Source organism: Streptomyces sp. NBC_00988 (genome assembly GCF_045162645.1).
Taxonomy (GTDB): domain Bacteria; phylum Actinomycetota; class Actinomycetes; order Streptomycetales; family Streptomycetaceae; genus Streptomyces.
In genome coordinates, this window is record NZ_CP108730.1 from 230687 (window position 1) to 288357 (window position 57671).

Annotated in this window: 48 protein-coding genes and 5 pseudogenes (2 of these 53 running past the window's edge); 35 read left to right on the top strand and 18 right to left on the bottom strand. The window is 67.7% G+C overall.

Features of this window, described 5'->3' with window-relative positions; all coding sequences use genetic code 11:
- Positions 1-538, top strand: partial view of an ISAs1 family transposase gene (locus tag OG496_RS01035; protein ID WP_405969133.1) — the end only. It extends 614 nt beyond the left edge of the window; 538 of the gene's 1152 nt are visible here — the last part of the coding sequence; the start codon falls outside the window, past its left edge; it ends in the stop codon at positions 536-538.
- 17 nt (positions 539-555) lie between these two features.
- Here OG496_RS01035 and OG496_RS01040 read toward each other — a convergent pair whose 3' ends face one another.
- On the bottom strand, positions 556-1071 hold the full coding sequence (locus tag OG496_RS01040; protein WP_405969134.1) for a hypothetical protein: 516 nt from the start codon (positions 1069-1071) through the stop codon (positions 556-558).
- A gap of 172 nt (positions 1072-1243) precedes the next feature.
- Between OG496_RS01040 and OG496_RS01045 the strand changes: the two genes are divergently transcribed.
- The 4 genes and pseudogenes from OG496_RS01045 (at position 1244) to OG496_RS01060 (ending at position 2818) form a co-directional block, all read left to right on the top strand.
- A complete protein-coding gene (locus OG496_RS01045; protein WP_405969135.1) occupies positions 1244-1735 on the top strand; it encodes an ISAs1 family transposase in 492 nt (163 codons plus the stop codon).
- 2 nt (positions 1736-1737) lie between these two features.
- Positions 1738-1974 (top strand): annotated as a pseudogene (locus OG496_RS01050) (ISAs1 family transposase); the annotation flags it as partial.
- A gap of 24 nt (positions 1975-1998) precedes the next feature.
- Positions 1999-2127, top strand: a complete 129-nt coding sequence (locus tag OG496_RS01055; RefSeq protein ID WP_405969136.1) for a hypothetical protein — start codon at positions 1999-2001, stop codon at positions 2125-2127.
- 187 nt (positions 2128-2314) lie between these two features.
- Positions 2315-2818, top strand: a complete 504-nt coding sequence (locus OG496_RS01060; protein ID WP_405969137.1) for a hypothetical protein — start codon at positions 2315-2317, stop codon at positions 2816-2818.
- 140 nt (positions 2819-2958) lie between these two features.
- Here OG496_RS01060 and OG496_RS01065 read toward each other — a convergent pair whose 3' ends face one another.
- The 3 genes and pseudogenes from OG496_RS01065 to OG496_RS01075 form a co-directional block, all read right to left on the bottom strand.
- On the bottom strand, positions 2959-3213 hold the full coding sequence (locus OG496_RS01065) for a hypothetical protein (protein WP_405976891.1): 255 nt from the start codon (positions 3211-3213) through the stop codon (positions 2959-2961).
- A gap of 44 nt (positions 3214-3257) precedes the next feature.
- Positions 3258-3401: pseudogene (locus OG496_RS01070) on the bottom strand (transposase); the annotation flags it as partial.
- A 494-nt stretch (positions 3402-3895) separates the two neighbouring features.
- Positions 3896-4909 (bottom strand): LacI family DNA-binding transcriptional regulator, encoded by a 1014-nt coding sequence (locus OG496_RS01075; RefSeq protein ID WP_405969138.1) that lies wholly within the window; start codon positions 4907-4909, stop codon positions 3896-3898.
- Between the two features lie 149 nt (positions 4910-5058).
- On the opposite strand from OG496_RS01075, the gene OG496_RS01080 reads away from it, so the two are divergent.
- The 9 genes from OG496_RS01080 to OG496_RS01120 all read left to right on the top strand — a co-directional run bounded on the left by OG496_RS01080 (position 5059) and on the right by OG496_RS01120 (position 13929).
- Complete coding sequence (locus OG496_RS01080; protein ID WP_405969139.1) at positions 5059-6303, top strand: amino acid ABC transporter substrate-binding protein; 1245 nt, start codon at positions 5059-5061, stop codon at positions 6301-6303.
- A gap of 3 nt (positions 6304-6306) precedes the next feature.
- Positions 6307-7185 (top strand): branched-chain amino acid ABC transporter permease, encoded by an 879-nt coding sequence (locus OG496_RS01085; protein WP_405969140.1) that lies wholly within the window; start codon positions 6307-6309, stop codon positions 7183-7185.
- A 53-nt stretch (positions 7186-7238) separates the two neighbouring features.
- Entirely contained in the window at positions 7239-8165 is a 927-nt protein-coding gene (locus OG496_RS01090) for a branched-chain amino acid ABC transporter permease (protein WP_405969141.1), read from the top strand.
- The gene (locus OG496_RS01095; protein WP_043663297.1) at positions 8162-8899 is read left to right on the top strand and encodes an ABC transporter ATP-binding protein; all 738 of its coding nucleotides are present in this window, start codon (positions 8162-8164) and stop codon (positions 8897-8899) included. Before OG496_RS01090 ends, OG496_RS01095 begins: the two co-directional genes overlap by 4 nt.
- Before the next feature lie 5 nt (positions 8900-8904).
- The gene (locus tag OG496_RS01100; RefSeq protein WP_405969142.1) at positions 8905-9642 is read left to right on the top strand and encodes an ABC transporter ATP-binding protein; all 738 of its coding nucleotides are present in this window, start codon (positions 8905-8907) and stop codon (positions 9640-9642) included.
- Between the two features lie 139 nt (positions 9643-9781).
- Positions 9782-10732 (top strand): NAD(P)-dependent oxidoreductase, encoded by a 951-nt coding sequence (locus OG496_RS01105; protein WP_405969143.1) that lies wholly within the window; start codon positions 9782-9784, stop codon positions 10730-10732.
- Entirely contained in the window at positions 10729-11976 is a 1248-nt protein-coding gene (locus tag OG496_RS01110; protein WP_405969144.1) for a M24 family metallopeptidase, read from the top strand. Before OG496_RS01105 ends, OG496_RS01110 begins: the two co-directional genes overlap by 4 nt.
- Before the next feature lie 10 nt (positions 11977-11986).
- Positions 11987-12967, top strand: a complete 981-nt coding sequence (locus tag OG496_RS01115) for a thiamine pyrophosphate-dependent dehydrogenase E1 component subunit alpha (protein ID WP_405969145.1) — start codon at positions 11987-11989, stop codon at positions 12965-12967.
- On the top strand, positions 12955-13929 hold the full coding sequence (locus OG496_RS01120; protein ID WP_405969146.1) for an alpha-ketoacid dehydrogenase subunit beta: 975 nt from the start codon (positions 12955-12957) through the stop codon (positions 13927-13929). Before OG496_RS01115 ends, OG496_RS01120 begins: the two co-directional genes overlap by 13 nt.
- Before the next feature lie 271 nt (positions 13930-14200).
- Here OG496_RS01120 and OG496_RS01125 read toward each other — a convergent pair.
- Positions 14201-15322: pseudogene (locus OG496_RS01125) on the bottom strand (RNA-guided endonuclease InsQ/TnpB family protein); the annotation flags it as partial.
- Positions 15323-16052: 730 nt separating this feature from the next.
- Here OG496_RS01125 and OG496_RS01130 point away from each other — a divergent pair.
- The 3 genes from OG496_RS01130 (at position 16053) to OG496_RS01140 (ending at position 19169) form a co-directional block, all read left to right on the top strand.
- Entirely contained in the window at positions 16053-17198 is a 1146-nt protein-coding gene (locus tag OG496_RS01130; protein WP_405969147.1) for an ABC transporter substrate-binding protein, read from the top strand.
- A gap of 112 nt (positions 17199-17310) precedes the next feature.
- Positions 17311-18507 carry a sensor histidine kinase gene (locus OG496_RS01135; RefSeq protein WP_405969148.1) on the top strand — a complete coding sequence of 399 codons (1197 nt, stop codon included), beginning with the start codon at positions 17311-17313 and terminating at the stop codon, positions 18505-18507.
- Positions 18504-19169 (top strand): response regulator, encoded by a 666-nt coding sequence (locus OG496_RS01140; RefSeq protein WP_405969149.1) that lies wholly within the window; start codon positions 18504-18506, stop codon positions 19167-19169. The genes OG496_RS01135 and OG496_RS01140 overlap by 4 nt, the downstream gene beginning before the upstream one ends.
- A 70-nt stretch (positions 19170-19239) precedes the next feature.
- Here OG496_RS01140 and OG496_RS01145 read toward each other — a convergent pair whose 3' ends face one another.
- On the bottom strand, positions 19240-20301 hold the full coding sequence (locus OG496_RS01145) for a LacI family DNA-binding transcriptional regulator (RefSeq protein WP_405969150.1): 1062 nt from the start codon (positions 20299-20301) through the stop codon (positions 19240-19242).
- A gap of 303 nt (positions 20302-20604) precedes the next feature.
- On the opposite strand from OG496_RS01145, the gene OG496_RS01150 reads away from it, so the two are divergent.
- The 7 genes from OG496_RS01150 (at position 20605) to OG496_RS01180 (ending at position 30600) form a co-directional block, all read left to right on the top strand.
- Positions 20605-21876 (top strand): extracellular solute-binding protein, encoded by a 1272-nt coding sequence (locus OG496_RS01150; RefSeq protein ID WP_329348957.1) that lies wholly within the window; start codon positions 20605-20607, stop codon positions 21874-21876.
- A gap of 79 nt (positions 21877-21955) precedes the next feature.
- Positions 21956-22885, top strand: coding sequence for a sugar ABC transporter permease (locus OG496_RS01155; protein WP_329348958.1), 930 nt, complete (start codon positions 21956-21958; stop codon positions 22883-22885).
- A 43-nt stretch (positions 22886-22928) separates the two neighbouring features.
- A complete protein-coding gene (locus OG496_RS01160; RefSeq protein WP_405969151.1) occupies positions 22929-23708 on the top strand; it encodes a carbohydrate ABC transporter permease in 780 nt (259 codons plus the stop codon).
- Positions 23709-23780: 72 nt separating this feature from the next.
- Entirely contained in the window at positions 23781-26036 is a 2256-nt protein-coding gene (locus tag OG496_RS01165) for a family 78 glycoside hydrolase catalytic domain (RefSeq protein WP_405976532.1), read from the top strand.
- 417 nt (positions 26037-26453) lie between these two features.
- Entirely contained in the window at positions 26454-28646 is a 2193-nt protein-coding gene (locus tag OG496_RS01170; protein ID WP_405969152.1) for an MMPL family transporter, read from the top strand.
- Between the two features lie 71 nt (positions 28647-28717).
- Complete coding sequence (locus OG496_RS01175) at positions 28718-29893, top strand: sensor histidine kinase (RefSeq protein WP_405969153.1); 1176 nt, start codon at positions 28718-28720, stop codon at positions 29891-29893.
- Positions 29893-30600, top strand: coding sequence for a response regulator (locus OG496_RS01180; RefSeq protein WP_405969154.1), 708 nt, complete (start codon positions 29893-29895; stop codon positions 30598-30600). Before OG496_RS01175 ends, OG496_RS01180 begins: the two co-directional genes overlap by 1 nt.
- Here OG496_RS01180 and OG496_RS01185 read toward each other — a convergent pair.
- The 3 genes from OG496_RS01185 to OG496_RS01195 form a co-directional block, all read right to left on the bottom strand.
- Positions 30597-30797, bottom strand: a complete 201-nt coding sequence (locus OG496_RS01185; protein ID WP_405969155.1) for a response regulator transcription factor — start codon at positions 30795-30797, stop codon at positions 30597-30599. The two genes, OG496_RS01180 and OG496_RS01185, sit on opposite strands and share 4 nt — an antisense overlap.
- Before the next feature lie 144 nt (positions 30798-30941).
- Positions 30942-32063 (bottom strand): histidinol-phosphate transaminase, encoded by a 1122-nt coding sequence (gene hisC / locus OG496_RS01190; RefSeq protein WP_405969156.1) that lies wholly within the window; start codon positions 32061-32063, stop codon positions 30942-30944.
- A gap of 887 nt (positions 32064-32950) precedes the next feature.
- Positions 32951-33724: a FadR/GntR family transcriptional regulator gene (locus OG496_RS01195; protein ID WP_405969157.1), complete on the bottom strand. Its 774-nt coding sequence runs from the start codon at positions 33722-33724 to the stop codon at positions 32951-32953.
- 143 nt (positions 33725-33867) lie between these two features.
- Here OG496_RS01195 and OG496_RS01200 point away from each other — a divergent pair, with 143 nt between their 5' ends.
- From OG496_RS01200 to OG496_RS01220, 5 genes are all read left to right on the top strand, one after another.
- A complete protein-coding gene (locus OG496_RS01200) occupies positions 33868-35532 on the top strand; it encodes a thiamine pyrophosphate-dependent enzyme (RefSeq protein ID WP_405969158.1) in 1665 nt (554 codons plus the stop codon).
- A 136-nt stretch (positions 35533-35668) separates the two neighbouring features.
- A complete protein-coding gene (locus OG496_RS01205; RefSeq protein WP_405969159.1) occupies positions 35669-37471 on the top strand; it encodes a M1 family metallopeptidase in 1803 nt (600 codons plus the stop codon).
- A 150-nt stretch (positions 37472-37621) separates the two neighbouring features.
- A complete protein-coding gene (locus OG496_RS01210) occupies positions 37622-38200 on the top strand; it encodes a hypothetical protein (RefSeq protein WP_405976533.1) in 579 nt (192 codons plus the stop codon).
- 308 nt (positions 38201-38508) lie between these two features.
- Positions 38509-38949: a hypothetical protein gene (locus OG496_RS01215; protein WP_405969160.1), complete on the top strand. Its 441-nt coding sequence runs from the start codon at positions 38509-38511 to the stop codon at positions 38947-38949.
- Between the two features lie 258 nt (positions 38950-39207).
- Positions 39208-41196 carry a tetratricopeptide repeat protein gene (locus tag OG496_RS01220; RefSeq protein WP_405969161.1) on the top strand — a complete coding sequence of 663 codons (1989 nt, stop codon included), beginning with the start codon at positions 39208-39210 and terminating at the stop codon, positions 41194-41196.
- Positions 41197-41635: 439 nt separating this feature from the next.
- On the opposite strand, the gene OG496_RS01225 is transcribed toward OG496_RS01220, so the two are convergent.
- On the bottom strand, positions 41636-42892 hold the full coding sequence (locus OG496_RS01225; RefSeq protein ID WP_405969162.1) for a hypothetical protein: 1257 nt from the start codon (positions 42890-42892) through the stop codon (positions 41636-41638).
- 286 nt (positions 42893-43178) lie between these two features.
- Here OG496_RS01225 and OG496_RS01230 point away from each other — a divergent pair, with 286 nt between their 5' ends.
- On the top strand, positions 43179-46346 hold the full coding sequence (locus tag OG496_RS01230) for an AfsR/SARP family transcriptional regulator (RefSeq protein WP_405976534.1): 3168 nt from the start codon (positions 43179-43181) through the stop codon (positions 46344-46346).
- Between the two features lie 960 nt (positions 46347-47306).
- Here OG496_RS01230 and OG496_RS01235 read toward each other — a convergent pair.
- Positions 47307-47552 (bottom strand): DUF3761 domain-containing protein, encoded by a 246-nt coding sequence (locus OG496_RS01235; protein ID WP_405969163.1) that lies wholly within the window; start codon positions 47550-47552, stop codon positions 47307-47309.
- A gap of 524 nt (positions 47553-48076) precedes the next feature.
- Here OG496_RS01235 and OG496_RS01240 point away from each other — a divergent pair.
- Complete coding sequence (locus OG496_RS01240) at positions 48077-48772, top strand: hypothetical protein (RefSeq protein WP_405976892.1); 696 nt, start codon at positions 48077-48079, stop codon at positions 48770-48772.
- 431 nt (positions 48773-49203) lie between these two features.
- Positions 49204-49884: an HNH endonuclease family protein gene (locus tag OG496_RS01245; RefSeq protein WP_405976535.1), complete on the top strand. Its 681-nt coding sequence runs from the start codon at positions 49204-49206 to the stop codon at positions 49882-49884.
- A gap of 211 nt (positions 49885-50095) precedes the next feature.
- Here OG496_RS01245 and OG496_RS01250 read toward each other — a convergent pair.
- Positions 50096-50500 (bottom strand): annotated as a pseudogene (locus OG496_RS01250) (transposase family protein); the annotation flags it as partial.
- A 100-nt stretch (positions 50501-50600) separates the two neighbouring features.
- Here OG496_RS01250 and OG496_RS01255 point away from each other — a divergent pair.
- Complete coding sequence (locus OG496_RS01255; protein ID WP_405969164.1) at positions 50601-52103, top strand: IS4 family transposase; 1503 nt, start codon at positions 50601-50603, stop codon at positions 52101-52103.
- Between the two features lie 7 nt (positions 52104-52110).
- Here OG496_RS01255 and OG496_RS01260 read toward each other — a convergent pair.
- The 5 genes and pseudogenes from OG496_RS01260 to OG496_RS01280 all read right to left on the bottom strand — a co-directional run.
- Positions 52111-52485: pseudogene (locus OG496_RS01260) on the bottom strand (transposase family protein); the annotation flags it as partial.
- Between the two features lie 283 nt (positions 52486-52768).
- Positions 52769-53083, bottom strand: a complete 315-nt coding sequence (locus tag OG496_RS01265; protein WP_362981616.1) for a hypothetical protein — start codon at positions 53081-53083, stop codon at positions 52769-52771.
- Positions 53084-53091: 8 nt separating this feature from the next.
- Positions 53092-53601, bottom strand: coding sequence for a SigE family RNA polymerase sigma factor (locus OG496_RS01270; RefSeq protein WP_405969165.1), 510 nt, complete (start codon positions 53599-53601; stop codon positions 53092-53094).
- Positions 53602-53817: 216 nt separating this feature from the next.
- Positions 53818-55356 carry an ISKra4 family transposase gene (locus OG496_RS01275; RefSeq protein ID WP_405969166.1) on the bottom strand — a complete coding sequence of 513 codons (1539 nt, stop codon included), beginning with the start codon at positions 55354-55356 and terminating at the stop codon, positions 53818-53820.
- A 73-nt stretch (positions 55357-55429) separates the two neighbouring features.
- Positions 55430-55957, bottom strand: coding sequence for a hypothetical protein (locus OG496_RS01280; RefSeq protein ID WP_405969167.1), 528 nt, complete (start codon positions 55955-55957; stop codon positions 55430-55432).
- Positions 55958-56118: 161 nt separating this feature from the next.
- Between OG496_RS01280 and OG496_RS01285 the strand changes: the two genes are divergently transcribed.
- A complete protein-coding gene (locus OG496_RS01285; RefSeq protein ID WP_405969168.1) occupies positions 56119-56400 on the top strand; it encodes a hypothetical protein in 282 nt (93 codons plus the stop codon).
- Between the two features lie 251 nt (positions 56401-56651).
- Here the strand turns inward: OG496_RS01285 and OG496_RS01290 are convergent, their stop codons facing one another.
- On the bottom strand, positions 56652-57185 hold the full coding sequence (locus OG496_RS01290) for a VOC family protein (RefSeq protein WP_405969169.1): 534 nt from the start codon (positions 57183-57185) through the stop codon (positions 56652-56654).
- Positions 57186-57593: 408 nt separating this feature from the next.
- Here OG496_RS01290 and OG496_RS01295 point away from each other — a divergent pair, with 408 nt between their 5' ends.
- Positions 57594-57671, top strand: partial view of an IS110 family transposase gene (locus tag OG496_RS01295; protein WP_405969170.1) — the start only. 1113 nt of this gene lie beyond the right edge of the window; only the first 78 of its 1191 coding nucleotides appear in the window; the start codon lies at positions 57594-57596; the stop codon falls past the right edge of the window.

Consider the following 57671-nt stretch of genomic DNA (forward strand, 5'->3'; position numbering starts at 1 on the left):
GGCCCACTACCTGCTCGTGGTCAAGGCCAACCAACCTGAGTTGCACCGCCGACTGCGGTCACTGCCGTGGAAGGACGTCACCGCCCGCCGCTACGACCGCGAGATCGGCCACGGCCGGCGGGAGACCCGCGTGACCAGGGCTCTCACCGTCACCGGTCTCGGCCTGGACTTCCCCCACGCCGTCCTAGCCGTACGCATCCTGCGACACCGCACCGACCTCAAATCCGGCGCAGTCAGCCGCCAGACCGTCTACGCGATCACCGACTTGAGTTCGCAAGAAGCCTCACCCCAGCGACTGGGCCAGCTCGCCAGGTCACAGTGGATCATCGAGAACCGGCTGCACTTCGTCCGCGACAGCACCTTCGGCGAGGACGCCTCGAGGATCCACATCGGCCACGGACCCGAGAACATGGCGACCCTCCGCAACTTGGCGATCAACACGCTGCGGCAGCACGGATACCGCAACATCGCTGCCGGCCTCCGCCACGCCTCCTACGAACCCTTCACCCGCCCGCTCGACCTCTTGGGTATCGCCTGACCAGCCAGTCTGCCTGATCACCGGGACTTTATAGCAGCCCTGCCATCCTGCCCGATCGCATCGCGCACGGCCCTCCAGCCTGCAAGGCAAGCATCGAAGCCCACTGCGACTTCCCGGACCTCCTTGGTCGCGTAGTCGCACCACAGCAGGCGGGCGCCGGCTGCGCCCGAGCGCACGAGATAGGCCTCCTCAGCATCGAAGAGCTCGGTAGCCTCGGGCAACGCGAAGTAGCTGCGCGGATTGGCGTCGGCTGCGGCGAACGCCGGCCGCAGGCCTTCGCTGTGCCATGCGTGCAAGTCGGCGAACAGCGTTGCGACGCCCATGCCGGCCGCGGCGTGCATCACCGGCTGCAACGCCAGCTTCTTCAGCATGTCGTCGATCGCGCCCTGAACCAGCCCGACGACCGCCCAGGCGTCCGGATCGCCGATCTCGCCGGGCGGCGCGGTTACACGAATCCCGCAGAAGCGATGCGCGCCGTCGCTCGACGTCTCGGCGGTCCAGCGCCACGCGAGGGAAACGACTTGCTCGGTCATGAACCACAGGGTATCTGCACGACCTGATCGGTCACCGGCGCTGAACCGGGGCTTCCTTGTGTACGGACCGGGCACATCATGCCTCGTCATACCGCCGTGACCAGCACCTTCACCAGCTCACCCGGACTTTGAAATCACCCTGTTCGGGGCCCGCGCCGCGACGGTCTTCGATGTGCGGATCGCACCGAGTGCGGCGACCATCCGCCGGGTGCTGAGCTCCGTCTGTCCCGGCGGGCTTGCCGACCTGCTCGGATCCGATCCGGCCGGGACTGAGACCCTCGCGGTGGACGGCAAGAGCGCCCGCGGCTCGCGCCACGGCGGCATCCCGGCCGCCCACCTGCTGGCCGCGATCACCGGCGCCGGCCTCACCGTCACCCAGTTGCGCGTGCCGGACAAGACAAATGAAATCACCTGCTTCGACGCCCTGTTGGCGCCCTACGACCTGACCGGCGTCACGGTCACCGCGGACGCCCTGCACTGCCAGCGCGATCACGCCCGGATCCTCGTCGAGGAGAAGAAGGCGCACTACGCCTTCACCGTGAAGCGCAACCAGAAGAACCTGCACCGCCAACTCGCCGCCCTGCCCTGGCAGAAGGCGAGCGCGAAGTCTACGACCGCACCGCCGCACACGGCCGCCTGGAGACCCGCGTCGTCCGCGCCCTGACCATCACCGACCTCGGCGTCGACTTCCCCCACGCGGTCCAGGTCGCGAAGATCGTCCGGCACCGCACCCAGCGCGCCGCCGGCAAACGCAGCCGCGAGACCGTCTACGTCATCACCGATCTGACCAGCCGCCAAGCCTCCCCCGAGGGCATCGCGAAGATCGCCCGCTCGCAATGGACCATCGAGAACCGTCTCCACTTCGTCCGCGACACCACCTTCGCCGAGGACGCCTCCACAGTCCGCACCGGACACGGCCCGGACAACATGGCCACCCTCCGCAGCTTCGCGATCAACACCCTGCGAGCCGCCGGCCACGCGAACATCGCGGCCGGACTCCGCGAGATGTCCTACGACGGCTTCCGCCGACCACTGGACCTCCTCGGCCTTGCCTGACCAGCACTCACGCAAGATCAAAAGAATTTGCAACAGCCTTTCCTGCACAGCAGAGCCGTCGAAAAAGCGTCGACGGATTCCATTTTCGACTCAGTATTTGCGAAATCCGGGCTACCAGGGCCCTGGTTGCGATGGAATCGGGGCAGTAGTGTCCGCATCCCAAGGAGGAGACCACAGAGGGGGATTCATGTCTTTCCCGACCGACGAAACACAGGACCCTCGTGAACGAGAATTGGCCGACGGACATTCCGTCATGGCGAAGGAAGCGCTCCGCTCTCTGACCGCCAGGACCCTGGAGATCGCCCAGAAATCCGACCTGGAGAACGTGCCCGATGAGGTCAGGGAGTCTCTCGCGGCGAAGGAGCAGTTCGAGTATCCCGTCTGGATAGCGCTGGGCGGGGCCATCGTTATCACTCTTGACGCCTATTTCACGGACCTGCCCTATACCTTCCACGGAGTCTCCGGAGGTCTCGCCCTGGGGGGCGGCATCACCTGGGGAACCGCATGGTTCAACTACCCGATCGACCGCATCATCGGGTGGGACGCGCGATTCCATGCGAGTTTCTGGACCGGGGTGACCGCGATCAACTACTGGGGCATGAGCGGTGAAGTCATCGGCTCGATGATCGCCGGCGGACTCAACATCGGCGTCGGGGGCGCGGGCGGCCAGGGCACATTCCGCCGGCGATAGGCGACAGCGATCCGCCACACGACCCGGGCGCCCGCGGCGTACGGCACCCCCGTCACCGCGGCCGCCCTCGCGACTGCTGCACAGCATCCGTAGGCCCGCGCCGGCCTCCTCAGCATCAACTGACCTGCACCGAACCATGATCAAGAGACTTTGCAATCACCCTGGGCCTCCTCGGGATCGGCCGAGGGCGTGATCGTCTGGTTCGTCCGGCCGGTGGGTCCCCCTTTTCGGCCGGTGGCGGCAGCGTGCTGGTGGACGCGGACGATGGTGGAGTCGATCTGGACGAGCCAGTCGATGTCGCCGGCCGCGTCCGCGTGGGCCTGGATCTGCTGGAGGGCCCGGGTGAACACGCCGTCCAGCGCATAGCGGCGGAAGCGGGTGAGACCGTCTGCCATGAGCCGTAGCGATCCGGCAGGTCACGCCAGGAGATCCCGGTCCGGATCTTGTAGACCATCCCGTTGACGACCCGCCGATCCTGCACACGCGGCCGGCCCGTCGCGGCCCGCGGTATGAGGGGAGCGAGTAACTCCCACTCCTGATCGGTGAGTTCATGGCGACGTATCACCCCACCATGATCCACCACCCGGTGATCTTTGAAGACGGACCCTAGTTCGGCTAGGACGCGGCTGTAGCCGCTGAGCGGAGTTCACGAACTGCCCCTTCGACGCCAGAGGATTTCCGTACGATCTCGGCAGGGATGGACTCAATCTCGCACTACCAACAAGAGGGACCTCTTGGACTATCGTTATCTTTTCGCCGACGACGAGGTCAGGGGGAAATCGAACACCGGGACGACTCTTGAGCCGGATCCACCGGCTTGATTCCGAGGGGGAGCGTAAATCTGACGGCGGATCCGACGATCATGGGAGAGCTGAGCGGCCAGGCGCGCCGGCGCGCTACCTTCGCCGCCAACCGTCCCGCCCCTCACGAAGTCCTGAAACTGCGCGAGCGTGGCCCTGCCCCGCCAGGCACAGCCGCCGATCCCGACGCACTCGGCATCCAACAGACAGTGGACTCCGGAAACGTCCGCCCGGTCTCAGAGATCAAGCTCCAGGTATTTTGGGCCCGACGCGCGCATCACGTGGGACCGGGCCGGCGGCGGGCGGTCGAACCTCGGACGACCAGCCGGGCGGGCAGCAGGATGCTCCAGGGTGGCGCGGCGGCGCGCAGGTGGTCCAGGAGGAGCTGGGCGGCCTGCACGCCCATAAGGTGGTGCGGGACGTGGACCGTGGTCAGCGGCGGCCGGAAGCGGTCCGCGAACGGCATGTCGTTGAAGCCGACGACGGACACGTCCGCCGGGCAGCAGCGGCCCAGGCCCTCGATCGCGCGCAGGGTACCGAGGGCGATGAGGTCGTTGCCCGCGAGGACCGCGGTGGTGTGCGGGTGCCGTTCGAAGAGCAGCCGGGCGGCGTCGTACCCGGCGGCCTCCGTGTAACTCGCGCACTCCACGACGGCGGCACCAGGGGCGGCGGCGCGGAAAGCCCGCATCCGGACATGGCCGGTGGACAGGGTCTGGGGCCCGGCCAGGTGGGCGAGCCGGGTGTGGCCGAGGCCGCGCAGGTGGGCCACCGCCTGCGCGATGCCGTCCGCGTCGTCGCCCAGTACGGCGGGCACGTCGGGCAGTTCGGTGAAGCGGTTGACGGTGACGAAGGTGATCCGCTCCCGTACGGCCAGTTCGAGCAGGGGGTGGTGGCGGCGGGCGGTCGCGACGATGAATCCCTCGACCCGGCGGCTGCGCAGGGCGTCGAACTCGGCGCGCTCGCGGGCCTCGTCGGCGTCGGTGTTGACCAACAGGGCCGTGTAGCCGTGCTGTTCAAGGCGGTCCTGGATGCCGCGCACGATCGGCGGGAACAGCGGGTTGGTCAGGTCGGGGATGAGCACGCCGACGGCGGCGGTCCGGCTGGTACGCAGGCCCCGGGCCAGGGTGTTGGGCACATAGCCGAGCCGGGTGGCCTCCAGCGAGACGCGGTGCGCGGTCCGGGCGCTGACCTGGTGCCGGGTGGACGGGTTGAGCGCCCGGGACGCGGTCGCCTTGTGCACGCCGGCCGCACGGGCCACGTCGTCGAGCGTGGGCGGTCGGCCGCTGGTCATGCGGCGAGGCTAGGGCGTGCCGGGCGGAGCCGCAATCCATTGCGGTCGCTTTGCTCCTGCGGCCGTTGACACCTCGGCCCGGCGGCAGCAGACTCCCCCGCAATCGATCGCATGGGTGAGAAAGTCCCTTCCACGAAGGGTGTCCGATCATGCGTCATCCGTACCGTCACGCCTCTTCGTCCCGCGCGCTGTTCGCGGCCGTCGCCGCCACCGCCGTGCTGGTCGCCTGCAGTTCCTCGGCGAAGCCCAGCTCCTCGGCGTCGTCGCACGGGCCGCTGAAGATCGGTATATCCCTGTCGCTGACCGGCGACTTCTCCGACCCGGGCAAGAGCGCCGAGCGGGGATACCGGCTGTGGGCCGACACGGTGAACGCCAAGGGCGGGATCCTCGGCCGCAAGGTGCAGCTCAGCATCGTCGACGACACCTCCAGCCCCACCCAGGTGGTCGGCAACTACCAGAACCTGATCACCAAGGACCATGTCGACCTGACCTTCGGCCCGTTCTCCAGCCTGCTCACGATCCCCGCCTCCCAGGTGGCCAAGCGCTACGGCTACGCGTTCCTCGAGCCGGCGGGCGGTGGACCGAAGGTCTTCGCCCAGCATCTGCACAACCTCTTCTTCGTGCAGCCGGCGCCCGTCGTCAAACAGGGTGACGTGTTCGCCGACTACATCCTCTCCCTCCCGGCGGCCCAGCGTCCGAAGACCGCCGCGTATCCGGCGCTCGACGACCCCTTCGCCTCGCCGATCGCCGACGAGGTGCGCACCCGGCTCGAAGCCGCCGGGATCAAGACGGTCTACCAGCAGATCTACCCCGCCGAGATCACCGACCTGACCCCCGTCGTGTCCGCGATGGCCGCGAAGAAGCCCGACCTGGTCGTCGGCGGCACCCAGGCGGACGACGCCTACCGCATGGTCAAGGCCATGGTGCAGCTCAAGTGGGCGCCGAAGCTGCTCTATCTGTCCAACGGGGCGAACGACCCGCACAACTTCCCGGGCAACGTCGGCGCTTCGAACGTCGACGGGATCTTCTCCTCCGGCGACTGGTTCCCGAGCTCCAACACCTATGGCAACGCCGCCTTCCTCAGCGCGTACACCAAGAAGTACGGCGGCACCGCCGGCACGATCGACAGCACGTCCGCCGAGGCGTACTCCTGCGGGCAACTGCTTGAGGAAGTCGCTGCCAAGACCGGCAAGGTGGACAACGCGACCCTCATCTCCGCGCTGCACACGGGCAGTTGGCAGACCCTGGAGGGAAATCTGAGCTGGAATGCGGACGGGGCCGCCAACTCCTCGTACGTGTTGGTGCAGTGGATCAGCGGGAAGATGCTGCCGGTCTACCCGGCCGGCCGGGCGCAGCACGCGCCGGTGATCGCCGCTCTGCCGTGGGGTGGCTGAGCCATGCACGAGGCGGTTCAGGCGGTCATCCTCGGGGTCCTCACCGGGGGCGTGTACGCGTTGATGGCCAGCGGGCAGACGCTGATCTTCGGGGTGATGAAGGTGGTCAACCTCGCGCAGGGCGCGCTGGTGATCCTGGCAGCCTTCCTCAGCCACAGCCTGTTCACCGCGTGGGGCGTGGACCCCTTCCTGTCGGTGCTGCTCATCGCGCCGCTGATGTTCGCGCTCGGCGCGGCGGTGCAGTGGCTGCTGCTGCGCCCGCTGCACCAGGACGACGCGGCGCTGCTGTCGCTGCTGGTCACCTTCGCCGTCGCGCTGGGCATCGAAGGGGCGCTGACGGTGGTCTACCACACCGACTACCGCACCACCCGGCCCGCATACGTCGACCGGTCGTGGCGGATCGCCGGATACCAGGTCGGCGAGGTGCGGCTGGCGGCCTTCGCCCTGTCGCTGATCACGCTGGGCGGGCTGTGGATGCTGCTGTCCCGGACCCGTTTCGGGCGGTCGGTGCGGGCGACCGTGCAGAACCCGGTCGCGGCCCGGCTGCTGGGCGTGGAGACGGCCCGGGTGGCAGCGCTGGGCTTCGGGCTGGGGGCTGCCACCGCGGCGGCGGCCGGGGCGGTGTACGGGATGGTGTACTCGTTCAACCCCAACAGCCACTACGACCTGATCTCGCGGCTGTTGTCGGTGGTGATCCTAGGCGGGCTCGGCAGCCTGGGCGGCACGGTGGTCGCCGCGCTGGTCATGGGCGTCGCTTCGTCGCTGGTCGGGGCGCTGGCGTCGCCAGTGTGGTCGGACTTCAGCTTCTTCGTGGTGCTGCTGGCGGTGCTCCTGCTGCGTCCCCAGGGGCTGTTCGGTGCCAGGCTGCGGGGTGCGCTGTGAGGCGGCGGCTCGGACGTTATCGGCGTTACGGGCCCGGGCTGGCGGGGCTGGTGGTGCTCGCGGCTCTGGTCGTGTTCCCGCTGGCCGTGTCGGCGCCCTGGCTGGTCACCGTCGGGCTGTTCACCCTGATGTACGCGGCGCTGGCCAGCGCCTGGAACCTGGTCGGCGGCTACGCCGGGTATCCCTCGCTCGGGCACGCCGCCTTCTTCGGCATGGGCGCCTACGCGGAGGCGATCTGGTGGACGCACCGCACGGCGGGCTCGGGCTACGGACCGTTTTGGACACTGCCGCCGATCGGGCTGGCGGTGGCTGCCGTCGCGGTGCCGGTGGCGTGGATCGCGATGCGTACCCGCACGGATGTCTTCGCGATCGTCACCATCACCTTCCTCTTCGTCGTGCAGACCCTCGCCTTCAATCTGCGCGGGCTGACCGGCGGCGCCCAGGGCGTGGCCATGCCGGTCGCACCCTTCACCCCGGCGACCTTCGAACGCCCCTTCTACTACGCCATGCTGGCGCTGCTCCTGCTCGCTCTGGCCATGTCCTACGGCGTGCTACACAGCAGGCTCGGGCTGGCGCTGACCGCGGTGCGCGGCGACGAGGACAAGGCGCGGAGCGTCGGGGTGCCGGTCGGGGCGGCGAAGCTGACGGCGTTCGCGCTGTCGGTGGTGGTGACTGCGATGGCCGGGGGCGTGTGGGCGTACTACCTGTCCTTCATCTACCCGCAGTTCGCGATCGACCCGCTGCTGTCCATCGGCATGGTGCTGATGGTCTTCCTCGGCGGGCGGGGCACCCTGTGGGGCCCGGTGCTCGGCGCGTTCGTGGTGGCACCCGCGCAGCAGTACCTCGCCTACCGGTTCGGGGCCAGCCAGCTGTACCTGCTGGCGTACGCGGCGCTCTTCGTGGTCGTCATGCTCGTCATGCCGCGCGGCACACTGCCCACCCTGCGGGACCGGATACGACGGGCCGAGGCGCGGGCATGAGCGGGCCGCCGCTGCTCGAAGTCCGCGCCCTGACCAAGCGGTTCGGCGGGGTGACCGCGGTGGACGGCTGCTCTTTCGCCGTCCGGCGCTCCACGATCACCGGGCTGATCGGCCCCAACGGGTCGGGGAAGACCACCGTGTTCAACCTCGTCACCGGCCATCTGCCCGCCGACTCCGGCCAGTTGGTCTTCGACGGCCGGCCGGTGACCCGGCCCGACCCCGGGCGGCTGTACCGGCGCGGACTGTCCCGCACCTTCCAGCAGCCCCGGGTCTTCGGGGAGTTGACCGTACTGGAGAACATGTCCGCCGCAGCCGGGCACGACTGGCGGGCGCTGGCCGGGCGGCGGCTGAGCGCCCGGGACGCGGCACGCGGCGACGCGCTGCTCGCGGAGTTCGGACTGAGCGGGCACCGGGACACGCCCGCCGCCGAACTGTCGTACGGACAGCGGAAGTTGCTGGAGTTCGCGGCCCTGCTGATGAGCGAGCCCGCGCTGGTACTGCTCGACGAGCCGACGGCCGGGGTCAGTCCGGCGATGGTCGCCACGATCGAACGGCATGTGCGCGCCCGGAACACGTCCGGCACCACGTTCCTTCTCGTCGAGCACGACATGGGCCTCGTCATGCGGCTGTGCGACCCCGTCATCGTGCTGGACGGCGGCACGGTGATCGCCGAGGGCCCGCCGGACGACGTACGGTCCCGGCCGCGCGTCCTCGACGCCTACCTCGGGGGGTGAACGGCGTGCCGGACCTGCTCGTCCTCGACCATGTCACCGCGGGATACGGGCTGGGCGACGTGCTGCACGGCGTCGACCTCACCGTGGCCGAGGGCGAGGTCGTCTGTCTCATCGGGCCCAACGGCGCCGGGAAGTCGACGGTCCTGCGCACGGTCAGCGGGCTGCTGCGGCCGGGCGGCGGTCAGGTCCGGCTGCGCGGCGAGCCGGTCGACCACCTGTCGCCGCGCGAACGACTGCTGCGCGGCATCGCCCACGTACCGCAGGAGCGCAGCCTCTTCCCGGCGATGAGCGTCTGGGACAACCTGCTGATGGGCGGCCACATCCTCGACCGCGGTCGGGCCGGGCGGGCGGCCGTGCGTGAGCGGGCGGACACCGTCGCCGAGCAGTTCCCGATCGTCGCCGCCCGCCGCCACGAGGCCGCCGGATCGCTGTCCGGCGGCGAGCAGAAACAGGTCGAACTCGCCCGCGCCCTGATGCTCGACCCGGCGCTCATGCTGCTCGACGAGCCGTCCATCGGCCTCGAACCCCGTGCCCGCCAGGCCGTCTTCGCCACCGTACGCGCCCTGGCCGACGCCGGCCGCTCGATCCTCCTCGTCGAACAGAACGCCCGCTCCGGCCTGGCCGTCGCCGACCGCGCCGCCGTCCTCGAATCCGGCCGCGTCCAGCTGAACGGCACCGGCCGGGCGCTGCTCACCGACCCGCGGGTGGCCCGGCTCTACTTGGGCGCGAAGGAGGGGGTCTGATGGCCGGCCGCCTCCTGCCCACCCGAGCGACGGCCCGCGCACACGCACGGCGACCGCAGGTCCGGAACAGTCCCGCCCCGGCCACGCACACCGACCCGCGGGCGGCCCGCCCGCACCCCGGCGCGAGGGAGGAAGCCCGATGCCCGACGACTTTCCGCTGATCGGCTGGACCGGCACCGGCCGGATGGGTTTCGCGCTCGCCGGGCGGCTGCTCGACGCGGGAATACCACTGGCGCTGTACAACCGGACCCGGGCCAAGGCCGAGCCGCTGGCCGCGCGGGGCGCCGGGGCGCACGTCGTGCACGACGTGCGACAACTCGGCCCGTGTGACGTCGTGTTCACGATGGTGGCCGGGTCCGACGACTTCGCCGAGGTCACGACGGGCGAACGGGGCCTGCTGACCGCCGACGCGGCACCGGGCGTGATCGTGGACTGCTCGACAGTGGACGCGGAGGTGTCCGCTGCCGTACGGACCGCCGCGGCCAAGACCGGCACCGCGCTGCTGGCCGCACCGATCAGCGGCAACCCCAAGGTGGTCGCCGCGGGCCGGGCGAGCCTGGTGGTGTCCGGTCCCGAGGACACCTTCCGCCGGGTCCTGCCGCTGCTGACGGCGCTGGGCGGCTCGGTCACCTATGTCGGGACCGGCGAGGCGGCCCGGCTGGTCAAGCTGGCCCACAACATGGTGCTGGCCGTCGTGGCGCAGGCGCTCGCCGAGTCGGTCGTCCTCGCGGAACGGCACGGCGTGTCCCGGGCGGCATATCTGGAGTTCCTCAACTCCTCGGTGCTGGGCTCGGCATTCAGCCGCTACAAATCGCCCGCGCTGGTGGGCCTCGACTTCACCCCGACCTTCACCACGACGATGCTGCGCAAGGACCTCGACCTGGGGTTGGCCGCCGCCCGCACCGCCGAGGTGCCGATGCCGCTCACAGCCGCCGTCCACCAGCTGGTCCAGGCGGCGGTCGGGGCCGGGCACGGCGGGTCGGACTTCGCCGCGCTGCTGCTGGAGCAGGCCCGCGCGGCTGGGCTGACGCTCACCTCGGAGGACGCCGAGGTGGACGACGGGCTGTCCGGCACGGGGGGCCCGCGATGACCACGGCACCACGGCTCACCCCCGCGCCAGGCCACACCGCGGTCGACTTCGAGCAGCGCGTCGACTTCGACCGCCTGCGCGGCTACCGGCTGGGCCGGGCCCGCGCGGCGCTGGAGGCCAGCGAGCTGGGCGCGCTGCTCGTCTTCGACACCAACAACATCCGCTACCTGACCTCGACGGTGATCGGCGAGTGGGCCCGCGACAAGTTCACCCGCTACGCCCTGCTGACCCGCACCGGCGACCCGTACGTCTGGGACTTCGGCTCCGCCGCCCGCCACCACGAGCTCCACGCCCCCTGGCTGGCCCCCGGCCACAGCCGGGCCGGGCTGCTCGGGCTGCGCGGCGCAATCGCGCCCGAGGCGGGGCTGTTCGCCGCCGCCGTACGGGAGATCAAGGCGATCCTCGCCGAGGAGGGAGTCGCGGACCTGCTGGTCGGGGTGGACGCGGCCGAACCGCCGATGCTCTTCGAACTCGCCCGGCAGGGTGTGCGCGCAGCGGACGGCCAGCAGGTCATGCTGGACGCCCGGCAGCTCAAGTCCCCCGACGAGATCACCCTGTTGTCCATGGCCGCCGCGATGGTCGACGGCGTCTACCAGGACATCGCGGAGGCGTTGAAGCCCGGCGTTCGCGAGAACGAGATCGTGGCGCTCGCCAACAAGCGGCTGTACGAGATGGGTTCGGACGATGTCGAGGCGATCAACGCGGTGTCCGGGGAGCGTTGCAACCCGCATCCGCACAACTTCTCCGACCGGCTGATCCGCCCCGGTGACCAGGCGTTCTTCGACGTCATCCAGTCCTTCAACGGCTACCGCACCTGCTACTACCGCACCTTCGCCGTCGGTAGCGCCACCCCGGCCCAGTGCGACGCGTACACCAGGGCGCGCGAGTGGATCGACGCCGCGATCGACCTGGTGAAGCCCGGCGTGAGCACCGACCGGATCGCGCGGGTGTGGCCCGCCGCCACCGAGTTCGGGTTCCGCGACGAAATGGCCGCCTTCGGCCTGCAGTTCGGCCACGGGCTCGGCCTGGGGCTGCACGAGCGGCCCATCATCAGTCGCCTCAACTCCCTTGAGAACCCTATGGAGATCACCGAGGGCATGATCTTCGCACTGGAGACCTACTGCCCGGCCGCCGACGGCTACTCGGCGGCCCGTATCGAGGAGGAGGTGCTGGTCACCGCCGACGGACCGCGCATCCTCACCCGTTTCCCTGCCCAGGAACTGTTCATAGCCAACGCGTACTAAGGATGCACAGATGCCCACGGATGACGAACGGCTCGCGCTGTACGGCGCCCAGACCCGCATCCGGCTCTTCGAGAAGCGCGCCTACGACCTCTTCCTGCGGAACCTGGTCAAGGGCACCAGCCATCTCTCGCTCGGACAGGAGGCCATCGCCGCCGGGTTCGCCGTCGCCATGCGGCCCGATGACTACACCTTCGCCACCTACCGGGGGCACGCCCACGTCCTCGCCCGCGGCGCGCCGATGGCCGCCGTGATGGCCGAACTCCTGGGCCGGGACACCGGGTTGATGGCCGGCAAGGGCGGTTCCATGCACCTGACCAGCGTCCGGCACGGCGCGATGGGCTCGTACGCAATCGTGGGCGCCCATCTGCCGATCGCCGTGGGTGCGGCGTGGAGCGCCCAGTACCGGGGAAGCGGCCAGGTGGCGGTGTGCTTCTTCGGCGACGGGGCGACGAACATCGGTGCCTTCCACGAGGCGCTCAACCTGGCGGTGGTGTGGGAGCTGCCGGTGGTCTTCGTCTGCGAGAACAACCTCTACATGGAGTACACGCCGATCGCTGCCGTCACGGCCGTGCCCCGCCCCGCCGCCGACCGGGCGGCCGCGTACGGGCTGGACGCCGTCGTGGTGGACGGCAACGACGCGGACGCCGTGCACACGGTGGCAGCGGAGTCGCTCACCCGGGCCCGTGACGGCGGCGGCCCGAGCCTGATCGAGGCGCTGACCTACCGGCACGGCGGCCACTCCCGCGCCGACCCGGCGAAGTACCGGCCCCCGCAGGAGGTCGATGCTTGGCTGGCCCGGGACCCAGTGACGGCCTACCGGGAGCGGCTGCTGAAGTACGGCGTGCCGCCCGAGGTGCTCGACGGCCTCGAAGCCGAGGCGCGGCAGGCGGTCGACAAGGCGACCGAGTCCGCCGTGGCAGCACCCCCGCCGTCACCGGGGCGACTGCTCAGCCAGGTATGGGCGAACGGAGGTGCGTCATGGCGCGGTTGACCTACCGCGAGGCCGTACGGCGGGCGATCGCCCAGGAGATGCGGCGGGACGAGCGCGTGGTCTTCCTCGGCGAGGATGTGGCGGCGGCCGGCGGGGTGTTCAAGGCGACGCCGGGCCTGCTGGAGGAGTTCGGGCCGCGCAGGGTGCGGGACACTCCGATCAGCGAACAGGCCATCCTGGGCGCGGCGATGGGCGCGGCGATGACCGGACTGCGGCCGGTCGCCGAGATCATGTTCAGCGACTTCCTCGCCGTGTGCTGGGACATCGTCGCCAACGAGATCGCCAAGACCCGCTATATGACCGACGGTCAGATCTCGCTGCCGCTGGTGATCCGCACCGCGAACGGTGGCGGCCTGCGCTTCGGTGCCCAGCACTCGCAGAGCGTCGAGAACTGGGCGATGGCGGTGCCCGGCCTCAAGGTCGTGGCCCCCGCCGACCCCGCCGACCTGATCGGCCTCTTCGCCGCCGCCGTACGGGATCCGGACCCGGTGCTCTTCTTCGAGCAGAAATCCCTCTACCCGGTCCGGGGCGAGGTGCCGGACGGGGAACTGCTGGACACCCTCGGCACCGCCCGGGTTCTGCGCAACGGAGCCGACGCCACACTCGTCGCCCTCGCCGCGATGGTCCCGCGCGCCCTGGCGGCGGCCGAACTGCTCGCGGCGGACGGCATCGGCTGCACGGTGGTCGACCTGCGGTGCCTGGTGCCACTCGACGTGACAACGGTCCTGGACGCGGTGGCCACCACGGGCCGGCTCTTCACCGTCGAGGAGAACCCCCGGCTGTGCGGCTGGGGCGCCGAAGTCGCGTCGCTGGCCGCCGAGGAGGCGTACGGCGCGCTGACCGGGCCGATCGTCCGCATCACCACCCCGCACATCCCGCTGCCCGCCGCCGACATCTTGGAGGACCTCGCGATGCCGTCCGCCGCGCGGATCGCGGACACCGTGCGCAAATCGCTGGGCTGATGGCAGAAGCCATCCGCTTTCCGTTTCCGAACCTGATCCGTTGGTTCGGCTGTGGTGGGCATTGACTCCGGTCGGCGGCGGGAGAGATGAGCGTGTTCGTCCGCTCGTTCCACTCGTGGAGGTGGCTGGTGCCATCGGTGCTCGGTCGGCTGAAGGCCCGGGAGAAGAAGGTCCGGGAAGAGATCGCGCTGTCACGCGCCGACCCCATCGCGATCACCCGATCAAGAACCTGTTCGACCAGACAGGCCCGTTGATCGGTAAGCGGATGGCTCCTTACACCAGCTCCACAGGCCGAGACGGCCAGCCCGGCCGCCTTGATGTTGCGGGCCGCGTTGATGTCGCGGTCATGTACGGCGCCGCAGTCGCACGTCCACTCCCGGACGTTCAGCGGCATCGTCGCCGCGACCGTGCCGCAGGCCCCGCACAGCTTGCTGCTGGGGAACCAGCGGTCGATCACGACGAGTTCGCGCCCGTACCAGGCGCACTTGTACTCCAGCATGGAGCGCAGTTCCGTCCACGACGCGTCCGAGATGGCGCGGGCGAGCCTGCCGCTCTTCAGCAGGTTGCGGACGGCGAGGTCCTCGATCACGACCGTTTGGTTCTCACGGACGAGACGAGTCGACAGCTTGTGCAGGAAGTCGCGGCGCCGGTCGGCGATCCGCGCATGCACGCGGGCGACCCTGCGGCGGGCCTTCTCCCGGTTCACCGAGCCCTTCACCTTGCGCGACAGCTCACGCTGCGCCCGGGCCAGCCGCGCGCGGTCACGCCTCTCATGCTTGGGGTTGGCGACTTTTTCCCCGGTGGACAGCGTCACCAGGGAGGTGATCCCGGCGTCCAGGCCGACGGCCGCTGTGGTGGCGGCCGGGGCGATGGTGTCCTCGCACAACAGGGACACGAACCAGCGACCCGCACTGTCGCGGGACACCGTCACCGTGGTCGGCTCGCTGCCCTCCGGCAGGGGACGCGACCAGCGGATGTCCAGCGCACCGGCCATCTTCGCCAGAGTCAGACGGCCCTCGCGCCACGTGAAGGCCGAGCGGGTGTATTCGGCCGACGCCCGGGACTCCTTCCGGGACTTGAAGCGCGGGTACTTCGCACGCCGGGCGAAGAAGTTCCCGAACGCCGCCTGAAGATGACGCAGCGCCTGCTGGAGCGGAACCGAGGACGCCTCCGCCAGGAAGGCCAGTTCCTCGGTCTTCTTCCATTGAGTCAGCGCGGCCGACGACTGGACGTAAGAAACGCGGCGCTGCTCCCCGCACCAGGCCCGTGTCCGCTCCTCCAGCGCCTTGTCGTAGACGAGGCGGACACAACCGAACGTACGCGACAACCCGGCCGCCTGCTCGCCCGTGGGGTAACAGCGGTACCTGAACGCCCGCTTGACCTGCCGCGCCATACCTCACATCCTCTCGGCCCCCGTGCGAGTAGAGGGTGCCGGCCGGTAGACGGCGGACGCCGGCACGCCCTGACAGCGAACCGGCCTTCCCTGCCCCGCTCCGCAGGAGCTTCGCTTCCTCCCCCGGCTGAAGCCGGGGGTATCCACGAAGGAGAGCCCCGATGAACAGCACCGCGCCGTCCCATACTCCCGTCGTGTTTTGCCATGGCGGCGATGGTCTTGGTACGAGCCGTCGCTGCCGCCCCAGATCGTTCCCTCGCCGAGCCCGCACTTCTCCGTTCCCAAGTATCCGGGCTTTGCCGCAGTTTCAACCGATTGCTGGAGACACCGGCCAGGTCGGCGGCGCCGACGGCGAGGAACGCCCGGCGGTCGGGGCGCTCGGAGTGCTGCAGGGCCACCAGGACCTCGGTAAGGACGGCGCGCGTGCCGTCAGGTTCGAGACTGTGCGGGGTGTCGTACGCGGGCAGCCACCATGGCCATCCCGTCGACTGGACCAACGCCCGGTCGGCGCCGAGGAGTTCGGCCCTGACCGACGCCAACGAGAGGACCTGTCCAAGGACCAAGTCGCCTCCGAAGTACCGCCACCACCGATGCTGATCACATCCGTTCAACCGAACGATTGAACCTGTAGGCAGCCTTTGGACGACGCGAAACAACACAGTTCATCGGCACGATGGGGGCGCCGCCGCCTACAGAATGTGGCGGCGGAACCAGCAGGAGGACCCCCACGATGCCCAGGAACTTCAGCAGGCGCCGGCTGCTCACCACCGGAGCCGGTGTCGCCCTCGGCGGTGCCGCCGCGGCCGTCGCGACCGATGCGCAGGCGGCTACCCCCGTCAGCGCCTCACTCACGGGTGTTCGCGAGGAGACCCGCTCCATCGACGAGCTCTACGAGGCGGCGATCGCCGAAGGCGGCAAGCTCGTCCTCTACCAGGGCGGAGACGTCGACGGCCAGGCAGCGGGGGTACGGGCCGCCTGGGCCGCCCGCTTCCCGAAGGTCCCGCTGACGGTCGCCGTGGACTACAGCAAGTACCACGACGTCCGCGTGGACAACCAGCTCGCGACCGACACTCTGGTCCCTGACGTCGTGCAGTTGCAGACGCTCCAGGACTTCACCCGTTGGAAGCAGGAGGGCAAGCTGCTGCGTTACAAGCCTGCCGGCTTCTCCAAGGTCCACAAGGGCTTCAAGGACCCGGACGGCGCGTGGACGGCGCTCATGGTGATCGCCTTCAGCTTCATGTACGACATCCAGGCCGCTGGGGCGACCGCGCCCAGGACGCCGCTGGACCTGCTCGACGAGCGCTGGAAGGGTGCCATCGCCTCCTCGTACCCGAACGACGACGACGCGGTGCTGTACCTCTACTCCCTGTACCAGCAGCAGTACGGCTGGGACTGGGTGGCGCAGTTCGCCGCGCAGCAGCCCCAGTTCGCCCGGGGTACGAACACCCCGGGCGCCGCGGTCAACGGCGGGGTGAAGACCATCGGAGTGGGCGGCTCGGGCAGCACGGTCTCCACGTCGACCACTGTGAAGTGGGTCGTTCCGACCGGCGACCACCCCTTCATGGCCTGGGGGCAGCGGGCCGCGATCCTGAAGAAGGCGGAAAACCCGACCGCGGCGAAGTTGTACCTGAACTGGGTGCTCTCCGAGGAGCGCCAGCTGGCCAGCTTCAACGGCTGGTCGGTGCGTACGGACGTCACACCGAATGCCAGCCTGAAGCCGGTGTGGGAGTTGCCGAACGCCCACGTCGACGGCTTCCCCAGGTTCATGGAGGACCGCGCCGCGGCCGAACGGCTGCGGCAGACGTTCTCCCTGTACTTCGGCGAGGTCAAGGGTGATCCGTCGCCGGGCTGGCTCGGTCTGCATCCGGGGAGCTGACATCAGCGCGGGCACGGCCCCATCTGGGCGTTTACAGCGTTCAAACAGGTCCCGGCTTACACTTCTGGCCCTGTTGTCGCCTCCGCCCGGCCCGCCCCAGGGAGCCGCAGCCGTGCCCCTCACCGCCTTCGCCGTACGTCGACCCTCTGTCTCCGCGCGGTGTCTCCCGCACCTGGTGTTCCTGGTCGCCGTCGTCGGCACTCTGGTGCGGCTCTTCGAGCTGAACCACGAGCTGTGCTGGCGCATCGCGCCGCCCACGGCCGCGCTGGCCCTGCTGTACGCAGCCGGGTTGGCCCGGTGGGATCGGCTGGGCCGCTGGGCCCAACCTGCCTGGCTCGGCCTTCTCATGCTGCTGTGGTCCTGGGTGGCATGGACCCTCCCGACGCAGCTTGCCTTCGGGTACGCATGGCTGGCCGTGCCGCTGGCCGTACTGGCGCTGCGGATGCCCACTCGGGCGGCAGTGGTCATCGCGCTCGGCAGCCTCACGGCACTACTGGTGGCGGCTCTGTTGCGGGCCGGTGGTGGCTTCGACGCCGATGTGCTGGCACCACCGGTTGCCGCCCTGTGGGCGACCGTGTTCCTGTACCACGCCCAGCAGCAACTTGCCCGCGAACTCACCGCCGCACGGGGCGAGTTGGCACAGCAGCAGCGAGAGGCCGGACGGCTCGCCGAGCGAGCCCGGATCGCTCGGGACCTGCACGACACGCTCGCCCAGGAACTCTCGGGCAGCCGCATGCTGCTGCAGGCCGCCGAACGGGACTGGGACCGCCGACCAGACATTGCCCGGCGGCAGGTACGGTCGGTGACCGGAGCTCTCGGCGAGCATCTCGCGCAGACCCGCGGCATCATCGACGACCTCACTCCGCCCCTGCTCGCGCGAGACGGCTTGGAGGCGGCGCTGCGCGACTTGTGCGCCCGCACCGGCGCCGTAGCCGGGTCGCCCGGGATCACCTTCCGTACCGAGTACGAGCCCTGCCCCCTGCGCACAGATCAGGCCGTGGCCCTCCTGCGGGTCACTCAGGGAGTCCTGGCCAACGCCTGCGAACACGCACGCGCCAGGCACGTACGCGTCACTCTGACCTACGGCGACGCGGGGAGCGCGGCCATCGAGGTCCTGGACGACGGAGTGGGGTTCGGCCCCACGGCCCTGCTACCGCCAGGCACAGGTCGCGGATTCGGGCTGGCCGCGGCACGTGACCGGCTGAAGGTGTTCGGCGGCACCCTCACCATCGACAGCACGCCTGGACAGGGCACCCGCGTCCGGGCGACCCTGCAGGCCAAGGACCGGATCCCGGTGGGCGCCCGATGAACGAAAATCCTGGTCCAGCACTGCGGATACTGATCGTGGACGACCACACCGTCGTACGAGCCGGTCTGCGTGCACTCCTTGACAGCGAACCCGGCTTTGCCGTCGTCGGCGAAACCGGCGACGGCACCGACGCGGTGCATCTGGTGGAGCAACTGCGCCCCGATGTGGTGCTGATGGACCTCCGGCTGTCGGACACCGGTGCGGCAGACGGCGTCATCGACGGCATCGAGGCGACCCGCCGGATCCTGGCCACCTCCACCACTGCCCGGGTCGTCGTACTCACCAGCCACGGCCACCAGGCCGACGTCCTGCGAGCCGTGGAGGCCGGCGCGCGCGGCTACGTCCTCAAGGCGGGCCCTCCCGAGGAACTCTTCCGCGCCGTACGTGCCGCGGCGGCCGGAGGCATGGCGCTGGCACCTGAGGCCGCGGCGCAGTTCATCGGGCATCCGGCCGAGTCGGGTCCGATGCTGAGCGAGCGCGAGATCGAAGTCGTCCGGCTCGTGGCCCATGGACACACGAACCGGACGATCGCCGGCACCCTGCATCTGGCTGAGGCAACGATCAAGACCCATCTCGTCCGCATCTACCGCAAGCTCGGCACCGAGAACCGCGCCGGCACCGTCACAGAAGCCGCCCGACTCGGCCTGATCGAACTCAACTGATCCTGATGCAGGCGCTGACCCTCGGCAGATCCAATGCACCGGACTCGGTCTGGCTCTGGGTGTCCGGCGCTCAGCTTCCCGTGCGGCTCTCGGGCCGAGTGCGGCTGCGTGCGGCCTGCGACGAGGCTCTGACGCGTAGCTCCGGGTGGATCTGGTAGTGGCGCGCAGCCGTTCGCCCGGTGGAGATCCGCTCCATCAGCAGCTCTATCGCGATCGCGCCCATCTTCTCGCCGAACTGCGAGACGCTCGAAAGGGACACCATCGGGTGGCCGGCGAGCTGGATGTCGTCATACCCCACTACGGAGACGTCCTTGGTGGTCAGTCCCAGATCCGCGAGCGCACGAAGCACGCCGATCGCCAGGGTGTCGTGCCCGGCGAAGATGGCAGTGATCGAGGGATCACGGCTTATCAGTTCGCGTGCTACGGCGTAAGCGTCGTCCTGTGCGTCACCGCAGTATTCGACGATCGAGTCCAGGCCGGCGTCGGCGGTCATCTGCTCGTACGTCAGCAGGCGGAGCGAGTGCGGGGCGCGCGCCTGGGCCTCCGGCTGCATCCGCATCGTGAGGTGCGCGATCCGCTCATGCCCCAGAGTGCGCAGATGGTCGAGGGCCAACGTCGTACCTGCGACGTCGTCATTGGTGACCGTGTCGTAGTTGACGGAGGCGTCGTGGCGTCCGATGAGGACAACGGGAAGCTCGAGGGCGAGAGTCTCGAGCCAGGCTGGTGTGACCTCGGGCGAGATCGCGATGAGTCCGTCGACCTGGCGGTCGGCCAGATTCTCCAGGACCGGCTCACCGCTGAGCTCGCCGATTCCTGGGGCGATCATGAGTTGGTAGCTCGAACCCGCCAACTGCGCGGCCGCACCCTGCATGATCTGGGTCAGGAAGTCGTTGCCGAGGTTGGGGATCTCCAGACCGATGCTGAAGCTCGACCCCCTCATGGCCCTGGCCGCGATGCGGGGCCGGTACCCCAGTTCCCGGATCGCGTCCTCCACGCGCGTCCGCATGGCATCGCTGACCCCGTACGCGTTGCGGATCACCTTGGACACCGCCCCTTTGGACACTCCAGCAGCCCGGGCCACGTCGTCCATCGAGGGACGCCGAGCAGCACCGGCGGACGCATCCGATCCCACGGTTGCCCTCCTTCTTGAAACCATGCGCGAGGCTACCACCGCACATCCGGTTCACGCCCCGATCTTGTAGACCGGTCGCCGCCGAATTCGATCGCGCATGCCTGAGCACTGTCGCCTGAGCAGCACTTCTGCTCCAGATCACCGCCCCACCGGCCGCCTTGGAGCTTCGCGAGCCAGTTTTTGTAGACCGGTTGACACTCTCACCCTCGAGTCCTACGGTCACTAGCACATCGCCGGACGAGTCCCGATTTGTGCGGGCCCGTAACGTCCAGGCTCCACGTTTGAAATCCAATGGAGAATTTCATGCGAAGAAACCGCGCACTCGCGGTCGCCAGTGTCGGTGCGGCCACAGCTCTGGCACTGGCCGGATGTTCGACCGACCCGAATTCCGCCTCGGCCACCTCCGGCAGCGGCAGCAAGACCCTCACGGTTGCCGGTTGGTCCAATGACACCGTGATGAAGGCGGTCATTGCCCAGTTCGAGAAGGACAATCCGGGGGTCAAGGTCAAGTCGACCGGCTATCCCTGGCCGGCCATCCTGACGCAGATCAACACCCAGCTCGTCTCGGGCACCGCATCCGATGTCGACGTCGTGTTCCCGGGCAAGGGAAACCCGATCTCGGCACAGACCCTGGCCAAGGGCCAGTACCTCGCAGACCTCTCCTCCGAGAGCTGGGCTTCGAAATTCAACGAAGCGACCAAGAAAGTCATGAGCGCCGACGGCAAGGTGCTGATGGTCGCCAACAACTCGACCATCGTCCCCGCCACGTACAACACGCAGGCACTCAAGGCCGTCGGAAAGACGGCACCCACCACGTGGAGCCAGGTGCTCGGCCTCTGCTCGGCCGCGAAGGCCAAGGGCAAGGTTGCCTACGCGATGGCCGGACTCGCCGGCGGTACTTTCAACTACCTTCCCTTCGCTCTCACGGCCACTCTCGTGTACGGACCGAACCCGGACTTCTCGGCGCAACAGGCGGCCGGCAAGGCGACGTTCAGCGACTCCGAGTGGACTACGGCGCTGACGAAGTACAAGCAGATGCTCGACGCCGGGTGCTTCACCAAGGACTCGCTCGGAACGAGCCTCGAGATCGCGCAGAAGCAGGTCGCCACGGGGGGCGCCCTCGGCATCGTGACGGTGAGCAACCAGATCGTGGACATCGAGAAGTACGCCCCGAGCGGTACGTCGTTCGAGACCGCCGCGCTCCCCGCAACGGACGACCCCTCGCAGACAGTCCTGCCGGTCGGCCTGGGCGCGGGATACGGCGTCAACGCCAAGGGCAACGTCACGCTGGGGAAGAAGTTCCTCGACTTCTACATGTCCAAGAAAGGCATGGACATCGCGGTCAAGGCCGGATCCATCTTCCCCAGCACCGCGGTGGAGGGATTCAAGCCCGCGCCGACTCTGGCGGGGGTCTCCGACCAGGTGCACAGCGACAAGACCGCCGCTTTCCCCGACCAGACCTGGCCGAACGCCAACATGACCCAGGTCTACCAGGACGAGATGCAGAAGCTCCTGGGCGGACAGGCCTCGGTCAAGGACGTACTCGCCGCAATGGATGCCGCTTACAAGGGATGAGCTGGAAGAACGGACAGCGCGACGCAAGGAACGTGTGCACCGCGCTGTCCTTCTGCGAGGGACAGCAAGGAGTCTCATCATGGCAACAACAAGCACTGTTCCGGCGCGCACGGACGCGCCAGCCTTGAGATCGAGGCGTCGGTATCGCAGTTACGCACAGTCGGTGTGGTGGTTCGTTCTTCCCGCAGCCGCTCTCTACGCGTTCGCGGTGATCGTTCCTGCGGTACAGGGCAGCCTCTTCGCCTTCACCGACTGGGACGGTGTCTCGTCGGTCAGGCACTGGGTGGGCTTCCATCAGTTCCGGTCGATCTTCGACGACACGAACAGCCTGACCGCGATCAAGAACACCCTGCTGATCGCTGTAACTGTCACAGTTGTTCAGAATGCCATCGGCCTGCTCATCGCCCTCGGCGTGAACTCGCAGATCAAATCGCGGAACTTCCTGCGGGTTCTCTTCTTCGCACCGGTGGTGATCACGTCGATCGCGGTGGGGTTCCTCTGGCAGAACCTCCTCGCCCCGGATGGGGCACTCAACCAGATCCTCAAGGACATCGGCCTCGGCGGAATGCGCCAGAACTGGCTCGGCGACCCGAAAGTCGCGATCTGGGCGATCATCGCGGTCGTCATCTGGCAGTTCGTCGGATATTCCATGGTCATTTTTCTCGCAGGACTCCAGGGAATTCCCGACGAGGTGATCGAAGCGGCGGCGATCGACGGAGCCGGCCCGATCCGGCGATTCTGGTACATCGTCCGGCCGATGCTGGCTCCGGCGATCACGATCAACTTGATGCTCTCCCTTATCGGGGGCTTCAAACTGTTCGACCAAGTCCTCGTGATGACCCAGGGTGGACCCGGCGGCGCCACCGACACCATCTCGACGCTGATCTACAAAAACGCCTTCCAGTTGGGGCGATTCAGTAACGGCGCCGCCCTGGCCGTCGTACTAACCCTGTTCGTGGCTGCGGCATCGGCGTTTCAGTATCGGATGATCTCGAAGAACGAAGGCTGAGATGTATCGCTACACATGGAGGACAGGGGTACTTGAGGCCGTCATGATCCTGACAGCCTTGGTATTCATTTTCCCAATCTTTCTGCTCTTCAACACCGCCTTCAAGGCTCCTGCAGACCAGAGCTCGACCCTTGCACTTCCCAAGCATCCGACCCTCCAAAACTTCGTCGATGCCTGGCACCAGGGCGCTCTCGGCGGCGGGCTCATCAACAGCGCGATCGTCACGGTCCTGACCATCGTCTTCCTGGTCATCTTCGCTTCGTCCGCGGCCTACCCCCTCTCCCGGCTGCGCTCTCGATGGTCCACCGTCAGCTACTTCGCATTCCTTGCGGGACTCCTGCTTCCGATGCAGCTCGCTCTGCTCCCGCTGTACCAGACGATGCGCGACATCCACCTGCTCGGCTCGCTCAGCGGCGTCATTCTTGCGAACGTCGGCCAATCGATGCCGTTCACGATCTTCCTGTACGCCGGCTTCATGCGCGCACTGCCCCACGATTTCGAAGAGGCTGCCGCGCTCGACGGCGCCAGCGCATTCCGCGCCTTCTGGTCGGTGGTATTCCCCCTGATGCGGCCGATCACAGGAACGGTCATCATCCTGAATGCAGTGTTCACTTGGAATGACTTCCTGCAACCACTGCTCTACCTGTCGGGTTCGGGGAACAAGACGATCACTGTTGCCGTCTACGGATTCGTGGGCCAATACGGCGCCCAATGGAATCTTATTTTCGCCGGGATCATCATCAGCATCGTGCCGATCCTGATTGCGTACTTCGCTCTGCAGCGCTACATCGTCCAAGGATTTGCAGGCGGCCTCAAGGGCTGAGCCCATCGTTATCCCCCCACCGTTCCTTGGTGAATTGGAATCTACGTGACCATCTGGACGGGGCGCTTCATCGTGCCCGAAAACGACATCGACTCAGCCCCGCGGTTCCGCCGGGAATTCTCCACCGAGTCAGGGCACGGAGGACTGGTCGCGGCCACCCTGAGACTGTCCGCGTTGGGCATCTGTGAGGCCTGGATCAACGGGCAGCCCGTGACGGACGCCGTACTGACTCCAGGGTGGACCAGCTACGAGTGGCGACTGCACTTCGTCGAACTCGACGTGACCGATCTCGTCGACGAGACCTCCACACTCGCGATCACAGTCGGCAACGGCTGGTACCGCGGACGGCTGGGCTGGATAGAGACGCATCGCTACGGTCCAGAGATCGCTGCATTCGCTGAACTTCGCCTGACCTATGCCGACGGCCACGAGGCGGTGGTCGCGACCAATGAGTCCTGGATGTCCGGCCCCGGGCCGGTGACCGCCGACGACCTGTACAACGGCCAGGCCGTCGATGCCCGACGTGAGGACGATGCCTGGCTGCTCCCCGGATTTCAGGCCGAAGGCTGGGCCGGTGTCCGCATCGTGGACTACGACAGCAGCCACCTCAGCCTCGACCCCGCGCCGCCGGTACGACGGATCGCCCACCTGCAGCCGCAGAGAACATGGCACAGCGCTTCCGGCTCGATCCTCGTCGACTTCGGACAGAACATCGTTGGCTGGCTCAAGCTCCGTGTGCGCGGACCAGCGGGGACGGTCGTCACGGCACGGCACGCCGAGGTTCTCGAAGACGGCGAGCTGTGCGTACGGCCACTGCGTTCGGCTCTGGCGACCGACCACTTCACGTTGAGCGGCGGCGACGACACCTTCGAGCCGACCATGACCTTCCACGGGTTTCGCTACGCCGAGCTCAGAGACTGGCCGGAAGGGCTTCCGGTCGATGACGCGGTGACCGCCGTCGTTATCTCCTCTGACCTGCGTCGGACCGGTGAGTTCGAGTGCTCCGACCCGGATCTGACGACCTTCCACGCGAACGTCGTCCGTGGAATGCAGGGCAATTTCGTCGACGTCCCCACCGACTGCCCGCAACGCGACGAACGCCTCGGCTGGACGGGAGACCTCTCAGCGTTCGCGCCGACGGCCGCTTTTCTGTTCGACGTGAAGGACTTCCTCCTCGACTGGCTGCGTGACCTCACGCTTGAGCACTCCCATGCCGGTGTCGTCCCGCTCGTCGTTCCTGACATCCTCAAGCATGCCGTCGACGCGGCAGCCGGCCCACCGACCGGCCACCCGGTTGCCCTGTGGAGTGACGCTGCTGTCTGGGTTCCCTGGGCACTGTGGGAGGCGTACGGCGAGATCACGATCCTCAGCGAGACGTTCCCGACGATGCTCGCCCACGCGCGGAGGGTCCGCGCATCGCTGTCCCCTTCGGGCCTGTGGGACACAGGTTTCCAGTTCGGCGACTGGCTCGACCCGGACGCCCCCTCCGAACACCCCGAACGCGCCAAAGCAGACCCTGGCGTGGTAGCAACCGCGTGCGCGTACCGCACGATGATGCTCGTCGCGCAGGCGGCACAGCTGCTGGGTAAATCCGTGGAATCCGCCGCATTCGCCTCTACGGCCGCGAACATCCGGGGCGCGTTCCGTCGCCACTACGTCGGCAATCAGCGCATAAAGAGCGACTGCGCCTCCGTCTACACGCTGGCTATCGCGTTCGGGGTGCTCGACGAAACGGAACAGGCCTGGGCCGGCGACCGGCTGGCTCAACTCGTCGAGGCGAGCGGCCACCGGATCTCGACCGGCTTCGCCGGAACGCCCTTCGTCACAGGCGCTCTGAGCTCGACGGGGCACATCGACGCCGCGTACCGTCTGCTTCTCCAGCGCGAATGCCCGTCGTGGCTGTACCCAGTCACCATGGGCGCGACGACCGTCTGGGAGCGCTGGGACTCAATGCTGCCGGACGGCCGCATCAACCCGGGCGACATGACCAGCTTCAACCACTACGCGCTCGGGGCAGTCGCCGACTGGATCCATCGCACCGTCGGAGGCATCGCGCCCCTGACCCCTGGTTACCGCGAAGTCCTGGTGGCACCACAGGTTGCGGAGGGCATCGACTGGGCTCGGTGCGCACTGCAGACCCCCCACGGCCGAGTCTCCATCGAATGGCGCCGGCAGGACGATCGCGTGACGGTCTCGATGACCATCCCCAGGGGCAGCAGCGCGGTCTTTCGCTGGCCGGGCCACGCCGACCGCGAACTGGCGTCCGGACATCACACCCTCGACGTCGAGCTCTCGCGGTTGCCCGTTCAGAACGGAGTGGCTGGATGAACCACCCGCCCGTGCGCGCCACCGGCCCCCAAACCCCCCACATCCCGAGCCCTGCCTCCGTCCGAGTACGCCTGACGACGAACGCGTCGCCGACCAGATCTCACGTATGACCTTGGCCGAGAAAGCCGGCCAGATGCTTCAACTCGACGCCCGCGGTGACCTTGACGACCTCGTCCTCGACTCGTTGTGCGGCTCGCTCTTGCACGCACGCCTCCGCACCACGGTGCAGAGGCGTGGAGGTCGCTCCCGAAGCCAAGGTCTCAGGGGCTACGCCACTGGCCGCGGATGTCTGCTGCGATCGCAGTAGGCGCAAGTGTCTGCGCTGGGCCAATGACGAGAGATCGCGTGGGTGCGACCTTCGAGACGATGCCGGAGATCGCCGGCACAACCCTGTGGCACAACTCCGGAGGACCCCAAATGTCCGCTCTAGCCAGCTGGTGCCATAGGCACCGGCTCGTCGTCCTTCTGGCCTGGGTGGGCTTGTTGTTCGCCCTGGTAGCCGGGCTCAGCGTGGCCGGGACCAACTTCGGCAACAGCACGACCGCGCAGAACACCGACTCGGCCAAGGCCATGGCTCTCCTGAAGCAGGGCGCGAGCAGTTCGGCAGGCGAGAGCGGGACCGTGGTCTGGCAGGTGCGCAGCGGCACGGTGACCGATGCTTCGGTGCAGCGGAACATCGCGCACGCCCTCGACCGGGTCGCACACTCGCCAGGTGTGGTGTCCGTGAGCAGCCCGTACACAGCAGCGGGTCATCAGCAGATCAGCAAGGACCGTACGACGGCGTACGCGACCGTCGCTTTCGCCGAGGGCAGCAGCGACGCACAGACCAAGACGGTGGAGAAGCTCGCCACCTCACTTGAGTCCGGGACGCTCCATGTCGCGCTCAACGGCCAGGCCTTCTCCGTCACCCCCGCGTCGAACCCGGCCAGTGAAGGGCTCGGCATCGTCGCGGCGTTCGTCATCTTGCTACTGGTCTTCCGGGCGGTGTGGGTGGCTGTGCTGCCCATCATCACGGCCGTCGCCGGCGTGGGTACCGCTTCCCTGTCCGTGATGCTGCTCAGCCATGTCGTCACCCTCCCCGACACAACCCTCACCCTGGGCGCGCTGATCGGCCTCGGCGTCGGCATCGACTACGCGCTGTTCATCGTCAACCGCCACCGCCACAACCTCATGGACGGCATGAGCGTCGGCGACTCGACGGCGAAGGCGCTCAACACATCCGGCCGCGCGGTGATCTTCGCCGGTCTGACCGTGGTCATCGCGCTCCTCGGAATGTTCACACTGCGCCTCGGCATCCTCAACGGCATGGTCATCGGCGCCGCCATCACCGTCATCCTGACCGTGTTGGCCGCCATCACCCTGCTGCCGTCACTTCTCGGCTTCATCGGACTCAAGGTCCTCAGCCGTAAGCAGCGCAGGCAGTTGGCCGGGGGCGATCACCATCCCGACGAGACCGGGCTGTGGGGGCGGTGGGCCGCGCGAGTCCAGGCCCGGCCGAGGATCCTCGGAGCCATCGCCGTCGTGATCGTCACAGCCGTCGCTTTCCCCACGCTGTCCCTGCGCCTGGGTTCGGCCGACGACGGCAACCTGCCGACATCGTCGACGAACCGTCAGGCGTACGACATCATGGCCGACGGCTTCGGCCCCGGCTTCAACGGCCCGCTCGTGCTGGCCGTCCAGGCGCCCACCGCCGCGGACAAGGTCGCGGCTGCCGACCTGGCAGACAAGCTTCGCCAGGTCGACGGCGTGGCGAGCGTCTCTGCGGCCCCGATGCGCGACGGGCAGGACGTAGGTGTGATCAGCGTGGTGCCGACCACGTCACCGCAGTCCGTCAAGACGTCCGACCTCATCGACCATCTGCGCTCGGACGTGGTCCCACAGCTGGAGAAGGGCACCTCGATACACGTGTACATCGGGGGTACGACGGCCAGTAACGACGACTTCGCATCGGTGCTGATCGGCAAGCTGCCGATGTTCCTGGCGGTGATCGCCGTGCTCGGCTTCCTGTTGCTGACCATCGCCTTCCGTAGTCTGCTGATCCCGGCCGTCGGTGCGCTGCTCAACATCCTCAGCATCGGCGTCGCCTTCGGTTCGATCGTCCTCGTCTTCCAGCACGGTTTCGGCAGCGGTCTGCTGGGGGCCGGGTCGGCCGGTCCGATCGAGTCGTTCGTACCGATCCTGATCATCGGCGTCATGTTCGGACTCTCCATGGACTACCAGGTCTTCCTGGTCAGTCGGATGCGTGAGGAATGGGCCCGCACCGGGGACAACCGGAGCGCGGTCCGGGTCGGCCAGGCCGAGACCGGCAGGGTGATCGCCGTGGCCGCCGCCATCATGTTCTGCGTCTTCGGCTCCTTCGTCTTCGGCGGGATGCGCTTGATCGCCGAATTCGGTCTGAGCCTCGCCGTAGCCGTCGCGCTCGACGCCCTGCTCATCCGGATGGTCGTCGTACCCGCCCTCATGCACCTGTGCGGACGCGCGAACTGGTGGCTGCCACGCTGGCTGGACCGGACCCTTCCCCGCGTTTCGGTGGAAGGCCCGCCCGATGAGCCCGCCGACCGGACCCCGAACCCGGTTCGCGTGCCGCAGTCGGCCGGGATCCCGGACTGAGAATCAGCCGTCGACAGCGCGGGCCGGGGCCGCTCGCCCCGGCCCGCGCTGCGTACGGTAAAGGGGTGCAAGTGACACACACATGGCTCAGCTGGTGGACTCGCCATGATCGGGTCAGGGACGCGTTCCCGGCTGCGCTGCTGGTGGCAATCGCCGTGGTGGCGAACGCGGCGGGCAAGGACGGCTGGCACCTCCCCCGCGCCGAAGGAGTCGGCTGGACGGTCCTGGCCTGCGCGCCCCTGGTCGTCCGTAGCCGCTGGCCCCTGGCGGTCGTCGTCGTAACGCTCGGTATCGACCTGGCTCACATGGCCAACGCGCCGGGATACTGGCTGGCCCCGGCGGCAAGCCTGGTCGCCCTGTACACCTTCGCGACCCACACTGACCGTCGCTCTGCCTGGGCCGTGGGGCTCACCGCGACTATCGCCATCACCACCACCTACGCGATGGCCACCTCGCAGCCGGCCTTCTCCGCACAAGCTCTCGCACGACTCGACCTGGCGATCGCGGCCACCGCCCTCGGAGACGCCGTCGGCAGGCGCCGCATCCGCCTCGCCCGGGTCGTGGCCCGCGCCGAAGACGCCGAACGCACCCGGGAGGAGGAAGCCCGCCGCCGGGTCACCGAGGAGCGCATCCGCATCGCCCGCGACCTGCACGATGTCGTCGCCCACCACATCACTCTGGTCAACGCCCAGGCCGGGGTGGCCCAACACCTCATGCGCACTGACCCGGACACGGCGTACCAGGCCCTCGCACACATCAAGGAGAACAGCAGTAACGCACTCGACGAACTGCGCGCCATGGTCGGCCTGCTCCGCGAGTCAGACGACGCCCCCGAACCCCGTCACCCCCTTCCGAGCCTCAGCGGCCTCGACGACCTGGTCGACTCCTTCCGCACCAGTGGCCTACCCGTGGAAGTTGTACGCAGTGGCGAGCCGGAATGGGTGGCGCCCACCACGGATCTGACGGCCTACCGCATCATCCAGGAGGCACTCACCAACGCCCACAAGCATGCGGCGGCCACGCACGTCCAAGTGGCGCTGGACTACCGACCGGAGAGCCTGCGGATCACGGTGACGGACGACGGCCGCCCCGGCACGGCAAACGGCGCCGGCACGGGTCACGGCCTGATTGGTATGCGCGAGCGCGCCGCCGCGATCGGCGGCAAAGTCACCGCCCGGCCTCGGCCGGAAGGCGGCTTCCACGTGTTCGCTGAACTCCCCGTCACCCTTTCCTCGAAAGGTTCCTGATGACCATTCGTGTCCTGCTCGCCGACGACCAGGCACTGCTGCGTGGCACCTTCCGGCTGCTCATCGACGCCCAGCCGGACATGGAGGTCGTCGCGGAGGCCTCCAACGGTCGCGAGGCGGTCGAGTTGGCCCGCAGTGAGCAGGCGGAGGTCGTGTTGATGGACATCCGAATGCCCGAGGTCGACGGCCTCGAAGCCACCCGGCTGATCGGCCAGGACGAGGACCTGGCCGGAGTGAAGGTGCTGGTGCTCACCACGTTCGAAGTGGACGAGTTCGTCGCCGAAGCGCTGCGCGCCGGAGCGAGCGGGTTTCTGGGCAAGGGCGTCGAGCCCGCACAACTCCTCGACGCCGTCCGGCTGGTCGCGAAGGGGGAGGCTCTGTTGTCTCCCGCCGCGACAAGAAGCCTGATCTCCCGTTTCCTCGCGCAGCCTGCACCGCACGGTCCCACCGATCCGGACCGGCTGGCCACCCTGACCCCCCGGGAGCGCGAGGTGATGACTCTGGTGGCGACGGGCCTTTCCAACCAGGACATCGCCGAGCGACTCTTCGTCACGCCGGTGACGGTCAAGACCCACCTGAACCGGGCCATGGCCAAACTCAGCGCCCGGGACCGCGCCCAACTCGTGGTGATCGCCTACGAGACCGGCATGGTCCGCCCCGGCTCCACACAGCAGACCGGGGAACCACGGGTCCGTCGAACGGACTAGCTTCGGGTGAAGCCCGTCTGGTAGGCGCCGACTACCAGTTGAGTCCGGTCACGCGCCCCTACCTCGGCCATGAGCCGCTTGCAATGTGCCTTGGCCGTGTACGTCGACAGGTAGAGCCGTTTCGCAATGTCGTCGTTGGCGAGGCCGGTGGCGAACACACCCAGAACTTGGTACCCACGTTCGGTAAGGCGGGCCATGCCGGTTGGAGCCGGGCGCAGCGCGGACTCGGGACTGGTCAGCTCGGGCGGAAACGCTGTTCAACAGGCTCAACTCACGGCTGGCCCACACGACTCGAGTTACGCCGCTGGCCAGACACACCCGAACGCTCGGAGGCCGACGCGTCAGGATGCGTTGGAGACTCTGTTCTCCGTGACGAGGCCTCCCGTCAGGCCAGCAGCGACCAAGGCAGCGGCAGCCGCGACGACCCGGTCGTTCGCGGCGGTCTCAGCCACTGTGACCCGGATTCCCTCCCCCGCGAAGGGCCGAACGAGCAGGCCCTGTTCCTCGAAGAGTTCCGCCCCGGCAAGCGCGTCAGCACCCAGCGGGAACCAGACGAAATTCGCCTGAGTTTCGGGGAGCGCCCAGGCCTGATCAACGAGAGCCTTGGTGACACGGTCGCGCTCAGCCACAAGTGCGTCGACACGTTCGGCGAGTTCGGCCTCCGCACGTAGTGAGGCAACGGCTGCCGCCTGGGCGAGGGAGGTGACGGCGAACGGCAGCGCCACCTTGCGCTGCGCCGCTGCCAGGGCGGCCGGGGCGATGGCGTAACCGACGCGTAGTCCGGCCAGGCCGTACGCCTTCGAGAAGGTGTGGGCGAGTGCCACGTTGGGGCGGCGACGGAAGACGTCTATTCCCTGCACGGTGTCGGGGCGCCGGTTGAAGTGTACGTACGCCTCGTCGATGAGCACAGTCACGTCGCTGGGCACCCGTTCGAGGAAAGCGTCGAGTTCCGCCCGACCGACCGTCGTACCGGTGGGGTTGTTCGGATTGCAGACGATGATGAGTCGAGTGCGCTCGGTGATGGCCGCGGCCATGGCGTCAAAGTCGTGCTCGTGCCGCTCGTTGAGGGGCACCCGGACGGGTACGGCCCCGGCGGCAACCGTGAGTAGCGGGTACGCCTCGAAGGACCGCCAGGGGAAGACGACTTCGTCTCCATGTCCGGCTGTGGCGCGGATGATCTGGGAGATGACCTCGGATGAACCGCTGCCGAGCACGACATTGGCCGCCTTCACCCCGTATCGCTCGCACAGTCCCGTGACGAGTTCGCGTGCGGCGGTCTCCGGATAGCGGTTGACTGATTCGGCCTGAATAGCGATGGCGGCCAGGACGGACGGGACCGGTGCGTACGGGTTCTCGTTCGACGAGAGCTTGAAAGGGCCCGGCCCCGAGCTGGGAGAGGCCGTCTTGCCCGGCTTGTAGTCCGGGATGCCGGCGAGATCAGCACGCAGACGCAGGTTCGACATGGGTTCGCTTCCTGTTGAGTGGCGAGACAACAACCGAATTGACTATAACCATTTAAGTCATTCATGTGAATGTGATCTGGCGTGCCGAGGAGGCCGACGCGAAAGCACAGCTGTACGACAGGCTCGACCCTGCGAGTGGGGGCGTTGCGCTGGAAGGATGGAGTCGAAGCAGGCCCAGGACGGATCGATGCCGCGATGGGAGCCCGGCGCGCACCCGCAGCAAGTCTGATCGGGCAGTGGCCTGGAACGGCGGTACTCGCACAGCCCGGCCCCTGCGGACGACAGGCCCTGGCAGGTCGCCGACCTCAAGGGGGCCGCGCGCTGTGGCGGGTTCCGCTGGATTCACGAGAGGAAGCCACCAGGCGACACCCGCAGCGCCGCCAGGCGGGTCAACGCCCTCCCCTTCGGACCCGCATGCTGGAGGTGACCTGCGAGTACACCAAACACGGTGTCAGCTCCGTACAACTCCGAGGGCTGGGCACCGGTCGGCGCCACGGCGGGTCACAAAGACCGCCTTCCCCAACCTGCGCGTGATGGCCAGCCCTCAGCTCACCGCCGTGCAGACCTATATGACCCGATGGGTCGTCCCGCTCGACGACACCAGCTTCAAGAACTTCACTGTCGCCCGGGACGCGGACCCCAGTTTCCTCGGCGATCCGCACTCCAGTGTGGGCATACCGACTTCCGGGGGTACTGGGACTGCTGGAGCAGCCCTGCCCCTTCCTGCCGGTGCAGTTTGCCAAACCGCCCGCGGTCCGGGCCTTTCCCTCGGCGTCGACCTTGCGCCTGGGTGGATGAGCCCTTCACCGATGTGTCGGGCTTGCCGGGAGGTGACGCGGCCGGTGTAGTGATCCGGGTCGAGCCGGGGATCCGTATCCGCCCGAGGGTCAGCGATCGAGACTGCCGTGACGCTCCACGGCCGTCCGCACCCTGGCCTGATCGCCCGAACGGATCGCCGCGACGAGGTCACGGTGCTTCTCCAGTCGCTGCTCGGAGTCGGCGACGAAACCTGGCACCGGTAGCCGCGGGGGCGAGTCGCCGTCGGCGGCGAGTTCACCGTCGATGTAGTCGACCAGATTGAGGTAGAAGGCGCGCAGCACGGCGTTGGGCGAGATCTCGGCGATCCTGCGGTGCAGCCTCCAGTTGGCATGCAGGCCGTTCACCGGGTCGTGCCACACCTCGGCCAGCCGGTTCATGAGGTCGTCCAGATCGCGCAGGTCCTGGTCGGTACGGTGGACCGCGGCGTCGCTGACGACGGCCTCGTCCAGCGCAGCGAGTACGGCGATCATCTCGTTGACCGTGGAACCACGCTGCCTCAGCTCCATCACGCTGTGGGCGAGCCGCAGCAATGGCGAGCGCTCAGTGACGAAGAGGCCGCCTCCCGGACCGGGACGCGCCTCGACGACCCCGCGTCCGCGCAGGACGCGTAGCGCCTCACCCAGAGTGGCGGGGGCAATGCCGAACTGCTCGCACAGTTCCTGCTTGGTACCGAACCGGTAGCCGGCAGGCAGCCCCTGGCGCGTGATCGTCTCCTCGATCTGCTCCACCACGGAGTCCACGATGGATCCCGTGTTGCGCGCCCGGTTGAACGTCACCACGGAGCCGTTCCCCGCTGAGCCGGCCTCCCTGGATGCTCCCGTGCCGCTGGACGACGCTGCCATCAAACTCCCCTGTCCCGACGCCATCGTGGCCCCGAGATCCGATTCTACGGTCCGGGTTCACGGTTGACGCGAATCGACCATTCGATAGTATCGAATATAATGAATCCATCTGACAGAGCCACGCCTGAGAGGACTGTGACGTGATGGCAACGCCCACTGGCGGAGATCTACTGGCCGAGTCCCTGGCGGCCCAGGGCGTCTCGCGCGTCTTCGGAATACCCGGGGTCCAGCTCGACCCGGCGGCGGACGCTCTCTACAAGCGCGCCGACCGGATCGACTTCATCTGTGCGCGCAATGAGCAGGCCACGACCTACATGGCCGACGGGTACGCCCGCAGCACCGGTGAGGTCGGGGTCGCCATGGTCGTGCCGGGGCCGGGGGTCCTCAACGCGCTGTCCGGCGTAGCGACGGCTTACTCCGCGAACTCGCCCGTGCTCCTGCTTGCCGGGCAGATCGACTCCGCCCTCATCGGTAAGGGGTTTGGCGCGCTGCACGAGATCCCCGACCAGACCGGGATTCTGGAGCGCCTCACCAAGTGGACGGGCATCGCCCGCAGCCCGGAACAGGTGCCGGTCCTGGTGGCGGAGGCTTTCCGACAGCTGCGCAGCGGACGCCCGCGCCCGGTAGCGCTCGAAGTACCGCCGGACGTGCTGGCAGCCACCGCCGACGCGCCCATCCCCGGCCGGGTCGCTCCCTCCCCTGTGGAGCCCTACGCGCGGGCGGTCGCGGAGGCCGCCGCCCTGCTGCGCGGCGCCCGTCATCCGCTGATCATCGTCGGCGGCGGGGGCATCGCCTCCGGCGCCACCGCCGCATTGGTACGGCTCGCCGAGGCGCTGGAGGCACCTGTACTGGTCAGCGAGAACGGCCGGGGGGCCATCGACGCCCGCCACCGGTTGGCCTTCGACGCGCTGGCGCTGCGGGCCTTCCGCGCCGAGGCGGACGTGGTGCTCGCCGTGGGCACCCGCTTCATGACCGCCTTCGGCACCCAGGTGGACAGCGGGGGCGCCAAGGTGGTCCTGCTCAACGCCGAGGAGGCCGACCTGCACGGCCCCCGGGTCGCCGACACCCGTCTGCACGCCGACGCCGCCCTCGGCCTTGCCGCCCTCGCCGACGAGATCGGCTCCACCGCCCCGGCCTCCCGGGAGGGAGAGTTCGCCGCCGTCCGGGCCTGGCTCGACGAACAGTTCGCCGACATCGCCCCGCAGCGCGAATACCTCGGCGCGATCCGGCAGGCCCTCCCGGAGGACGGCGTGCTGGTCAGCGAATTCACCCAGGTCGGCTACGCAGCTGGGGCCTGCTACCCGGCGTACGGGCCCCGCACCTACATCGGTCCCGGCTACCAGGGCACCCTCGGCTACGGCTTCGCGACCGCGCTCGGCGTCAAAGCGGCCGACCCGGATCGCGCGGTGGTGTCGATCAACGGCGACGGCGGCTTCTCCTGGACCCTTCAGGAGCTGTCCACCGCCCGGAAGTACGACCTGGGGCTGGTCACCGTTGTCTTCCACGACGGCTTCTACGGCAATGTCCGCCGGATCCAGAAGAACCGTTACGGCGCCCGCTACTTCGCCACCGACCTCGTCAACCCCGACTACGCGCAGCTCGCGTCGGCCTTCGGCATCTCCTCCGCCCGTGCCGTCAACCCCAAGGAACTCCAGGGCGCCCTCACCGACGCAGTGTCGGCCGGCGAACCGGTGTTGATCGACGTACCCGTCGGCGAGTTCCCGTCGCCCTGGCACCTGATCCATGAGGGGATACCCCGTCCAGCGCCCCTCGCCCCCGACGCCCACCTGATCACGGAGACCTCATGACGGCCGTCCCCACCCTCATCGGTCACTACATCGGCGGCGCCTGGACCGAACCGGGCATGGAGCGAATCGACGCCCCGTGACCGGCACAACCCATCTTCTTCAGCAGTCCCGGCTACACCAAACCGAGGAGAATTCCATGACGCGGCCGGACCCGCACTCGTATCTCACCGACGACCAGCCGCGCATCCGGCACATCGACTGGACGGCAGCAGTCGACTTCGACCACAGCCGCCTGGACTGCGTCGTCCAGGTGATGTTCGACCGGCCGGGCCCGGCAGCCGTCAGCCTGGACACCCGTGCGCTGGACATCCAGGCAGTGCGCAGCTCTGCGGGTGAACCGGTCGCGTTCGAGATCGGCCCACACGACAAGGTGCTGGGCGAATCTCTGTCGTTCACGCTGCCCGACGGGCTGGACAAGGTGTCGATCACCTACGCCACCTCACCCGAATCGACCGCGCTCCAATGGGTCACCCCGGAGCAGACCTCCGGCGGTACTCACCACTGCCTCTACAGCCAGTGTCAGACCATCCACGCCCGCTCGATGATTCCGCTGCACGACAGCATGTCGGTGCGCCTGACCTACACCGCGCACATCACCGTCCCTGAGGGGTACACCGCGCTGATGTCAGCCGACTCGCTGGGCGACACCCCCGGCCAGCCCGGAACCCGTACCTTCGAGTTCTCCGCCGCCAAGCCGATGCCCCCGTACCTAGTCGTGCTGCTCGCCGGCCACATCGAATCCGCTGAGATCGGGCCGCGCAGCCGGATCTGGGCCGAGCCCGCTGAGCTTGACGCCGCTGCGTGGGAGTTCGTCGGGGTCGAAGAATTCGTACGGGCAGGCGAGGAGGTGTACGGCCCCTACCCGTGGAGCCGTGCCGACCTGGTCGTGATGCCGCCCAGCTACCCCTACGGCGGCATGGAGAACCCGCAGCTCACCTACCTCACTCCCACCGTCATCACCGGCGACCGCTCCCTGGTGGACACCCTCAGCCACGAGATCGCCCACCACTGGGCCGGTGACATGGTGACCGCCACCTCCATGGAGCACTTCTGGCTTAACGAGGGCTTCGCCAGCTGGGGCGAACGCCGTATGTCGGAGACGGTGCACGGGCGCGATGTCGCTGAGATGCACGCCGCCGTGGTGCGGACCCTCCTCGACGAGGACCTGGCCTACTTCGCGGACCGGCCCGAACACACCAGGCTCCGCCGTGAGATGACCGGCGTGGACCCCGACGCCACCTCCTCCTGGGTTTCCCACGAGAAGGGCTACCTCGTCGTGCGGGCGATGGAGGAGTTCGTGGGCCGGGAACGGTTCGACGCCTTCGTCCTGAAGTACTTCAGGGACTTCGCGTTCTCCTCCCTCACCACCGAGGAGTTCGTCGACTACGCCCGGCGGGAACTCACCAACGACTTCGACTACCAAGAGTGGCTGTACGCCCCCGGCCTGCCCGACTCCGCCCCCCGGGCCCATGCCATCCTCCTGGAGGAAGTCGCCAGGACCGGACAGGAACTGCCCGACGAGGAGACGTCGGCGCACTGGCGGGCCGAACAGTGGCACTACTACGTCGCCCAGCTCAAAACCCCGCAGGACCCCGCCTTCCTCGCCCGCCTGGACGAGCGCTACGGCTTCACCACCCACCGCAACCTCGACATCCGCCAGCTCTGGATCCTCGTCGGGCTGCGCAGCGACTACGCGCCCGCCGTCGATGCGGCGTTCGACATGGTCGCCCGCATCGGCCGGATGCGCTTCATCAAACCGCTCTACGACGAACTCGTGGACAACCCGGTTACCCGACAGCGGGCCATCGACGCCTACGCCGTCAACCGGCCGCGCTACCACCCCATCGCCGCCAGCGTCGTCGACTCACGGCTCGTGAAGCTCGGCATCGACCCCGAAAACCTGCCCGTCAGTACCCCGGCACCCGCTTCCGGCCAGTGAAAACGGAAAGAGCCGCATCGTGTTCGAACTGCTGAAGGGCTCACCGAACTGCCCGGTCCCGTAGGACACGAACACCATGTCGCCGACCACCTCGACAAGAGGTGGACCGCTGTCGGCGCCCGGGTCCGGCGCACCCTCGTCGGCAACGTCATCGCCGAACTGGGCGGCAATGGGCCCCGGCTGCTGCTCCAGGCCCACAAGGACGAGATGAGCCTGACGGTCCGCGCCATCAGCGAGGACGGTTTCCCGTGGCTGTCCTCCTCCCACCGGGGCGACGATCTGGGCATCCTGCCCGAGGCCTTGAACCTGCCCGCCGAGGTATCGACCAGCAACGGCCCCGTGGCCGGTGTCTTCGCCCGCTCTACCGGGCACCTGCGCGGTCATGCCGATACCGATCCCTCCTGGGACGGTGTGCACCTCGACCTGGGGCTGCCGGACCGGGCCGCCGTCCTCGCCGCCGGAGTCCACGTCGGCTGTCCTGTCCTCTACCGGGCCGAAACCCGCCGGGTGGGCCGCCGCAAAATCCGTGACGTCCAGGCCGACCTGGCCCGCGAGGCCATCCGCCCCCGCCCCGGCCGGTCAGCACCCCGCGCCACCAGGCACAGCACCCCCGGCTACCGCACCCTCCGCCCCGACGAGGCACCCACCAGCCGCGTCACCCACGGCATCCACATCCACCGCCTCGACCCCGAAGAGGAGATCAACGCCGAGCCACAAAAAGCCGCTTAGGAAGCGACGTTGCACTCCCTCGAGCCCGGAGAGAACGACGATGCCCAACGCACGTGAGAGTTGCAGGGCAGCCGAGATGGGCTGAAGACGGTCGAGTCCCACCGTACGGTTGAAGAACAACGAGGTGACCGGGGCAAATCTGGCGAAGCCTCACGCTGGGCTGGCTTGGAGCCATGAACAGCAACTCCACCCGCCCGGCGATAGGTTGACTGTCCCGAAGCGGTTCCGCCATGGCAGTGCCCACAACTTACGACCTACCGTGGAAGGCTTAACACAACGTCGGGGCGCAGAGGAATCGAGGAAGGTCATTGGACGCGGAACTGGTGACACTGGTCGGGACCGGAGCGACGACACTTGTCGGTCTCATGGTCACCGATGCCTGGGAGCAGACGAAGCAGCGCGTGGTGCGGATCTTCTCCCGCGACGGTGAACCCAACACTGTGGCCCGGGAGTTGGAGGAAACCCGTGCGGCACTGATCGCAGCCACAGGACGGCCCGACCAGGAAGACCTCGCCTCCGACCTGACAGCGACGGTGCGACTCAGGCTCCGCCGACTGCTGGAGGAGGATCCCAACACCGCCGTGGAACTCCGCCGCCTCGTCGACGAGTTCGCTCCTGCTTTCCCGCCCGCCACGGTGCACAACAGCATCACCGGCGGCACGCAACACGGTCCGGTGCTCCAGGGCCACACTTTCACGAATCTGATATTTCGCAGTTCCGGAGACAACCCTCCCAACCGGACTGGCTGAGAAACGCGGATGGCAGACGCCTCATCCACTCTGATGGATATCGAGCACACGTACGGAAAGGATCTACTCAAGGAATCAGTACCCACACGGGGGTTGGGGGCGTGAGTGCAGGGCCACGAGCTCAGTTCACACAACGAGTTGAGCGGCACAGTGCACGGCTCATCTGTCCAGGCCCATGTGGTGTACGGCGGCGTTCATATCAGCACCGAGGCAAGCTCCCTCCGACAGACTCCCTGGCAGCTTCCACCTTCCGGGCACATGGTCGATCGGTCGCTGGAGCTGGAGGAACTGGAGCAGTATCGGGCCCGTGTCAGGCGGGAGGAGCGGCCGATGCTGACTCTGGTGAGCGGCTTGGGCGGTGTCGGAAAAACTGCCTTCGCGCTGCGTTGGCTGCACACCCTGCGTCCCCACTTTCCGGACGGACAGTTGTACGCGGACCTTGGTGCTCAGTCGGTTGGTGGACCGGTTGCCCCGGAGGAGATACTCGGACGCTTCGTGCGTGCATTGGGCGTTCAGGGACAACAGGTTCCCGCGACACTGGCCGAACGGACCGTTTTATACAGGTCGTTGACCGACGGTCGACGCCTTACCGTACTGCTCGACGACGCCGCGACGGCGGCCCAGGTGCGGCCGTTATTGCCTGCGGGCGGAAACATCACCGCGGTGACCAGTCGTAGTCGGCTGCCAGGGCTGACCCTGGACGGCTGCCATCCCGTCCATCTGGAATCGCTCGCTCCTGAAGCCGCCGTGGAACTCCTCGCCGACACCTTGTCCGACGGCCGCGTGGCAGACCAGCCCGATGACGCACGGATCCTGGTCGAGTTGTGCGCCGGACTGCCGCTGGCCGTCCGAGTCGCCGGTGCGCGGCTCGTGGCCCGGCCGCAACGGCGCATCACCACGATGGTCCGTGCGCTTACCGAGGAGCACCACCGGTTGGAGGCACTGGCCATAGACGGCGACCACAATGTGCGAGCGACACTGGACCTGTCGTACCGGGCTCTGTCGCCTCCGGCGGCCCGGCTCTACCGGCTGTTGGGACTGCACTCCGGTTCGGAATTCGGGAGCACGATCGCGACAGCGGTGCTCGCGGGTGAAGGAAACACCGAGGAGCTTCTAGAGACGCTGCACAACGCGAGCCTGCTTCTCGAAACCGGAGATGACCGTCACCGGTTTCACGATCTCGTGCGCTTGCACGCTGCCACGAAGGCGCAGGAGGAAGAGTCGCCGGGGGAACGCTCGCGAGTCGTCCGCCGCATCGCCGACCACTACCTCGCCAGCGCCACGTGCGCCGAGAAGATCATCGATCCCCAGCACCGCACGATGCCCCGGGACTACGGTCCGGATCCCGTGGTCACCGCGGATGTCGGGCACGACACCGATGGCGCCCTGGACTGGTTGGAGCGCGAACTGCCCAACCTGATGGCCGTGATCCGCCAATCCCGTTCTGCCGGCATTCCGACCGTCGGATGGCAGCTCGCAGATGCCTTGTGGCCCCTCTTCCTTCGACGGAAGTTCTACGACGACTGGCGCATCGCTCACGAGGTGGGACTGGAAGCCGCAGCCGAGCTGGGAGACACGGCGGCGGAATGCCGGATGCTCACGTCCGGCGGAGTGGGGCAACTCGGCTCCGGAAACCATGAGGTCGCCTTGGAGATGTTCGAGCGCGCCGCGCAGCTCTTCGCGCATCGCAGCGACCGGCTCGGCTATGCCCGTACGCTCAACTACCGAGGGCTCGCACTGCAACGACTTGGACAGTTGAGGGAGGCCGCCGAACTCTTTCGGCACGCCTCTGCGGAACTGCCGGCCAACGGAGACGAGCGGACCGGGGCACTGGCCCGGCTGAACCTCGCCGATGTGGCTCTTGCCGTGGGTAGTCCTGAAGAGACGATTCAGCAGGGCAGCGTCGCCCGCCTCGCTCTTCAGGACGCTGGCGACACGTACAACGCCGCGCGGGCGAGCACAGTTCTGGGACGCGCCCATCTCGCCCTGCGCCATCTCGACCAAGCGGAAGAGCAGTTCTCCGCCGCATTGGCGACACTGCGCGGCATGACCGCGAACTACGAGATCGCCCACGCCGTCGGCGGCCTGGCCGAAGTGGCCGAGCAGCGCGGAGACGCTCGCGCCTCCCGGGAGCACTACCGGGAGGCGCTCAACCTCTACTCCTCCGTGGGCCGTTCGCAATCGGACGAAGCACTGTTCGCACAGCGTCGGCTCATACATCTGGAAAGTGGCGAGCAGGAGGACTGAACCCGGAGCACGCACAACGGAACCGAGCCGAACTCAGCGGCAGGTCTCCCGGCCACCAGCCATGCATGGGCCAACGACGCAAGCATCTCCCACGTGTCCTCCAGGAACCCCGGCCCTGTGGCGTGAAATTCGCACACGGTGCCGTCCGGACCGAGCCGGATCCAGCAGTGCGGGCCACGATGTACGGCAACCACCAGAACTCCCGGATGAGAGGCGGCTGTTGAGACAGCCGTCGACGCTCCCGTGCCGCGCTCGATCAGCACATCACCGAGTTGTGACCAACGACCCGGTGCCGGAAGGCGGGTTCTGGTGTGTTCGTCAACGGTCGGGCACTCGAACCCCGGGGCCAGGAGCACGCTGCGGACACGGTGTACCGGGCCGGACAACCTGGTGCTCCTCGGCTCCACTGTCTGGGAGACCAATGCGATGAGCATCGTCCTCACGGCGCCGTCACGCTTCCCGGTTCGTCGTAGCGAACCGTGAGCGGGAAACGTGCCGGTTCCGTGGACACTCGTGCGCCGAGGGGCCGTAAGCGCAGTTTCCGGTAGAGCAGCGCCCGCATCTTGTGTGAGAACCGGCCGGGTTCCGACGAGATACGGGCCGCCACACGCTCATACCGGTGGGAGCGGCAGGTCGCGGAACTTCGCCTGAGCTGCGGACGCAGGGGACGGTCCCCGCGCAGGCGCGGCGCGAAGGACATGAGTTCAGCGAGGGGCGAACCCGGATCCACGTCGGCATCGAGCCGGCCCGCCATGAGAACGGGAACACCGGTCATCGCCGCGTAGAGCGAGACCGACCCATGGTCGCCGACGATGTAGTCGGCTGCGACAACCGCCCCGACCCAGTCCCCATGTGGGCTGATCAGAGTGAGTCCGGAGCGGGCCAGCCCGGCGAACCAAGCTCGAACCTGCCAGTCGCCATGCGCGTTCCAGACATGGGGATGCAGGAGCGCCACGATCCGGAATTCGTCCCGAGGCAGTTCGGTGACCAGTCGTTCCAGAAGGTCCCATCCCTGTCCGAGAAGCGAGTCGGATCCCCAGGTCGAACAGGCGAGGACCATGCGCTGTCCGGCTTTGACGCCAAGGGCTTCCCGGTACAACGCCCGCGAGGGGAGGCTGACGGCAATGCGATCGAAACACGGATCACCCACCACTTCCGCGACGGGCAAGGCCTCGGGGCATTCACGGCCGAGCCTTGTCAATTCTTCGTGGTGGGCCAGCACCACGACCTCCGGCACAACCGTGCCGTCCCGAACCAGACGCTGCCTGCTGAACCCGTAGACACCGCGCTGCGCTGCCAGAGGACCGTTTCGCCCGACAGAGGGGATCTTGTTGTGCCCGGCTCCATGCGGAAGCACGATCACCGGTGTCTGAAGCTCGTGGAGCCCCCCATGGGCGGCGGCCAGTGCGAGGTGGAAATGTGTCTGCACCGCCTGGCTCCACGGCAACACTAGGCCACCCAATTGTTCCAGATACTCGGCCACACCATTGCTGAATACGTCTGGTGCTTGGGTGAAAAAGATCTGCACCCTGACGTCGCCTTCGAGCAGCCGGATCGCGTCGAGCAACCGCTGCCCTGCAATCACCGTGTGCACCACGACCAGAACTCGCCTGCGAGTCCGGAGAGTAGCCCAACGCTCGACGTCCAGACGCACCGGCACATGACGCTGGTACGGCTCGGACACTGTGACGCTCATTGTCGAATTCCCCCGCTTCTCCTTCTGTCTCCGCGACCGCGGCTCACACGCGACCCCTGATGGGCCATCGACGGCCCATGCCCAGGGGCTACCCCTCGGGGAGGATGGCGGGCTTGCAGGAACCCTGCACTCCAGTGCAATCGCCACTCACCACCCTTGTGCGCCTGTCGCGCTTCAATGCGCCCCTGCCTCCACCCCGCCTCCCGGCAGAACAGTGGAGCCAGCGCCCGTACAAGCGTGCGGTCGCTGTCGAAGGTGACAGGAAGAAGCACACCCGTCGGGGGTGATGGTGGAACTTCTTGCTCTGGGACCTCTTGAGCTGTGGCACGAGCAACGGCAGTGCGAACTGGGATCGCTAAAGGAGAGGTGCGTCCTCGCTGTACTCGTCCACAATAAGAGCGAACCGATCTCCGTGGACACACTGATGGATCGCGTCTGGAGCGGTGATCCGCCTCCAACAGCCATGGAGACGCTGCACAGTTACCTCTCACGGATCCGAAGGCGGCTGCGCAGAGCCGTAGGTGACGAACTGGCGCAGGTGGAGCGGCCCTCGCCTCGTCTATACCAACTGCGGGCCAATCCGGAAGACATCGATCTGCTCCGACAACAGCGCCTACGGGCGGACGCCTCGTCCGCGGTGGCACGGGGTGATCGCGAGTTGGCCATCGGGTTGCTGCGCACTACCGAATCTCTCTGGCGCGGAGAGCCGTTGGCCGAGTTCGCTGACAACGCCTGGGCCTTGTCCGTGCGTTCCCGGTTGGTAGAGGAACATCGAAGGGTTCGTGAGGAACGGATCGGCCTGGAAATGCAGTTGGGACGACACGCGGACCTGATCGGCGAGCTCCAGGAAATCGCTTCACAGAATCCTTTCGCGCAGAGAGCGATCGGCTCCCTGATGCTTGCCCTGTACCGTTCCGGACGCCACGACGAAGCTCTCGCCCTCTACCGGGACACGCGGGGAAGGCTACGTGAAAACCAAGGCATAGAGCCGGGCAGGGAACTCCAAGATCTCCACCTCCGCATGCTCGAACAGGATCGCGACCTCATGCACACGGAGGTCGAATCGCCCGCTCTCACGCTCACGCCAGAGTTCCACAACTCCCTTCCCCGGGGCACTAGGGACTTCACCGGGCGGGTCGCGGAACTGCGAATCCTTCTGAATGCCTCCACTGCCGAAACCGACACATACGCAGCCCTTCCGGTCACCGTCGTATACGGTATGCCCGGCATCGGCAAGACGGCACTGGCAGTGCATGCCGCGCACCGCTTGTCCGCAGCCTATCCAGATGGCCAGTTCTACGTGGATCTGCTGGGTTACAGCAGCCACCAGCCGCTTTCCCCGGCCGAGGCCATGGGCATCCTGTTGCACTCGACGGGTTGGTCCGGCGAACTTCCGGACACTCTGGAGGAAATGATCGTTCGTTGGCGAGAGTGGACAGCGCGACGGCGCGTACTCGTGGTGATCGACAACGCCAGGGACATAGAACAGGTGCGCCCACTTCTGCCCGGTAGCGCCACGTGTCGCGCCATCGTGACAACCCGGAGCCGGCTGGCAGGACTCGACAGCGCCACGGCTTTACCCGTGGACGCACTCTCCAAGGCGGAGGCCGTCATCCTGTTCACCCGCATCGTCGGCTCTTCAAGATCGTCCGCCGAACCGCAGGCCGTGGAGAGGATCGTGGAGGCATGCGAGGGCCATCCGTTGGCCATCCAGTTGATCGCGAGCCGTTTCCGCCACCGGGACTCATGGACCGTTCAGGACCTTCTCGACCATCTGACACACTCAAGCAATCCGCTTGATGAATTCGACGACCTGATCACGGCAGTCTTCCATTTTTCCTATACCGAGCTCAGCAGTCCTGCCCAACAACTGTTCTGCCGCCTCGCCTTGCAGACCGGCCCCGACATCACCTTGGATGCGACAGCGGCCCTGGCCGGGCCGGAATTCGACGGCAAGCCGGCACTGTTGAAGAAATACATTGAAGAACTACTGGACTCCAGCCTCCTTGAGGAGCCACTGCACGGTCGCTACCGACTACACGATCTGACCCGCGCTTTCGGCCTGCATGTCGGTGCCCAAGAGCCGAATGCCCCCGCCCGGAACGCATCGGTCAGTCGCCTCATCGCCTTCCATCTCACCACCGCACAGCGGGCAGACTGGATCGTCCATCCGCATCGCCGAACGGTTCCGCTGAGCCCTGAGAAGGAATCACGCTATGCCCTGGACTTCTCAAGCGTCGACGAGGCCTCCGTGTGGCTCACAGTGGAACGCGCCAATCTTCTGGCAGCCGCCCGCACGGCCGCACTTCACTACCCGGAATACGCCGGACTGTTCCCGAGCATCCTGACTCGTCCCCTCAAACTGTGGGGAATGCAAGAAACCGCCGCAGATCTCTTCGCCATGGCCGTACCGATCCTCCGCACTTCGGGCGACCGACTCGCACTCGGCCGTGCCCTGACCGACCGCGCTGATCTTCTGGCACAGCGAAACCATGGCGAAGCCTTACGTTGCGCGCATGAGGCCCTGTCGATCTACGACGACCTACGGGACGCCAACGGCCGCGCTGACGCCCTGCTCCAGACGGGACGCGCCCACCTCGCAGCCGGTCACGGCGACACGGCCATGCTCGCCCTGGAAGAGTCACTGGCGTTGTATCGCGAGGTCGGCGACAGATCAGGGGAAGCCGAATGTCTTAACGTGGAGGGCGTAACGCTCTACTACGCCGGCCAGTACGACGAGGCCCTCCACAGAGTGGAGCTCATGCAGGCAATCTACGAAACGTTGCCTGACTTCTACGGATTGGCGCAGGCACTGAACAATCGCGGCGAACTCCACTACCTCCAGGGGCATTACGACGAAGCCCACGACTGCTATGAACGGTCACTGCTCTTGATGCGCGAGCACGGCGGTCCGTTGGAGCTCGCGATTCTCGACACCAATCTCGGCGCAGTGCACCAGGCAGCGGGACAGACGGACCAAGCCCTGGTCAGTTTCCGCAGGGCCCTCGAAGCGCACCGGAATAGTGGTGATGTGCTGGGCGAGGCCGATGTTCTGATCAGCATGGGTACGGCCTACGCCAGATCAGGGCGCAGGGGTGAGGCGCTGTTGCACTTCACTATGGCGGAGCAGGTCGCCATTCGCATCGACAACCCGTACGAACGGCTGCGTGCGCTGACGGGGGCTGCGGATGTCCAACGCGAGTCGGGGCGGCTCGACATCGCGTTCAAAGGCTACGAACAGGCTCTCGCGGTGGCTCGTAGCGTCGACTTCCCCTTGGGCTCGGCGCAGGCGCTGGCAGGACTCGCGCGAACCGCCGTCCTGCGCCTCCATGGGGCCGAACAGGCCCGGCGGTACAGCGAACAGGCCGTGGCCATCTATCGCCGCATCGGCGCCGACGAGAAGGCCGAGGAACTGCTCCAACTACTGGCGAGACACGCATCGACCGGCTCCTGACCCCCATCCAGGAGCCGGTCATGCGCTCTGTCACCACATCCAGCGGAGCACCACCACTGTCACGTAGGCGGTGCCCATGAGCTGGAAAGAGGCGGCAACCAGTCTTGGAGCGATCTTCTTCAACGTATTCCTCACGGCTAGCGAGATGAATCTGCCGAGGAGTGCGAATGATCACTCCGGCTCGCGAGAAGGTACCGGAGGAACGAGGACAGTGCACAGGATTTGCGAAAGTCGAACTTGCGTGGCATCTCGCTACGTACCATCAAGGATGACCTGGCTGTGAGATGGTCGTCCGCCCACCCGAACGTTCGTCTTCGCGATTCCTACGATGGCTCGCACCAACGCGGGGCGGGTGGCGGTCGGCGGCCCTCCGGAGCGAGCAGGCCATCACGGACAGGAGCGACCTCTGGCCAGACCATCGACCGGAAAGTTTCCTGATCGCCTCAATTCCATCGGCCGAACGCAGCAACTCCGGAACCCGCACCAGAGCAGACGGGACAGGACCACCCCGTACCCCTCCGGCTGAACCGGCCATTCTCCAGGGGGACTCAGTCCGTGTCCTACGTGGTGAGGCGGACGAACCGTTTGTAGCAGCAGAGGGCGGCGGCGAGACCGAGGAAGGCCGGTTGAGCAGACCGGCGGACCCGGCAGTTCGCGCGCGTTGCGGATTCGTCCTACGACGCCGCTGTCGCCGCCGGGCCAGCAGTTTTAGCGGACGGTTACTTCGTCCAGCCGATCGTGCCCGGTCAGCCACCATCACCTGCATAGGCAGCGCTGCCTCGGGTAACAGTCGTCGCCCGATCGTCGCCACAGGGCACTGAGGCCGCCCGGGTTGCCCGACGGCCCGGCTCGTCATTCTTCGATCAAGACGCCCCCCGCTGTTGATCAGGAACAACAGCGGGGGCGATGCAGTGCAAGCCGCTGCCCGGAGTATTTCCGGGCAGCGGCGCCGTGTGCTGTCTACCGGTACCAGTACTTGACGCCCCGGTGGTGCGAGCACGTCCCTCGGGCGTGGGCACTGTAGGAGTACGAGCCGTCCTTGCACTTCGCGGTAGCACCGCGCGGATGCGGCGAGTTCGCCTTGCAGATACCCGTCGTGTGCCGCGCGCACGACGCGGCCGCCGCATCGGTCGCCACGGCTACCGGCACCAGCAACGCCCACGCCATCACTGCCGCCGCAACCGCGCCCCGGACTTTCGTCAACATGATCTGCCCCTCTGGTTGGTTCGGAGAGGCGAGCATGCATCCGCCAACCGCAGCATCCCGGCAGACCGGGCCGGCTGTCACGTGCCAGTGACCGGCGTAGCAAGGCCGTCACCCTGGGTTCGAAGGATGCGAACTGGCGGGCGACGCGCGGCTGTGCGCGCTGCCGCAACTGCTGGGCGAGCCGCTCACCGCGCACGGTGGATCACTCCTGCACGCGGATGCCGATCAGGATCCCCAGCAGTCCGATCACGCCGGTCGCGATGGATAACTGGCTGTGACGTTGTTCAACGGCCCCGGCATGTTGGCCTCCAGCGGCCCCGGGAAACGGGTCGCGTAGACGCATTGAGGAGTAGTGACGGGTTGAAGTGGCCCCACCTCTGCTCTTGCAGTGAGACGGTTCTTGGGCTGTCCGGTAGGAGCGGTGCTGTCGAGATCGGCTCCGAGTCATTCCGTTTGGCTGGCACCGAGGTGAGTGGGCGCAACCCTCCTTGGCTGTTCCGAGTCGAACCTCCCAGGGAGGCGCGATGGTCGGCAGGACTTGGGAAGCTGGGCGACGGGCGTGGGGGCTGGCGGCCTTGGCGCTGCTCCTCGTCCTCGGCGGAGCTGCCGTGCTCGCGGTGCCTTATCGCCACAGCCTTTCCACCGTGCGCGCCTACGAGGCCGCACCGAGAACCCTGGGCATCCCTGCCGTGGTCAAGAAGCTGGAGGACTCCTCCAACGGTCATGGCGGCGACTACTGGTTGGAGGTCGCGGGTCCCTCGTCGGTATCCGGCAGGATCAGCCTCGACAACTCCGGCCCCGTGCTGTCGAGGCTGCGGAAGGGCGCCCGCATTGGGGTGGTCGTCTGGCACGGCCGCCGCACCGACATCACCTTCGACGGGCGCGTTCAGCAGACAGTTGAGGCGCCGACGACGAATCCGGGTCTCTACCTGGGATCCGGCCTGAGCATGTTGGCCGGCGGGGTGCTCGCGTTGTACACCGTCCTTTGGCTGCGCCGTGGGACGCGTGAGCCGGCCCGGCGCCGCGCCGCGGATGGGCTCCCGCTCACCGGCAAGATGATCGTCGGAGCCTGCGTGGTCACCGTCGTCTCCGGCATCGTCACTTCCGGCGAACACGAGAGCGACCCGCTCGAATTCGTCGGCATCTGGCTGGTCCTCGCCCTCGTCAGCCTCGCCGTGTGGGCGGTGAAGCATCGGATCCGGAACCGACGGTCCGGCTGATGGTCCCAGCGCAAGTCAATCCCCGGGGCCACTTGAAGACGTCCACTCAGCACCGAATATTCACCAACTGGGTCCGCTGAAGGCCAACATGCCGGGGCCGTTGAACAACGTCACAGCCAGGATGAGGCCAGTTCCTCATATCGCCCCATTTCTGGGTGAGTTGGGCGATCAGGCAGCGAACCCGCGGCCGGGGGTTCGGGTGGGGCTGCCAGGAGTCCGGGGCGTACTGCTTGATCGGGCCATCATCCAGTCGGGGCCGATCGCCGTCGCCGTCGCCCTCGCCGGCTGAACGCGGCTCCGGCCCGCCGCAACGGGGAGTGCGGCGGGTCGGTACCCGTCGTCACCCTGCAACAGCTCCGCGCCTGTTGCTCCGGCCCGCTACGGAGATCACAGCCCTGTCAGTGATCTCCGGAAGGATCCTCGTGCACCCGATCCGCACGGCACGCTCCGCGGCAGCCGTCCTGTCCGTCCTCACCGCCCTGCTCTCCCCCGCCGCAGCCCACGCCGCCGCGGCCGACCATCACGCTGCTCCCGGTGACAGTGTGACACTGCCGGTCCGCGATGCCCTGGCCGCGCTTCCCCTCCAGACCGAGAACCGTACCGGCTACGAGCGCACCAAGTTCAAGCACTGGACCGACGCGGACCGCGACGGATGCAACACCCGCATGGAAGTCCTCAAGGCGGAGGCGGTCACCGCCCCGGTCCAGGGCCCCAACTGGGTGTTGACCGGCGGCAGTTGGTACTCGCCGTACGACGACCGCTACCTCGACAGCGCGAGCAAGCTGGACGTCGACCATCTCGTTCCGCTCGCCGAGGCCTGGGACTCCGGCGCCTCCCAATGGACCGCGAAGGAAAGGGAGTTGTACGCCAACGACCTGGACAACGCCCGCGACCTGATCGCCGTGTCCGCGGCCAGCAACCGGTCCAAATCGGACAAGGACCCCGGCGAGTGGCTGCCTCCGTACGTGGGCTACCGGTGCCAATACGACACCGACTGGATCGCCGACAAGACGCGCTGGAGCCTGAGCATCGACGCCACCGAACGCGACGCACTCACACAGCAGCTCACCGGCTGCCCCGACCGGCCGATCAACGTCACCCTCGCCCGCTGAACGGGCGGCCGGGTCCGCCGCTACGGGGGAAAGCAGCGGGCCGGAACCACCTTCCTGTCCCACCAGTACGGCGCGACGTATGAAGGCGACGGCGGTGAATCATCTGGAGGAGACCCCGGAGAAGGTCATCGCCAAGGCCATGGTGGAAGTGGAGAAGCACAGTTCCTGACCTCCCGAAGCATCAGAACCCGGCAGCCATGACTGAGCCTCTTCAGCGTTGCCGCTCCAGGGTGAGAATGGCTTTGGCGATTGACGTCATGCGGTTGGGGCTGCAGCGGGACCTGCGGAAGATCCGCCAGGACTTCAGGCAGGCCACGCCGCGCTCAACCGGTGCCCGTGCCGCGGCCAGAGCCCGGTTGACGGTCTTCTCGGTAGGGGTGAGTTCCCGCAGGGGCCTGCGTTTGATGCCCGTGGTCAGCCAGGGGCCACCGCCCTGGTAGGCGAGATCGGCCAGGATGGGGACGCCCTGGCGCTCGCAGATGCGGATGATCCGGTGGGTGCGGGCGGCGGTCAGGTCGTGGGAGCGGCCCGGCAGCGCGGGCGAGAGCCACAGCAGCCGGCCGTCCGGATCGGTGACTACCTGCACGTTCACCCCGTGCCGGCGGTGCTTGTGGCAACGCCGGTAAGTTACGGGCCCGTCAGAGTCCTTGACGTGACAACAGAGCCCCTGTGTCGACTGGTTTCGACCAAGAAATCCGCCGACCGCGGAGGCCCTGTTGCCCACCCATGCTCCTGCTGCAGAATCCTTTTCCGCAAGCCGACCACGCGCTTCCCGGCACGCACCAGTCGCCGGGCAACTGACGCTGGGAGCCGTCACCGAGATTGTCCCGCCGGCCCTGATCGACGAGGTGATCACCCGGTGCGGCCGCCGGGAGCGTCGCATCCGCATGCTGCCGGCCCGGGTGACTCTGTATCTGGTGCTCGGGTTGTGGCTGTATCCGAGCGTCGGCTACCGGGAAGTACTGCGCATGCTGTTCGAGCAGTTGCACCACCGTGCGGGCACCCGCCACCTGCGGGTGCCCAGTGCGCCGGCGGCGGTGCAGGCGCGTCGCCGCCTTGGCCGTGAGCCCTTGAAGTCACTGTTCCTGCTTTTACGGGGTGCTCACTGCGGACCGGAAGATCCCGGCGCGACCGCGTTCGGGCACGATCTGGCTCTGCTGACGACCGCCGTGGACGGCACGACCCTCGATGTCCCGGACACCGTGCCCAACCGCGCCGCGTTCGGCGCGGCTCCCGGCCGCAGCAACAAGGATCCGGGCCGCTGCCCGCAGATCCGCGTGCTGACCCTGATCGCGTGCGGCACCCGGGCCATCCTCGACGCGGCATGGGGCGGCCGCTCGACCAGCGAGGGAGCGCTGCTGCGCAAGCTGGTGCACGGCGGGTGTCTGCGCGCGGGCATGCTGGTCCTGGCGGACCGGTACTTCTCCGGGTCCGCGCACGTCGCGACCGTCCGGGCCACCGGCGCCGATCTGATCATCCGGGCCATCGCCAACCGTCGGCTGCCGGTCCTGCGCCGCCTGCCCGACGGCTCGTACCTCTCTCATCTGCCGGCCGCCAACCAGATCACTCCCGACCTGATCGCCAGGGCCCGGGCCAAAGGCGTGCGCCCCCAGCGACGCGGAGTGCGCGCCCGGCAGGACGCGGGCATGCCCATCCGCGTCATCCAGGCCGATATCACCGTCGTCCCCGAGCACGGCGAGTCCCGCAGCGAGTCCTACCTGCTGATCACCACCCTCTTCGACCACGTCACAGCCCCGGCGCTACAGATCGTGAAGCTGTACGCGGAGCGCTGGGAAGCCGAGACCGGCTATGCCGATCTGAAGATCCACCTGAGCGGGATGCGGAACGTGCTGCGCTCAGCAGAACCCAACGGCGTCGCCCAGGAGTTGTACGCGCTGCTCATCGTCTACCAGATCGTGCAGATCATCCGGGCCCGCGCAGCACGCGAGAACCCCGAGGACACCCCTGCGGACCCGGACCGCATCTCCTTCACCGTCACGCTCCGCGCGCTCGTGCGCAGCGTCGGCCGCGGCACCCCGCCAGCACTCCTCGACGTCTTCCACGAGATCTGGTCCAGCCCCCGCCTGGAACGCCGGGGACGCACCAAGACCCGCGAACGCAAAGGCACTCTCGCCTACGCCCGGGCCGTAAGCAGAACGCCGTTGAGCAGGGCGGAGTACAAGATCACCATTCAGGCGCCGCAGCCAACGGGCCCGTAACTTACCGGCGTTGGTGCTTGCCCCAATAGAAGGGTCGGTCGGCGGCGATCCGGTCGATCGGCAGCAGTGTCCCGTCCAGCAGGACGAACGCCTTCATCGACGCCGCCCGAACCACCTCGGCGAGCGTCGGGGCGAGGCCGGCCAGGATCTCAACCTCCTCGGTGACGTAGCGGTAGGCAGTGGTGGTGCCGACGCCGAACCCGGCCGCGAGCTGGACATACGGATGACCGTTGCGGAGATGGGCGAGGGCGAGCAGGGCCTGCCGACCTGCGCTCAGGCGCCGCCATCGGGTGCCGAGACCACGGTGGTGTTCCCGCAGGCGGGCGGAGAGGAACCGGAGGGCAGAACTGGACACGTCCAGCCCGGACGGGTACACGAGCATATGAAGCCTCTGGTAGAGACTGAATTCTTGGTCGAAAACCCATTTACCAGGAGCTTCAACCCTATGTCAGGCCGACTGGCGAACTGCCGAAGCAGGCTGGAAGCCCTCGTTGACCACCGGTCCGGAGTCCAGCCAAGGTGAGGCCAGAAGCTGCAACAGAGATGATCTTGAGGCTGTGGCGGTCACCTGGTACAGGTCCCAGTCGCGTGCGGAAGTGGAACTCGGAGGCAGTGTGGATCTACCTGGACCCCACAGCCTGATGCCGGGGCGGCCCCGGCGACTGTCAGTCTCCGGAGGGAAGGGGCTCTGCTGCCGTGCGAGCGGGTTCGGGTGTGTGAGGCGTCGGGTGGGCGGTGCTGGCGGGGGCCAGGGGCACCGGAGCCCGTTCGCCGCCCAGCCAGGACAGGTTGACGGCCACGGCGGCCATGGAGGCCACGACAATCAGTGCGCCGGCTGTGGCGAGCGCAACTCGTCGGCGGCGGATCCGGAAGCCGCCGACGACGGCCGCGTCGATAACGCTGGGTAGCGCCGGCTCCGGCTCGGCGCTGAGGACTGCCTGGAAGGCGGCGTGCAGAGCGTCGTTCTCGTGCTCATTCATGGCCGGTTTCACCTCCTGGTCCCTTCACTGTCAAGGCCTTCGACGATCTCGCGCAGCCGGGCGAGCCCGCGGGCGCTCTGGCTCTTTACCGTTCCCGGACTCACCCGCAGTGCGTGCGCGGTCTGCTCAACGGACCAGTCCTCCCAGAATCGCAGGACCAACACGGCCCGGTAGCGGGGCGCCAGCTCCATCAGGGCTTCTTGCATCATCAATCGCAACTCCGGTGCGCCGGACAGGCCCGAGGGAAGATCGGGTGGCTCGCTCACCGGCTCCTCACGCCAGCCTCTCTTGCGCCACTGGTCGATGAAGGTGCGGGTGAGGATGGTGCGAGCGTAGGCATCCGCATTGCCGTCCCGGCTGACCCGTCCCCAGGCCGCGTACAACTTCATCAAAGTCGTCTGGGTCAGGTCCTGTGCCTGATGCCAGTCACCGCAGAGCAGGTAGGCGCTGCGTCGGAGCTGCGCCTGCCGCGCCTCGGCAAATTCCCGGAACTCTCGTTCCCGGGCCGTGTCCCTCACTCTTTGCCGGCCTCTCCCTTGCACACCACTCCATCTGTCATACATACGGGGAGTGGCCCTCTGGGGTTGCACGGTGCGGGCAGGAGAATTTTCCCGCCGCACCGTGCAACCTGACCGCCGCCCGACTCCGTACCTCTCTCCCGAAAGGGCTTCCATGCACAGGTGGGAGTCCGGCGATCCGAGGAGGGTGCGGATCCTCTGAAGTGACGGTCGGGATCAAGCCGTGAGGCTGTACTTGTGCTGGTCGGGGCTGGGGTAGAGGCGTTGGTGTTCACGGGCCGTGTGGAAGACCCAGTAGCTCTCGAAGTCGCCGTTCGTGATCAGTGCGCGGAGTCGGAGGACGGCTTCGGCACCGTCAAGGCCCCAGCGGGCGCCGGTGATGTCGAGGCGGTCGCCGATCAGGTGGCGGCATGCGCCTTCGACGGCGCCGGTGGCGATCGGCCAGCCGGCCGCGAGGGCGGTGTCGTAGTGAAGCTGATCGAGGTGGCCGGCGAGGTAACGGTGGCAGATGGTAACTGCCTCGCGGCGGGCGGCAGGAAGCCGTTCGGCTGCAGCCTGGGCGGTCATCTCGGTGGCGGCGCGCTCGGCGTGTCCGGCGAGGATCGCGGTGAGTTTGTCCGCGGCCCAGGTCTCGGCCTCGCGGCTGCCGGGCGGATGGAAAGCATGCGCCGCTGTCCAGCAGTACTCCGCGACATGGACGAAGTCGAGCAGGACGTTGAGGCGGATGCCGCGGCGGGCGGCTTCGGCTTGGATCAGGTCGAGTTGGTGGCGGGCGCCGTCAACGAGCACGATCCAGTCCCGCAGATGCTGCGGATCGCGGGCCTCGGCCTGGTCGAAGGCGTCGGCGACGACCCGTTCTGGGGGACGGATCACTGAGGCGGTGCACCATTTGTGCTGTGCTGTCGGGCCCGGCCGTGCGGGCCGGGCCTGGCTGCGGCCGCCGGGCGGATGAACGATGTCGTGCGGCCGACGCGGGGCGGGCGCGATGTCGAAGATGCAGGCCACGGTCGCCATGCGCTTGCGGTTGGGTTTCTCCCCCGGAGCCAGGCGTCCGCGCCGTCCGGCCGCCGCGGTCTTGGCCGCGGCCCGGCGGGTGGCTTCGCGTAGTGCTTCGGGCCGCATCACCACACCCTTGCCGTCGACCTGGATGACCAGCGGCATCTCGCGGGTGCACGGGGTGGGGATCCTCACCGTGTAGTAGGCGGCGATGTCGACGGCGGCAGCGACCACCAGCTCTTTGAGACGGCGCTTGCCGAGCACTCTTCCGCACCGTCGCTCGATCGCGGCCTGGGCCTGGTCGAACGAGCCGCGAACCGCCTCCAGAACCGCGAGGCGGGCAAGCCCGCGGGAGTGCCGGCCGGCGGGGAGCGACAGGTCCGCATCCGCCGGGTGCACGTTGGACACGCCCCGGCCGCGATAGGCGATCCTGTTCACCCGGACCGGCCCGAACACGCAGGTCAGCCAGCGGGGGTGGTTGCTCTCCCGCCAGGTCCGCGGCTGTCCTTCCGGCCCGCGCACCGCCGGTTGCCCTGCGTTGATGCGGGCCGCGGCTTCTTCCGTCCTCGCCCGCAGGTCGAGGTGATCCTGCATCAACTGCCGCAGCAACTCGCGTCCTTGCTGTTCGAGCAGTTCCTCCAGCTCGTCATGGGCCATACCCCGCGCCGGGGCGCCGGCCAGCGTCGAGACGAGGCGTTCGAAGGCACCACGGGAGGCGGCATACGCGTCAGGCCCGGATAAGGCGTCATAGGGTTCCATCTGGGGCTCTTCTTCGGCTCTTCTGCGATTCGTTTGGTTGGCACCTTCGAATCTACGGAGAAGAGCCCCTTGGTCACCGGGAGTTGACCCGGCCGGCGTCCCCGTCATGGCGGGCGAGGGTGAACCGTCCCGGCGCGTCCTCGTCCAGCCAGCCCCGCTCCACCAGACGCTTCAGCTTCCCCCGGGTCCCCTCGATCTTCGCCGTCGTGGCCTCCAGCCCGATCCGCGGCACGATCTGCTTGGCCTGCAACGGACCTGGAGCATCAGCGACGATCTCCACGATGTCCCGGTACACGTCCGGCAGCACTTGAACGACCAGGCCCTCCCGCCACGGCGGCACCGCCATCACCCCGATGCCGTGAGGCGCCGGCGCTTCCTTGGGCTCCGGCCCATCGGCCGCCTCTACTTCCGGCGCTGCCTGGGCGGCCGACAACTCCGCCAGCACCTGCGCGACGGTCTCCCGCGTGATCTCCAACCGCGACAGATCCACCCGGGCCCTCTCCAGCCGCACGGCCAACTCCGCAGCTTCGGCCTGGAGTTCTTCCACCCGCTGTCGAGCCGCGGCCTCCCGCGCCTGGAGCTCTTCCGGCAACGACACCATGGCGCCCACCTCCACCTCGCCACGGTAGGAGTACGACGGCACCGCTCACACGTCAATCAGCGTCTTCCCAGCTCAGCTGTCCCTCGAAAGGATCCGCACCCATCCGAGGAAGAGGCACACCGTTGTCGAAGCACCGCAAGTTCTCGCATAACCGCCGCGCTATGTTCAGCGTGGCCGCCGGAACCGTTCTGGCCGCCGCGGGGATGGTCAGCGTCGCCAGCGCCGCGACCCCGGCCACTCACGCGAACCCGGTCCCGGCCACTCAGGCGGACTCGGTTGCCGCCACTCACGCGGACCCGGTCCCGGCCACTCAGGCGGACCCGGTTGCGGCCACCCACGCGGACCCCGTTGCGGCCACCCACGCAAAGCCGGTCCACGCCAAGTCTGTCGCCGAACCCCTCTCGTCGCTGAGCGCGGCCGAGCGGGCGAACGCGGTGGGCTGAGCCCCACCCCGAGGAGTACGCACGCCTCCCCGAGAGCCTCGGGCCTTTACCCGGTGCGGGAGGCGTGCTGCTCCGCACGACCCGCCGTGGACCTCATTGCCCCTCGGAGGGGTAGCAACGTGCCCTGGATGAAGATCGGGCGCCCCTGTGGCGTGTCCTGGGAACGGTTCCTCTCTGACATCCCCGTTGCGGCTTTTGGCTTTACCTTGGCTGGACCCCGGTCTGGCCTATGCGAATCTCGACATCATGAGTCAGCCGGTTGTCTTGACGGGCGCGCTGCTGCGTCCGTGGGGCCGACCACTGAGCTCGGCGTCGAGCGTCTCCTGAGCCACGCGCATGGACTCGACGTATACGGGGGCCAGCAGCCTCTTCCACATGCAGTCCTCGGAGACGTCCTCAACGCGGCTGACCACCCACCAGATGTTGCCGAAGGGGTCCCTGATACGCCCTCCGCGCTGTCCGGAGGCGTCGTCGGCCAGGGAAGTGACGACGTGGCCACCATCTGCGACAGCTCGTGAGAACGCCTCCTCCGCGTCGGCGACGAACACACGCAGCAGGCTCGGCATGGTGGGCCAGTCCGTGCGTCGGTCGAAGGCCAACACCACGGTGTCGCCGACGCGGATCTCACCGTGACCGACCACGCCGTCCTCGGTCGATACCCGCCCGAACTCCTCACCCCCGAACGCCTGGTCTACGAAGTCGAGGAAAGCCCCCGTGCCGTCGGTGACGACCCAGGGCGCAACGGTGGTGTAGCCCTCCGGCGCGGCGCTGGTCTGCTCGATCATCGCGGTTCTTTCGCTGATGTTGATTGCCAGAGGCGATGGTAGGCAGCAAATAGGTCTGTTTCTGTCCTAGACATCGGCGCACTTGGGTTGCAACCGGTCCTACCTCACCTCTACTCCCGCTACTCTCGCCACGTCTTCGCCCTCCACCCGGCCACGTCAGCCTGAGGTTGGAAAAGGCTCCCTACGTTGTTCTGCGGGACGCGGTGAGCCCTTCGTATGGTTGACCCGCCCAGGGGTGCCGGGTGTGGTTCAAAAGGCTCTGCCACTTGTGGCTCTCAGTGATTGGCCGCCCGGTGCCCCACGACGACTCGGCTGCCAATTAGGAATTGCGAATGATCGCTGAGTAGGGAATCGACAGCGAGGTCGTCCGTCGGGAGGCTCAAGCACCACCCCTCACGGAGGCACCACATGGCCGCGATCTGGGCCGGCATCGACGCAGGCAAGACCCATCACCACTGCGTCGCGATCGACGAGAGCGGCCACCGG

Coding starts and splice junctions, on each gene's coding strand:
- OG496_RS01040 (WP_405969134.1), bottom strand. CDS start 1,071: ATGACCGAGCAAGTCGTTTCCCTCGCGTGGCGCTGGACCGCCGAGACG.
- OG496_RS01055 (WP_405969136.1), top strand. CDS start 1,999: ATGGCCACCCTCCGCAGCTTCGCGATCAACACCCTGCGAGCCGCCGGC.
- OG496_RS01060 (WP_405969137.1), top strand. CDS start 2,315: ATGTCTTTCCCGACCGACGAAACACAGGACCCTCGTGAACGAGAATTG.
- OG496_RS01065 (WP_405976891.1), bottom strand. CDS start 3,213: ATGGCAGACGGTCTCACCCGCTTCCGCCGCTATGCGCTGGACGGCGTG.
- OG496_RS01075 (WP_405969138.1), bottom strand. CDS start 4,909: ATGACCAGCGGCCGACCGCCCACGCTCGACGACGTGGCCCGTGCGGCC.
- OG496_RS01080 (WP_405969139.1), top strand. CDS start 5,059: ATGCGTCATCCGTACCGTCACGCCTCTTCGTCCCGCGCGCTGTTCGCG.
- OG496_RS01085 (WP_405969140.1), top strand. CDS start 6,307: ATGCACGAGGCGGTTCAGGCGGTCATCCTCGGGGTCCTCACCGGGGGC.
- OG496_RS01095 (WP_043663297.1), top strand. CDS start 8,162: ATGAGCGGGCCGCCGCTGCTCGAAGTCCGCGCCCTGACCAAGCGGTTC.
- OG496_RS01105 (WP_405969143.1), top strand. CDS start 9,782: ATGCCCGACGACTTTCCGCTGATCGGCTGGACCGGCACCGGCCGGATG.
- OG496_RS01110 (WP_405969144.1), top strand. CDS start 10,729: ATGACCACGGCACCACGGCTCACCCCCGCGCCAGGCCACACCGCGGTC.
- OG496_RS01115 (WP_405969145.1), top strand. CDS start 11,987: ATGCCCACGGATGACGAACGGCTCGCGCTGTACGGCGCCCAGACCCGC.
- OG496_RS01120 (WP_405969146.1), top strand. CDS start 12,955: ATGGCGCGGTTGACCTACCGCGAGGCCGTACGGCGGGCGATCGCCCAG.
- OG496_RS01130 (WP_405969147.1), top strand. CDS start 16,053: ATGCCCAGGAACTTCAGCAGGCGCCGGCTGCTCACCACCGGAGCCGGT.
- OG496_RS01140 (WP_405969149.1), top strand. CDS start 18,504: ATGAACGAAAATCCTGGTCCAGCACTGCGGATACTGATCGTGGACGAC.
- OG496_RS01150 (WP_329348957.1), top strand. CDS start 20,605: ATGCGAAGAAACCGCGCACTCGCGGTCGCCAGTGTCGGTGCGGCCACA.
- OG496_RS01155 (WP_329348958.1), top strand. CDS start 21,956: ATGGCAACAACAAGCACTGTTCCGGCGCGCACGGACGCGCCAGCCTTG.
- OG496_RS01160 (WP_405969151.1), top strand. CDS start 22,929: ATGATCCTGACAGCCTTGGTATTCATTTTCCCAATCTTTCTGCTCTTC.
- OG496_RS01170 (WP_405969152.1), top strand. CDS start 26,454: ATGTCCGCTCTAGCCAGCTGGTGCCATAGGCACCGGCTCGTCGTCCTT.
- OG496_RS01180 (WP_405969154.1), top strand. CDS start 29,893: ATGACCATTCGTGTCCTGCTCGCCGACGACCAGGCACTGCTGCGTGGC.
- OG496_RS01185 (WP_405969155.1), bottom strand. CDS start 30,797: ATGGCCCGCCTTACCGAACGTGGGTACCAAGTTCTGGGTGTGTTCGCC.
- hisC (WP_405969156.1), bottom strand. CDS start 32,063: ATGTCGAACCTGCGTCTGCGTGCTGATCTCGCCGGCATCCCGGACTAC.
- OG496_RS01195 (WP_405969157.1), bottom strand. CDS start 33,724: ATGGCAGCGTCGTCCAGCGGCACGGGAGCATCCAGGGAGGCCGGCTCA.
- OG496_RS01200 (WP_405969158.1), top strand. CDS start 33,868: ATGGCAACGCCCACTGGCGGAGATCTACTGGCCGAGTCCCTGGCGGCC.
- OG496_RS01205 (WP_405969159.1), top strand. CDS start 35,669: ATGACGCGGCCGGACCCGCACTCGTATCTCACCGACGACCAGCCGCGC.
- OG496_RS01220 (WP_405969161.1), top strand. CDS start 39,208: ATGGTCGATCGGTCGCTGGAGCTGGAGGAACTGGAGCAGTATCGGGCC.
- OG496_RS01225 (WP_405969162.1), bottom strand. CDS start 42,892: ATGAGCGTCACAGTGTCCGAGCCGTACCAGCGTCATGTGCCGGTGCGT.
- OG496_RS01230 (WP_405976534.1), top strand. CDS start 43,179: ATGGTGGAACTTCTTGCTCTGGGACCTCTTGAGCTGTGGCACGAGCAA.
- OG496_RS01235 (WP_405969163.1), bottom strand. CDS start 47,552: ATGTTGACGAAAGTCCGGGGCGCGGTTGCGGCGGCAGTGATGGCGTGG.
- OG496_RS01240 (WP_405976892.1), top strand. CDS start 48,077: ATGGTCGGCAGGACTTGGGAAGCTGGGCGACGGGCGTGGGGGCTGGCG.
- OG496_RS01265 (WP_362981616.1), bottom strand. CDS start 53,083: ATGAATGAGCACGAGAACGACGCTCTGCACGCCGCCTTCCAGGCAGTC.
- OG496_RS01275 (WP_405969166.1), bottom strand. CDS start 55,356: ATGGAACCCTATGACGCCTTATCCGGGCCTGACGCGTATGCCGCCTCC.
- OG496_RS01280 (WP_405969167.1), bottom strand. CDS start 55,957: ATGGTGTCGTTGCCGGAAGAGCTCCAGGCGCGGGAGGCCGCGGCTCGA.
- OG496_RS01285 (WP_405969168.1), top strand. CDS start 56,119: ATGTTCAGCGTGGCCGCCGGAACCGTTCTGGCCGCCGCGGGGATGGTC.
- OG496_RS01290 (WP_405969169.1), bottom strand. CDS start 57,185: ATGATCGAGCAGACCAGCGCCGCGCCGGAGGGCTACACCACCGTTGCG.